General features: G+C 70.8%; 52 protein-coding genes and 1 pseudogene (1 of these 53 only partly in view). 27 read left to right on the forward strand and 26 right to left on the reverse strand.

Annotation, left to right across the window (positions count from 1 at the left end; translation table 11 throughout):
• From IEZ27_RS10440 to IEZ27_RS10455, 4 genes are all read left to right on the forward strand, one after another.
• Nucleotides 1-839, forward strand: the 3' portion of a protein-coding gene (locus IEZ27_RS10440) for a sensor histidine kinase (RefSeq protein ID WP_189647020.1). 211 nt of this gene lie to the left of the window's left edge; the window shows 839 of its 1,050 coding nt (coding positions 212-1,050); its start codon lies off the left edge, out of view; it ends in the stop codon at nt 837-839.
• Nucleotides 836-1,495: a response regulator gene (locus IEZ27_RS10445; protein WP_189647021.1), complete on the forward strand. Its 660-nt coding sequence runs from the start codon at nt 836-838 to the stop codon at nt 1,493-1,495. Before IEZ27_RS10440 ends, IEZ27_RS10445 begins: the two co-directional genes overlap by 4 nt.
• Nucleotides 1,496-1,576: 81 nt before the next feature.
• The gene (locus IEZ27_RS10450) at nt 1,577-2,467 is read left to right on the forward strand and encodes an ABC transporter ATP-binding protein (RefSeq protein WP_189647022.1); all 891 of its coding nucleotides are present in this window, start codon (nt 1,577-1,579) and stop codon (nt 2,465-2,467) included.
• Nucleotides 2,464-3,207, forward strand: coding sequence for an ABC transporter permease subunit (locus tag IEZ27_RS10455; protein WP_189647023.1), 744 nt, complete (start codon nt 2,464-2,466; stop codon nt 3,205-3,207). Before IEZ27_RS10450 ends, IEZ27_RS10455 begins: the two co-directional genes overlap by 4 nt.
• Before the next feature lie 4 nt (nt 3,208-3,211).
• On the opposite strand, the gene IEZ27_RS10460 is transcribed toward IEZ27_RS10455, so the two are convergent.
• The 5 genes from IEZ27_RS10460 to IEZ27_RS10480 are packed head-to-tail and all read right to left on the reverse strand — an operon-like array spanning nt 3,212 to nt 8,216.
• Entirely contained in the window at nt 3,212-4,396 is a 1,185-nt protein-coding gene (locus tag IEZ27_RS10460) for an ABC transporter permease (protein ID WP_189647024.1), read from the reverse strand.
• Nucleotides 4,393-5,109, reverse strand: coding sequence for an ABC transporter ATP-binding protein (locus IEZ27_RS10465; RefSeq protein WP_229823833.1), 717 nt, complete (start codon nt 5,107-5,109; stop codon nt 4,393-4,395). The genes IEZ27_RS10460 and IEZ27_RS10465 overlap by 4 nt, the downstream gene beginning before the upstream one ends.
• A complete protein-coding gene (locus IEZ27_RS10470; protein ID WP_189647025.1) occupies nt 5,106-6,452 on the reverse strand; it encodes an efflux RND transporter periplasmic adaptor subunit in 1,347 nt (448 codons plus the stop codon). Before IEZ27_RS10470 ends, IEZ27_RS10465 begins: the two co-directional genes overlap by 4 nt.
• 38 nt (nt 6,453-6,490) lie before the next feature.
• Nucleotides 6,491-7,285, reverse strand: coding sequence for a pyrroline-5-carboxylate reductase (proC, locus tag IEZ27_RS10475; RefSeq protein ID WP_189647026.1), 795 nt, complete (start codon nt 7,283-7,285; stop codon nt 6,491-6,493).
• 49 nt (nt 7,286-7,334) lie between these two features.
• A complete protein-coding gene (locus IEZ27_RS10480) occupies nt 7,335-8,216 on the reverse strand; it encodes a proline dehydrogenase family protein (protein WP_189647027.1) in 882 nt (293 codons plus the stop codon).
• An 81-nt stretch (nt 8,217-8,297) separates the two neighbouring features.
• Between IEZ27_RS10480 and IEZ27_RS10485 the strand changes: the two genes are divergently transcribed.
• The 7 genes and pseudogenes from IEZ27_RS10485 to IEZ27_RS10515 all read left to right on the forward strand — a co-directional run bounded on the left by IEZ27_RS10485 (nt 8,298) and on the right by IEZ27_RS10515 (nt 16,450).
• Nucleotides 8,298-8,759, forward strand: a complete 462-nt coding sequence (locus IEZ27_RS10485) for a hypothetical protein (RefSeq protein WP_229823835.1) — start codon at nt 8,298-8,300, stop codon at nt 8,757-8,759.
• Nucleotides 8,760-8,965: 206 nt separating this feature from the next.
• Nucleotides 8,966-10,837, forward strand: a complete 1,872-nt coding sequence (gene dnaK / locus IEZ27_RS10490; protein ID WP_189647028.1) for a molecular chaperone DnaK — start codon at nt 8,966-8,968, stop codon at nt 10,835-10,837.
• Nucleotides 10,837-11,439 (forward strand): nucleotide exchange factor GrpE, encoded by a 603-nt coding sequence (gene grpE, locus IEZ27_RS10495; protein ID WP_189647029.1) that lies wholly within the window; start codon nt 10,837-10,839, stop codon nt 11,437-11,439. Before dnaK ends, grpE begins: the two co-directional genes overlap by 1 nt.
• A gap of 20 nt (nt 11,440-11,459) precedes the next feature.
• Nucleotides 11,460-12,647, forward strand: a complete 1,188-nt coding sequence (gene dnaJ, locus IEZ27_RS10500; protein ID WP_189647030.1) for a molecular chaperone DnaJ — start codon at nt 11,460-11,462, stop codon at nt 12,645-12,647.
• 3 nt (nt 12,648-12,650) lie between these two features.
• Nucleotides 12,651-12,974, forward strand: a pseudogene (locus IEZ27_RS10505) (heat shock protein transcriptional repressor HspR); the annotation flags it as partial.
• A 32-nt stretch (nt 12,975-13,006) separates the two neighbouring features.
• Complete coding sequence (gene clpB, locus IEZ27_RS10510; protein WP_189647031.1) at nt 13,007-15,577, forward strand: ATP-dependent chaperone ClpB; 2,571 nt, start codon at nt 13,007-13,009, stop codon at nt 15,575-15,577.
• Between the two features lie 219 nt (nt 15,578-15,796).
• On the forward strand, nt 15,797-16,450 hold the full coding sequence (locus tag IEZ27_RS10515; RefSeq protein ID WP_189647032.1) for a hypothetical protein: 654 nt from the start codon (nt 15,797-15,799) through the stop codon (nt 16,448-16,450).
• Between the two features lie 155 nt (nt 16,451-16,605).
• Here IEZ27_RS10515 and IEZ27_RS10520 read toward each other — a convergent pair whose 3' ends face one another.
• Nucleotides 16,606-17,136 (reverse strand): tetratricopeptide repeat protein, encoded by a 531-nt coding sequence (locus IEZ27_RS10520; protein ID WP_229823836.1) that lies wholly within the window; start codon nt 17,134-17,136, stop codon nt 16,606-16,608.
• Nucleotides 17,137-17,302: 166 nt separating this feature from the next.
• On the opposite strand from IEZ27_RS10520, the gene IEZ27_RS10525 reads away from it, so the two are divergent.
• Entirely contained in the window at nt 17,303-17,668 is a 366-nt protein-coding gene (locus IEZ27_RS10525; protein WP_189647033.1) for a hypothetical protein, read from the forward strand.
• Here the strand turns inward: IEZ27_RS10525 and IEZ27_RS10530 are convergent.
• The 5 genes from IEZ27_RS10530 to IEZ27_RS10550 all read right to left on the reverse strand — a co-directional run bounded on the left by IEZ27_RS10530 (nt 17,646) and on the right by IEZ27_RS10550 (nt 22,746).
• Nucleotides 17,646-18,257 carry a hypothetical protein gene (locus tag IEZ27_RS10530; RefSeq protein ID WP_189647034.1) on the reverse strand — a complete coding sequence of 204 codons (612 nt, stop codon included), beginning with the start codon at nt 18,255-18,257 and terminating at the stop codon, nt 17,646-17,648. The genes IEZ27_RS10525 and IEZ27_RS10530 overlap by 23 nt on opposite strands.
• Nucleotides 18,258-18,327: 70 nt before the next feature.
• Nucleotides 18,328-18,918: a TetR/AcrR family transcriptional regulator gene (locus IEZ27_RS10535; protein WP_379478587.1), complete on the reverse strand. Its 591-nt coding sequence runs from the start codon at nt 18,916-18,918 to the stop codon at nt 18,328-18,330.
• Between the two features lie 122 nt (nt 18,919-19,040).
• Nucleotides 19,041-20,735 (reverse strand): SDR family NAD(P)-dependent oxidoreductase, encoded by a 1,695-nt coding sequence (locus IEZ27_RS10540; protein ID WP_189647036.1) that lies wholly within the window; start codon nt 20,733-20,735, stop codon nt 19,041-19,043.
• 41 nt (nt 20,736-20,776) lie between these two features.
• A complete protein-coding gene (locus IEZ27_RS10545) occupies nt 20,777-21,850 on the reverse strand; it encodes a CapA family protein (protein WP_189647037.1) in 1,074 nt (357 codons plus the stop codon).
• A gap of 59 nt (nt 21,851-21,909) precedes the next feature.
• Complete coding sequence (locus IEZ27_RS10550) at nt 21,910-22,746, reverse strand: helix-turn-helix transcriptional regulator (RefSeq protein ID WP_189647038.1); 837 nt, start codon at nt 22,744-22,746, stop codon at nt 21,910-21,912.
• 109 nt (nt 22,747-22,855) lie between these two features.
• Here IEZ27_RS10550 and IEZ27_RS10555 point away from each other — a divergent pair, with 109 nt between their 5' ends.
• Together IEZ27_RS10555 and IEZ27_RS10560 are read left to right on the forward strand one after the other, a co-directional pair.
• Complete coding sequence (locus IEZ27_RS10555) at nt 22,856-24,256, forward strand: MFS transporter (protein ID WP_189647039.1); 1,401 nt, start codon at nt 22,856-22,858, stop codon at nt 24,254-24,256.
• A gap of 15 nt (nt 24,257-24,271) precedes the next feature.
• Nucleotides 24,272-24,448 (forward strand): catalase-related domain-containing protein, encoded by a 177-nt coding sequence (locus tag IEZ27_RS10560; protein ID WP_189647381.1) that lies wholly within the window; start codon nt 24,272-24,274, stop codon nt 24,446-24,448.
• 234 nt (nt 24,449-24,682) lie between these two features.
• Here IEZ27_RS10560 and IEZ27_RS10565 read toward each other — a convergent pair whose 3' ends face one another.
• Together IEZ27_RS10565 and IEZ27_RS10570 are read right to left on the reverse strand one after the other, a co-directional pair.
• On the reverse strand, nt 24,683-24,907 hold the full coding sequence (locus tag IEZ27_RS10565; protein ID WP_125643959.1) for a DUF397 domain-containing protein: 225 nt from the start codon (nt 24,905-24,907) through the stop codon (nt 24,683-24,685).
• Between the two features lie 55 nt (nt 24,908-24,962).
• Complete coding sequence (locus IEZ27_RS10570) at nt 24,963-25,826, reverse strand: helix-turn-helix domain-containing protein (RefSeq protein WP_125643961.1); 864 nt, start codon at nt 25,824-25,826, stop codon at nt 24,963-24,965.
• Between the two features lie 672 nt (nt 25,827-26,498).
• On the opposite strand from IEZ27_RS10570, the gene IEZ27_RS10575 reads away from it, so the two are divergent.
• The 6 genes from IEZ27_RS10575 (at nt 26,499) to IEZ27_RS10600 (ending at nt 32,101) form a co-directional block, all read left to right on the forward strand.
• The gene (locus IEZ27_RS10575) at nt 26,499-26,714 is read left to right on the forward strand and encodes a hypothetical protein (protein ID WP_125643964.1); all 216 of its coding nucleotides are present in this window, start codon (nt 26,499-26,501) and stop codon (nt 26,712-26,714) included.
• A 1-nt stretch (nt 26,715) separates the two neighbouring features.
• Entirely contained in the window at nt 26,716-27,363 is a 648-nt protein-coding gene (locus IEZ27_RS10580) for a hypothetical protein (RefSeq protein WP_189647040.1), read from the forward strand.
• Nucleotides 27,364-27,487: 124 nt separating this feature from the next.
• Nucleotides 27,488-29,677 carry a molybdopterin-dependent oxidoreductase gene (locus IEZ27_RS10585; protein ID WP_189647041.1) on the forward strand — a complete coding sequence of 730 codons (2,190 nt, stop codon included), beginning with the start codon at nt 27,488-27,490 and terminating at the stop codon, nt 29,675-29,677.
• Nucleotide 29,678: 1 nt separating this feature from the next.
• Complete coding sequence (locus IEZ27_RS10590; RefSeq protein ID WP_189647042.1) at nt 29,679-30,290, forward strand: HD domain-containing protein; 612 nt, start codon at nt 29,679-29,681, stop codon at nt 30,288-30,290.
• Nucleotides 30,291-30,410: 120 nt separating this feature from the next.
• Nucleotides 30,411-31,232 carry a Rieske 2Fe-2S domain-containing protein gene (locus IEZ27_RS10595; RefSeq protein WP_229823840.1) on the forward strand — a complete coding sequence of 274 codons (822 nt, stop codon included), beginning with the start codon at nt 30,411-30,413 and terminating at the stop codon, nt 31,230-31,232.
• Between the two features lie 29 nt (nt 31,233-31,261).
• Nucleotides 31,262-32,101 carry an SDR family oxidoreductase gene (locus tag IEZ27_RS10600; protein WP_189647044.1) on the forward strand — a complete coding sequence of 280 codons (840 nt, stop codon included), beginning with the start codon at nt 31,262-31,264 and terminating at the stop codon, nt 32,099-32,101.
• Between the two features lie 32 nt (nt 32,102-32,133).
• On the opposite strand, the gene IEZ27_RS10605 is transcribed toward IEZ27_RS10600, so the two are convergent.
• The 3 genes from IEZ27_RS10605 to IEZ27_RS10615 all read right to left on the reverse strand — a co-directional run bounded on the left by IEZ27_RS10605 (nt 32,134) and on the right by IEZ27_RS10615 (nt 34,228).
• Nucleotides 32,134-32,364, reverse strand: a complete 231-nt coding sequence (locus tag IEZ27_RS10605; RefSeq protein ID WP_189647045.1) for a hypothetical protein — start codon at nt 32,362-32,364, stop codon at nt 32,134-32,136.
• A 53-nt stretch (nt 32,365-32,417) separates the two neighbouring features.
• A complete protein-coding gene (locus IEZ27_RS10610) occupies nt 32,418-33,344 on the reverse strand; it encodes an SPFH domain-containing protein (protein WP_125643978.1) in 927 nt (308 codons plus the stop codon).
• Between the two features lie 95 nt (nt 33,345-33,439).
• Nucleotides 33,440-34,228 (reverse strand): ABC transporter ATP-binding protein, encoded by a 789-nt coding sequence (locus tag IEZ27_RS10615; protein ID WP_189647046.1) that lies wholly within the window; start codon nt 34,226-34,228, stop codon nt 33,440-33,442.
• A 69-nt stretch (nt 34,229-34,297) separates the two neighbouring features.
• On the opposite strand from IEZ27_RS10615, the gene IEZ27_RS10620 reads away from it, so the two are divergent.
• On the forward strand, nt 34,298-35,017 hold the full coding sequence (locus IEZ27_RS10620; protein ID WP_189647047.1) for a hypothetical protein: 720 nt from the start codon (nt 34,298-34,300) through the stop codon (nt 35,015-35,017).
• A 3-nt stretch (nt 35,018-35,020) separates the two neighbouring features.
• Here the strand turns inward: IEZ27_RS10620 and IEZ27_RS10625 are convergent, their stop codons facing one another.
• On the reverse strand, nt 35,021-37,513 hold the full coding sequence (locus IEZ27_RS10625; RefSeq protein ID WP_189647048.1) for a serine/threonine-protein kinase: 2,493 nt from the start codon (nt 37,511-37,513) through the stop codon (nt 35,021-35,023).
• Between the two features lie 169 nt (nt 37,514-37,682).
• Between IEZ27_RS10625 and IEZ27_RS10630 the strand changes: the two genes are divergently transcribed.
• Nucleotides 37,683-38,375 (forward strand): hypothetical protein, encoded by a 693-nt coding sequence (locus IEZ27_RS10630; RefSeq protein WP_189647049.1) that lies wholly within the window; start codon nt 37,683-37,685, stop codon nt 38,373-38,375.
• Nucleotides 38,376-38,383: 8 nt separating this feature from the next.
• Here the strand turns inward: IEZ27_RS10630 and IEZ27_RS10635 are convergent, their stop codons facing one another.
• On the reverse strand, nt 38,384-39,007 hold the full coding sequence (locus IEZ27_RS10635; RefSeq protein WP_189647050.1) for a response regulator: 624 nt from the start codon (nt 39,005-39,007) through the stop codon (nt 38,384-38,386).
• A complete protein-coding gene (locus IEZ27_RS10640) occupies nt 39,004-40,122 on the reverse strand; it encodes a GAF domain-containing sensor histidine kinase (RefSeq protein ID WP_229823842.1) in 1,119 nt (372 codons plus the stop codon). The genes IEZ27_RS10635 and IEZ27_RS10640 overlap by 4 nt, the downstream gene beginning before the upstream one ends.
• Nucleotides 40,123-40,221: 99 nt before the next feature.
• Between IEZ27_RS10640 and IEZ27_RS10645 the strand changes: the two genes are divergently transcribed.
• The 4 genes from IEZ27_RS10645 to serB all read left to right on the forward strand — a co-directional run bounded on the left by IEZ27_RS10645 (nt 40,222) and on the right by serB (nt 43,853).
• Nucleotides 40,222-40,878, forward strand: coding sequence for an SDR family oxidoreductase (locus tag IEZ27_RS10645; RefSeq protein ID WP_189647051.1), 657 nt, complete (start codon nt 40,222-40,224; stop codon nt 40,876-40,878).
• Nucleotides 40,875-41,885, forward strand: a complete 1,011-nt coding sequence (locus IEZ27_RS10650; protein ID WP_189647052.1) for an S-adenosylmethionine:tRNA ribosyltransferase-isomerase — start codon at nt 40,875-40,877, stop codon at nt 41,883-41,885. Before IEZ27_RS10645 ends, IEZ27_RS10650 begins: the two co-directional genes overlap by 4 nt.
• Nucleotides 41,886-41,980: 95 nt before the next feature.
• Nucleotides 41,981-42,556, forward strand: a complete 576-nt coding sequence (locus tag IEZ27_RS10655; RefSeq protein ID WP_189647053.1) for a DUF11 domain-containing protein — start codon at nt 41,981-41,983, stop codon at nt 42,554-42,556.
• Between the two features lie 79 nt (nt 42,557-42,635).
• Nucleotides 42,636-43,853, forward strand: coding sequence for a phosphoserine phosphatase SerB (gene serB, locus IEZ27_RS10660; RefSeq protein ID WP_189647054.1), 1,218 nt, complete (start codon nt 42,636-42,638; stop codon nt 43,851-43,853).
• Here serB and IEZ27_RS10665 read toward each other — a convergent pair.
• The 5 genes from IEZ27_RS10665 to IEZ27_RS10685 form a co-directional block, all read right to left on the reverse strand.
• Nucleotides 43,843-45,879 carry an FUSC family protein gene (locus tag IEZ27_RS10665; protein WP_189647055.1) on the reverse strand — a complete coding sequence of 679 codons (2,037 nt, stop codon included), beginning with the start codon at nt 45,877-45,879 and terminating at the stop codon, nt 43,843-43,845. The two genes, serB and IEZ27_RS10665, sit on opposite strands and share 11 nt — an antisense overlap.
• A gap of 15 nt (nt 45,880-45,894) precedes the next feature.
• The gene (locus IEZ27_RS10670; RefSeq protein ID WP_229823844.1) at nt 45,895-46,362 is read right to left on the reverse strand and encodes a SixA phosphatase family protein; all 468 of its coding nucleotides are present in this window, start codon (nt 46,360-46,362) and stop codon (nt 45,895-45,897) included.
• A 219-nt stretch (nt 46,363-46,581) separates the two neighbouring features.
• Nucleotides 46,582-48,897: a sodium-translocating pyrophosphatase gene (locus IEZ27_RS10675; RefSeq protein ID WP_229823847.1), complete on the reverse strand. Its 2,316-nt coding sequence runs from the start codon at nt 48,895-48,897 to the stop codon at nt 46,582-46,584.
• Nucleotides 48,898-50,115: 1,218 nt separating this feature from the next.
• Complete coding sequence (locus IEZ27_RS10680) at nt 50,116-50,541, reverse strand: ATP-binding protein (RefSeq protein WP_125643997.1); 426 nt, start codon at nt 50,539-50,541, stop codon at nt 50,116-50,118.
• A gap of 1 nt (nt 50,542) precedes the next feature.
• Entirely contained in the window at nt 50,543-50,893 is a 351-nt protein-coding gene (locus IEZ27_RS10685) for an STAS domain-containing protein (protein ID WP_043629845.1), read from the reverse strand.
• A gap of 220 nt (nt 50,894-51,113) precedes the next feature.
• Between IEZ27_RS10685 and IEZ27_RS10690 the strand changes: the two genes are divergently transcribed.
• Nucleotides 51,114-53,504 (forward strand): DEAD/DEAH box helicase, encoded by a 2,391-nt coding sequence (locus IEZ27_RS10690; protein ID WP_379478586.1) that lies wholly within the window; start codon nt 51,114-51,116, stop codon nt 53,502-53,504.
• Here the strand turns inward: IEZ27_RS10690 and IEZ27_RS10695 are convergent.
• Nucleotides 53,501-55,495, reverse strand: coding sequence for a hypothetical protein (locus IEZ27_RS10695; protein WP_189647056.1), 1,995 nt, complete (start codon nt 55,493-55,495; stop codon nt 53,501-53,503). The genes IEZ27_RS10690 and IEZ27_RS10695 overlap by 4 nt on opposite strands.
• Nucleotides 55,496-55,765: 270 nt before the next feature.
• On the reverse strand, nt 55,766-56,695 hold the full coding sequence (locus tag IEZ27_RS10700) for a LysR family transcriptional regulator (RefSeq protein ID WP_229823855.1): 930 nt from the start codon (nt 56,693-56,695) through the stop codon (nt 55,766-55,768).
• Between the last annotated feature and the right edge of the window lie 212 nt (nt 56,696-56,907).

The raw sequence follows: 56,907 nt of genomic DNA on the forward strand, positions 1-56,907 counted from the left end.
TCGCCTTCTACAGCCTGATCCGCTACTCCTCCGGCCGTCCCACGCTGTTCATGGCGGTCGCCGGGATCACCGCCTACGGCACGGTCATGGAGATCACCGGGCCGGGCGTCGGCCAGTTCCTGGCCGGCGGGTTCGTCGTCGCGATCCCGGTGGGGGTCGGCGCGCTGGTCAAGGCCAGGGCCGAGCTGAACGAACGCGGCAGGCGCGAGGCCGCCGACGCCGCCGTACAGGCTGAGCGGCGGCGCATCGCGCGGGAGCTGCACGACGTCGTCGCGCACCACATCACGGTGATCAACGCCCTGGTCGGCGGCGCGCGGGCCACGCTCGCGCCCGAGCAGGAGGTCCCCCGCGAGGCATTGGAGAGCGCCCAGCAGACCGCCCGCCAGGCGATGTCGGAGATGCGCCGGCTGCTGCACGTGCTGCGGGCCGACGGCAACGACGGCCCGGACGCCGCGACCGGCGTGGGGGCCGACCGCCTGCCCGCGCTCATCGGCGAGGCCAGGAGCGCCGGGCTGCCCGCCGGCCTGACCGTGACGGGCGAGCCCGTGCCGCTGCCCTCGGCCGTGGACCACGCCGTCTACCGGATCGTGCAGGAGGCGCTCACCAACACCCGCAAGCACGCGGCCGGCGCCCGCGCCAGCGTGCGCCTGGCCTACGAGCCCGAGGCGGTCGAGGTCGAGGTGCTCGACGACGGGGTGCCGCAGCCGGGAGGCGCGCCCGGGTTCGGGCTGGGCGGCATGGCCGAACGGGTCGCGCTGTGCGGCGGCCAGCTTTCGACCGGCCCGCGTCCCGGGGGAGGATTCCGGGTGCACGCCCGCATCCCCTTGGAGGCATCATGATCACAGTGCTGCTGGTCGACGACCACGAGCTGGTGCGCAAGGGGTTCAGGCTGATGCTCGACGCGCAGCCCGACCTGTCGGTGGTGGGCGAGGCCGCCGACGGCGAGCAGGCCGTCGAGCTGAGCCGGCGGCTGCGGCCCGACGTGGTGCTGATGGACCTGCACATGCCGGGGCTCGACGGCGTACGGGCGACCGAGCTGATCACCTCGGAGCTGCCGGGCGTGCGGGTGCTCGCGCTGAGCACGTTCGACCTGGACGAGAACGTGGTCGCGGCGCTCAGGGCGGGCGCCGACGGTTTCCTGCCCAAGGACGTCTCCCCCGAGGAGCTGATCGAGGGCGTACGTGTCGTGCACCGGGGCGAGTCGGCGGTCGCGCCGCGCCTGCTGACCCGGCTGATCGGTACGTTCGTCCGCGCCGCGAGGCCCCCGGCCGCGCCCGCGCCGCCCGTGCTGGACGCGCTGACCGAGCGCGAGCGGGAGATCCTCGTGCTGATCGCCAGAGGCCGGTCGAACACCGAGATCGCCGTCGAGCTGACCGTCTCCCCCTCGACCGTGAAGAACCACGTGACCAGCCTGTTCGCCAAGATCGGCGTCCGGGACCGGGCACAGGCGGTGATCGTCGCGTACGAGGCGGCGCTGATCAAACCTGGAGACTAGGACCAGGCTCCCAGGCCGCGCCCGGCAAGAACGTCCTCATGGCCGAAGAGAACGCGGCCCCCCGACGGCACGCTTGAGTGCATGACGGCGATTCGCGCAACCAATCTGAGCAAGCGCTACGGCGAGACCCATGCCGTCGCGGACCTGTCGTTCGACGTCCAGCCCGGTCAGGTGACGGGGTTCCTCGGGCCCAACGGCGCCGGCAAGTCCACGACCATGCGGATGATCCTCGGGCTCGACCGGCCCTCCGGCGGGTCCGTACTGGTGGACGGGCGGCCGTACCGGGAGCATCGGCATCCGCTGCGCAAGGTGGGCGCGCTGCTGGACGCCAAGGCCGTGCACGGCGGCCGCAGCGCCCGCAACCACCTGCTGGCCATCGCCCAGAGCAACGGCATCCCGTCGAGCCGGGTGAACGAGGTGCTGGAGGCCGTCGGCCTGCGGGAGGTGGCCCGGCGGCGGGTCGGCGGCTTCTCGCTCGGCATGTCGCAACGTCTCGGCATCGCGGCCGCGTTGCTCGGCGACCCCGAGATCCTGCTCTTCGACGAGCCGGTCAACGGGCTCGACCCCGAGGGGATCCTGTGGATCCGTACGTTCATGCGCAAACTGGCCGCCGAGGGGCGCACGGTGTTCGTCTCCAGCCACCTCATGAGCGAGATGGCGCAGACGGCCGACCACCTGATCGTGATCGGCAGGGGACGGCTGATCGCCGACACGAGCGTGCAGGAGTTCATCGGGCGCAGCTCGCAGGGCTACGTACGGGTGCGCTCGCCGCGCCTGGCCGAGGTCGCCGACCTGGTCAAGGTGGGCGACCTGCTGGATGACCACCTGCGGGTCACCGCGATGAGCACGCTGGAGATCGGCACCCTGACCGCGCGGGCCGGGATCCCCCTGGAGGAGCTGACGTTCGTGCAGCCCTCGCTGGAGGCGGCGTACATGGAGCTCACCAAGGACAGTGTGGAGTACTCGTCATGACAGACATCCTGAGGTCCGAGTGGACCAAGATCCGTTCGGTGCGTTCGACGGTGTGGACGCTGACCATCACCTTCCTGCTCATGGTCGGCCTCGGCGGTGCCATCTCGGCCGCGTCCAAGGCCACGGCCGACGGGCAGCCCATTCCCGGTGACGACGCCGTCATGACCAGCCTCACCGGCATGATGCTCGCCTCGTTGTCCATCGCCACGCTGGGCGTGCTGGTGATCTCCAGCGAGTACCGCACCGGCGGCATCCGTACCTCGCTGATGGCGGTGCCGCGGCGGATGAGCCTGCTCGCCGGCAAGATCGTGGTGTTCACCGTGACGGCGCTGGTCGTCTGCACGGTCGCCGCGGCCGCCGCGGTGGCCGTCGGCCTGGCGATCCTCCGGCCGGCCTCGGTCGACATGGGCGCGGCGGTCCAGTCGGTGCTCGGGGCCGGGCTCTACCTCACCGTCTGCGGCCTGTTCGGGCTGGGGCTCGGCACCCTCGTACGGCACACGCCCGGCGCGCTCGTCTCGGCCATCGCGCTGATGCTGGTGCTGCCGCAGCTCACCGGCGTGCTGCCCGGCCAGTGGGGCAAGACCATCGCCGACCACTTCACCACCAACGCCGGCATGGAAGTCGTGCTGGACCAGCCCGGCAACCCGCTGGGACCGTGGAGCGGGCTCGGCGTCTACGCGCTCTGGGTCGCCGTCGCCGTGGTCGCGGGCGCCGTGCTCATGCAGCGGCGGGACGCCTGACCCCTCACTCGGCGCGGAGCGCGACGACCGGATCGAGCCGGCCCGCCCTCCGCGCCGGCGCCACGCCGAAGAACACCCCGACCGCCGCCGACACCCCGAAGGCCAGCACGATCGACCACCACGTGATCGAGGCGGGCACCTGCGTGAACGTCCTGATCGCGAGCGCGCCGCCCACCCCGAGCACGATGCCGGCCACCCCGCCGACCGTGGTCAGCAACACCGCCTCGATGAGGAACTGCGCCAGGACGTCCCGCTGCCTGGCGCCCAGCGCCTTGCGCAGCCCGATCTCGCGGGTGCGCTCGCGCACGCTGACCAGCATGATGTTCGACACACCCACGCCGCCGACCAGCAGCGAGATGCCCGCGATGGCGGCCAGCACGCCGGTGAGCATGCCCAGCACGTTCCCGATCGTGCCGAGCAGCGCGGTCTGGGTGACGCCGGAGAACTGCTCGCCCGGGTACCTGTCCCGCAGCGCGGCCGTCACCTTGTCCGACAGCGCGTCGATCTCGTCGGGGCCGGACGCGCCGATCGCGAGCCCGTTGATCCGCTCGATGCCCAGCAGGCGCTGGGCCGTCGTGACCGGGATGTGCACCTCCTGGTCGCGGGAGAGCCCGAACGTCTGGCCGAGCGTGCCGTAGACGCCCACCACGCGGAACCTGGCGCCGGAGATCGTCACCTGCCGCCCGATGGGGTCGAGGTCGCCGAACAGCTTGTCGGCCACCTCCGAGCCCAGGACGGCCACCCGGCGGCGGGTGACCACGTCGGTCTCGCTGAGCGGGCGGCCCTTCTCCAGAGGGCGGTCGAAGATGTTGACCAGGTTCTGGTCGGTGCCCACGACGGTGACGAACGACTCCACCCGGCCCACCCGTACGGTCTCGCCCGACTGGAGCGAGACGGTCACCCTGCCGGGGTCGCCGACGACGCGGCGTACGTAGGCGACGTCGTCGAGGCCGAGCTTGCTCTGCGTCGGGGCCGCGCCCAGGCTGAGCCGGCCGGGTACGACCAGGATGATGTTCGTGCCGAGGCCGGAGATCTCCTTCTCCACCGCGTCCTTGGCGCCCGTGCCGACCGCCACCAGGATGACCACGGCCAGCACGCCGATGATCACGCCGAGCATGGTCAGCACACTCCGCATCCGGTTGACCAGCAACGCGTCAATCGCCATCCACAACGCCTCGAGCGTGTTCATGGCCTCGACACCGTGTCCTGCTCGATGAGGCCGTCGCGGACGTGGATCTGGCGGCGGGCGTGGGCGGCGATCTCCGGTTCGTGGGTGACCAGGACGACGGCGACCCCGCGCTCCTCGTTGAGCCGGTCGAGCATGGCCATGACCTCGACCCCGTTGCGGGTGTCGAGGTTGCCCGTGGGCTCGTCGGCCAGCAGCACCTCGGGCTCCCCCACGAGCGCCCTGGCGATGGCCACCCGCTGCTGCTCGCCGCCCGACATCTGGGAGGGCCGGTGCCGCATGCGGTGGCCGAGCCCCACCGACTCCAGCGCGGCGGCGGCCCGCGAACGCCGCTCGGCCCGGCCGACGCCCCGGTAGACCAGCGGCAGCGCCACGTTGTCCAGCGCCGACGTACGTCCCATCAGGTGAAAGGACTGGAAGACGAACCCGATGGTCCGGTTCCGCAGCCCGGCCAGCTCCGACTCCGACAACCGCGACACCTCCACGCCGCCCACCCTGAGCACGCCGGAGGTCGGCCGGTCGAGGCAGCCCAGGAGGTGCATGAGGGTGGACTTGCCCGACCCCGACGGCCCGACGACGGCGGCGAACTCGCCGTGCTCGATCCGCAGCGACACGCCGCGCAGCGCCTCCACGGCCACGCCGTCGAGCTGGTAGCGCCGTACGACGTCCACGGCCTCGACGGCGGCCGTCACTGGAGGAGCCGTGGGGGCCATCATGGGAGCGACTGCCCAGGCCGTACGGCGTCGGCGCCCTTGACGACGATGCGATCGCCGACGGACAGCCCGTTCAGCACCTCCACCACTGTGTCGCCCTGCGCGCCGAGCTTGACCGTACGGCGCTCGGCGACGCCGTTCCTGACCAGCCAGACCACGCTGTCGCGCCCGCTGGTGACGATGGCCGAGGCGGGGGCCGCGACGGCGGAGGGCGACTCGCGCACGGTCAGCCTGGTGACGGCGCTCATGCCCGGTTTGGGGGTGGGCGCCGCGGAGCCGTCGTCGAAGGCGCCGGGACCCAGCGTGAGGCTCACCGGGTAGCTGACGCCGCCCGTGCCGGCCTCCATGGGCGTGACGCCGACGCCCGTCACCCGGGCCGTGTACGTCGCCCCCGGCACCGCGTCCAGCTCGACCGCGGCCTTGGTGCCCTTCTCGACCAGGAGCACGTCCGTCTCGTCCACGTCGGCGGAGAGGGTCAGCTCGGAGACGTCGGTGACGGTGACGATCGAGTCGCCCGCCGACACCGGCACGCCCTTCGCCACCGGCCCGCCCGCCCCCGATCCCGCCGACGGCACCGACGGCAGCTGCTGGGCCCCTCCGGGCAACTGGCTGAGCAGGCCGCCGAGCCCGCCCGTACCCCCGCCGCCCCCGGACGCCCTGCCCAGCGTGACCACGCCGCCGAACGGCGCCTTGATGGTGAGGGAGTCGACCGTGCCCTTCGCGGCTCTGACCGCCGCCCTGGCCTGGGTCCGCGAGGCCGCCTGGAGCGAGGCCATGGACGTGGACAACCCGTTCGTCATGCCCGACAGCACGCCGGTGATCGAGCGGTTGAGCTGGGCGGTGATCGAGGCCAGGGCCCTGGACTGCGCCCGGTGCTGGGCCTGGGCGAGGTCGATGGCGTTCAGCAGTTGCCTGCGGGCGGTGGCGTCCTTGACCTTGCGCGCCTCCTTGCGTGCCCTGGCGAAGTGGGCGGCCACCTGGCGGTCGAACACCCCGGTGTCCAGGGAGGGCAGGCGTACGGGGGCGAGGCTCGCGGGCCGGATGCCCTTGGCCGCCTTGCGGGCCTGGTCGAGCTGGTCCTCGGCCTGCGGGGAGCTGATCCTGGCCAGTGTCTCGCCCTTGCGCACGCGGTCGCCGTCGCGTACGTAGAGTCTGGCGATCGTGCCCTGGGCGGGCGAGCGCAGTGTCGCCGTCGCCCGCGCGCCGATCGTGGCGGGGGCCTCGACGACCTCGGTGACCGGGGCCCGCCGGACCTCACCGAGCTGGACGTTCGCCGGCTCCTCCGACGAGCAGCCGGCCAGGGCTAAGAGGACGAGCAGCGGGGGGATGCCACGACGGATCGTCACCCGACCCATCGTAGGAGCAGGGCCTCCCGGTCCGCCGGTCAACCCGACGCGAGCTCGCGCCCCCGGTCGCGGGCGGCCTCGATGGCGGCCAGGAACGCGGCGCGCACGCTGTGGCGCTCCAGCTCGGCGATGGCCGCGATCGTGGTGCCGCCCGGCGAGGTGACGGCCTCGCGCAGGATCACCGGGTGCTCGCCGGAGTCGCGCAGCATCACGGCCGCGCCGACGATCGACTGGGTGACCATGTCGAGCGCGGCGGCCCGCGGCATGCCGAGCAGGATGCCCGCGTCGACCATGGCCTCGACCAGGTAGAAGAAGTAGGCGGGACCGCTGCCGGACAGCGCGGTCGCGGCGTCCTGCTGGGACTCCGGGATGCGCAGCACCTTGCCGACCGGCTTGAGCAGGCCCTCGGTGTGCTTCAGGTGCTCCTCGCCGGCGTGCGCGCCCGCCGAGATCACGCTCATCGCCTCGTCGAACCTGATCGGCGTGTTGGACATGACCCGGACCACGGGCACGTCGGCCCCGAGCCGCTGCTCCACGAACGCGGTGGTGATGCCGGCCGCCGCCGTGATGACCAGACGGTCGGCCGGGACGTAGGGGGCGATCTCGGCCAGCAGGGCCGCCATGTCCTGGGGCTTGACGGCCAGGATCAGGGTGTCGGCCGCCTTGGCCGCCTCGGCGTTGCTGACCGTGCGCACGCCGTAGGTCTCGCGCAGCGCCTGGGCCCGCTCGGGCCGGCGGGTGGTCGCCATGATGTCGCCCGGTTTGAACCCGGCGCGCAGCAGCCCGGACAGCAGGGCCTCGCCCATCTTGCCGGTGCCCAGGATCGCGATCATCTCGGCCTCTCGAAACCTCTCGCAGGGGAACGGACGCCGGCCCAGCCTACTAGCCTCTCGACAGCAGCGATCTGAGGAAGAAGGCCAGGTTGCGCGGGCGTTCGGCCAGGCGGCGCATGAGGTAGGCGTACCAGTCGGCGCCGTACGGGACGTACACGCGCACCTGGCCGCCGAGACCGGCCAGGCGGTGCTGCTCGCCGGGGCGCACGCCGTACAACATCTGGTACTCGAAGCCGTTGACGTCGCGGCCGTCGAGCACGGCCAGGGTGGAGGCGATCTGGATCAGCCTGGGGTCGTGCGTGGCGATCATGGGGTAGCCGGTGCCCGCCATGAGGATCCTGAGGCAGCGGACGAACGAGCGGTCGATGTCGGCCGGCCTGGTGTATGCGCCGGGGGCGGTGTAGGCGCCCTTGCAGAGCCGTACGCGGGCGCCGACCAGCTTCTCGCAGCGTTCGATCGCGTCGGGGAGGTAGGCCTGGACCACGATCCCGACGTCGGGATGCTCCTTGCGCAGCGTGGCGTGCACGAAGTGCAGCCCGCCGATCGTGTCGTGCTCCTCGGCGTCGAGCGTGACCGTGAGCCCCCGGACGGCGGCCGCCTCGCAGATGGTGGCCGCGTTGTCCAGCGCGGTCTGCTCCGACAGCCGCAGGCCGAGCGCGGTCAGCTTGACCGATGCGTCGCCGCCGGGCGGCAGCCGGTCGAGGAGCGCCAGGTACTCGCGCACGGCCCTCTCGGCCTGCGCCCTGTCGGTCACCTCCTCGCCGAGGTGGTCGACGGTCACGAGCAGGCCCTCGCGGGTCAGCCCGTCGATGACGTCGACGACGTCGTCGGCGACGTATCGCTTGACCACGTCTCTGGTCAGCGGCGATGTGGTGATGACGCGTTCGGCGCGTTCGCTCTTGGAGACGGCGAGCATTGCCTGACGGAGCACGTGAACCACACTAACCGCCCGCTTCCTGGGTATATCGATGAACCGCGGACCTGCCCTTTTCGTCTTATGGATATGCGCACAATGACGACAGCGACTCTGCTCGCCGGATCTCTGGTGCTCGCCACGAGTTGTGCCACATCGCCGCCGGCCGCCCTGCCGGCGCCGCAGGCGCCAGTCGAGCACGCCGTGACGCCGGTCACCACCGCCCCCACGCCCACCACCGGCCCCTCCAAGGGCCCCGAACCGGTCAAGCCCACGGGCGACGCCGTCAACGTGCACAAGGTCCGCTGGACCAAGGCCACGCCCGTCGCGCGCGGCAAGCAGGTCAGACTCACGTGGTGGTCGGGCGTGGCGCCGTGCACGGTGCTGGACAAGGTCAAGGTCAAGGAGACCGCCAAGAAGGTCACGATCACCCTGTACGAGGGCGCCTCCCCCAAGGCCAGGAACGTCTCCTGCATCCTGCTGGCTGTAGAGAAGACCACGACCGTCAAGCTCAAGCACGCCCTCGGCAAGCGCAAGCTCGTGGACGGCGCCAAGCCCTAGCCGCCGTCACACCGGCGTACCGGAACCCATGGCCGGTCGCCCCCGTTACGCCTGTTGTGTGGAATCACGCAGGTTCTTGCCCGATTGCCGGGAATGCTGCCGCACTCATAGGGGTTGAGTCGAGTAGGCTCAAGTCGTTTGACAAAGACGACACGAATCCGTAGCTTGAGTCCAACCGACTCAACTTTGACTACAAGGACGTACTCATGGCACGTGCGGTAGGTATCGACCTTGGGACGACCAACTCCGTCGTCTCGATCCTCGAGGGCGGTGAGCCCACCGTCATCGCCAACGCGCAGGGCTCGCGGACCACGCCGTCCGTGGTCGCCTTCGCGAAGAACGGCGAGGTCCTGGTGGGCGAGGTCGCCAAGCGGCAGGCCGTCACCAACGTGGACCGGACGATCCGCTCGGTCAAGCGCGAGATGGGCACCAACTGGTCCCAGGAGATCGACGGCAAGAAGTTCTCCCCCCAGCAGATCAGCGCCTTCGTGCTGCAGAAGCTGAAGCAGGACGCCGAGGCGTACCTGGGCGAGAAGATCACCGACGCGGTGGTCACCGTCCCGGCCTACTTCAACGACGCCCAGCGCCAGGCCACCAAGGAGGCCGGCACGGTCGCGGGCCTCAACGTTCTGCGCATCATCAACGAGCCGACCGCCGCGGCCCTCGCGTACGGGCTCGACAAGGAGCAGGACCAGACGATCCTGGTCTTCGACCTCGGCGGCGGCACCTTCGACGTGTCGCTGCTCGACGTCGGCCAGGAGGACGGCCACGGCTTCGTCGAGGTCAAGGCCACCTCCGGTGACAACCACCTCGGTGGCGACGACTGGGACCAGCGCGTGGTCGACGAGCTCGTCAAGCGCTTCCAGAACGCCCACGGCGTCGACCTCGCCAAGGACAAGATGGCCCTCCAGCGCCTGCGTGAGGCCGCGGAGAAGGCCAAGATCGAGCTGTCCAGCCAGGCCGAGACCAACATCAACCTGCCCTACATCACCGCTTCCTCCGAGGGCCCTCTGCACCTCGACGAGAAGCTGACCAGGGCCGAGTTCCAGCGCCTGACGGCCGACCTGCTCGAGCGGACCAAGGGCCCGTTCCACCAGGTCATCAAGGACGCCGGCATCAAGGTCTCCGACATCGCCCACGTGGTGCTCGTCGGCGGCTCGACCCGTATGCCCGCCGTCACCGAGCTCGTCCGCGAGCTGACCGGCGGCAAGGAGCCCAACAAGGGCGTCAACCCCGACGAGGTCGTCGCCATCGGCGCCGCCCTCCAGGCCGGCGTGCTCAAGGGTGAGGTCAAGGACGTCCTGCTGCTCGACGTGACCCCGCTGTCGCTGGGCATCGAGACCAAGGGCGGCATCTTCACCAAGATCATCGAGCGCAACACGACGATCCCGACCAAGCGCTCCGAGGTCTTCACCACGGCCGAGGACAACCAGCCGTCGGTGCAGATCCAGGTCTACCAGGGCGAGCGCGAGATCGCCTCGTACAACAAGAAGCTGGCCACCTTCGAGCTGACCGGCATCGCGCCGGCGCCGCGCGGCATCCCGCAGATCGAGGTCACCTTCGACATCGACGCCAACGGCATCGTCAACGTCTCCGCCAAGGACCTGGGCACGGGCAAGGAGCAGACGATGACCATCACCGGCGGCTCCGCGCTGCCGAAGGACGACATCGCGCGCATGATGCGCGAGGCGGAGTCGTACGCCGAGGAGGACAAGAAGCGCCGCGAGGAGGCCGAGGTCCGCAACAACGCGGACGGTCTGGCCTACCAGACGGAGAAGTTCCTCCGCGAGAACGACGACAAGGTCCCCGGCGACATCAAGACCGAGGTCAACGACGCCCTGTCCGAGCTGAAGAAGGCTCTTGAGGGCACCGACACCGACGTCATCCGCACCTCCGCGGAGAAGCTCGCCACCGTCAGCCAGAAGATGGGCTCGGCGATCTACGCCGCGAGCCAGGGCCAGCAGGCCGGCCCCGAGGGCGCTCCGCAGGACGCCTCCGCCGGTCAGGGCGCCAAGGCCGACGACGACGTGGTCGAAGCCGAGATCGTCGACGAAGACCAGCCGAAGAAGGACCAGTGATGCCGGCGCGTGACAACGGGCATGAGGAGCCGGTGATCCGCGACAAGCGCAAGATCGACCCGGAGACGGGTGAGGTTCGGGAGCCCTCGGGTGAGCAGTCCGAGGCGCCCGCCGAGCAGACGCCCACGGTGACGGCCCACGACGGCGAGCTGGCGGCCCAGCTCGCCGAGCGGACCGCCGACCTCCAGCGTCTCCAGGCGGAGTACACGAACTACCGCAGAAGGGTCGAGCGTGACCGGGTCGCGGTTCGCGAGCAGGCCGTCGCCGGCGCGCTGACCGAGCTGCTCCCCGTGCTCGACGACATCGGAAGAGCCCGTGACCACGGCGAGCTGACCGGTGGCTTCGCGAAGGTGGCGGAGTCCCTGGAGTCCGCGCTCACCAAGCTGGGCCTCAGCCCCTACGGTCAGAAGGGCGACCCGTTCGACCCGACGATCCACGAGGCGCTGATGCACAGCTACTCGCCCGACGTCACCGAGCCCACCGCGGTCGAGGTGTTCCAGCCCGGCTACCGGATGGGTGAGCGGGTGCTGCGCCCGGCGCGGGTGGCGGTGGCCGAGCCCGAGGACGCTCCTCCCGCGTCCAATGACGACGAAGCAAACTGACAAAGGACGAAGGGCCGTAGATGAGCACCAAGGACTACCTGGAAAAGGACTACTACGCCGTCCTTGGTGTGCCCAAGACCGCCACCCCCGATGAGATCAAGAAGGCGTACCGGAAGCTGGCCAGGCAGTACCACCCGGACACCAACCAGGGCGACGCCGCCAAGGAGACCAAGTTCAAGGAGGTCTCGGAGGCGTACGACGTCCTGTCCGACAGCAAGCGCCGCAAGGAGTACGACGAGGCGCGCACGCTGTTCGGGTCCGGGGTGGGCGGTCAGCGTCCCGGCGGTGGCGGTTTCCCGTTCGACTTCGGCGACCTGTTCGGCGGCACCGCCGGCCAGCAGGGCGGCGGGGGCGCGGGCGAGCGGCTCGGCGACCTGTTCGGCGGGCTGTTCAACCGGGGCGGGGGCGGCGGCGGCACCACCCGTACGACGAGCGCGACCAGGCCGCGCCGCGGCCAGGACGTCGAGTCCGAGGTCACGCTCTCGTTCACCGAGGCCGTCGAGGGCACCACGGTGTCGCTCAGGCTGACCAGCTCGGCGGCCTGCGCCGCGTGCACCGGCACCGGCGCGAAGGCGGGCACGACCCCCAGGGTCTGTCCCACCTGCGAGGGCACCGGCGCGGCCAGCCGCAACCTGGGCAACTTCGCCTTCTCCGAGCCCTGCCGCGACTGCAAGGGCCGCGGGCTGATCGTGGACGACCCCTGCCCCGTGTGCGAGGGCAGCGGCCGGGCCAAGAGCACCCGTACGATCCAGGCCAGGATCCCCGCCGGCGTGGCCGACGGGCAGCGGGTCAAGCTCAAGGCCAAGGGCGCGCCGGGCGAGAACGGCGGCCCGGCCGGCGACCTGTACATCCTGGCGCACGTCAAGCCGCACGCCGTGTTCGGCCGGACGGGCGAAAACCTCACGATCACGGTTCCGGTGACGTTCACGGAGGCCGCGCTGGGCGCCGAGATCAAGGTGCCGATCCTCAAGGGCATGCCGGTGACGCTGCGCATCCCGGCGGGCACGCCCAACGGCCGCACGTTCCGCGTCCGCGGCAGGGGCGTCACCCGCAAGGACGGCACCAAGGGCGACCTGCTCGCCAGCGTCGAGGTGGTCGTGCCGCAGACGCTCGACGACAAGTCGCGCGAGCTCCTCACCGAGTTCAACACCGCGACCGCGGGCGACGACCCGCGCGCTGATCTCATTCAGCGAGCCAGAAGCGAGTAGCCGATGGACGCCAACTATTTCGACCTGTCCGACGACACGCCTGTTTATGTGATTTCGGTGGCCGCGCAACTCTCCGGGCTCCACCCGCAGACGCTGCGCCAGTACGACCGGCTCGGCCTGGTCAGCCCGGGCCGCACCGCCGGGCGCGGCCGCCTCTACTCCACAAGGGACATCATCCAGCTCCGCGAGGTCCAGCGGCTCTCCCAGGAGGAGGGCATCAACCTCGCGGGCATCAAGCGGATCCTTGAGCTCGAGAACGAAGCACTGCGGCTGCGTGAGGAGGTTCACCGCCTGCGCGCCGAGATGCGGATGGTCAGGGCGCTGATCCGCTACGAGCTGCCACCGGGGGCCTGAAGGTTATGGACTACAAGCTCACCCAGAAGAGCCAGGAAGCTCTCTCGGGTGCCATGCGGCGTGCCGCCGCGGAGGGCAACCCGGAGATCGCGCCGGCCCATCTGCTCTCCACGCTGCTCTCCCAGACGGGCGGCACGGCCGTGCCGCTGCTCGAAGCGGTCGGCGCCGACTGGCGTACGCTGCGGGCGCGCGTCGAGGAGCAGCTTGCCGCGCTGCCGAAGGCCCAGGGCGCGACCGTGGGCGCGCCTTCGAGCTCCCGGCAGCTCCTCACCGCCATGCACACCGCCGCCCAGCACGCCAACCGCCTCGAAGACCTCTACGTCTCGACCGAGCACCTGCTCGTCGGCCTGGCGGCCGACGGCGGCCCGATGGCCGAGCTGCTGAAGTCGCAGGGGGCGACCTCGCAGGCGCTGCTCGACGCCTTCGAGAAGGTACGCGGCCACGCCCGCGTCACCAGCGAGACCCCTGAGGACACCTACCAGGCGCTGGAGAAGTACGGCGTCGACCTGACCGAGCGGGCCCGCGGCGGCGGCCTCGACCCGGTGATCGGCCGCGACTCGGAGATCCGCCGCGTGGTCCAGGTGCTCAGCCGCCGTACCAAGAACAACCCGGTGCTGATCGGCGAGCCCGGCGTCGGCAAGACCGCCGTCGTCGAGGGCCTGGCCCAGCGCATCGTGGCCGGCGACGTGCCCGAGTCGCTGCGCAACAAGCGGCTGATCTCGCTCGACCTGGGCGCGATGGTGGCCGGCGCGAAGTACCGCGGCGAGTTCGAGGAACGCCTCAAGGCCGTGCTCTCCGAGATCAAGGAGAGCAACGGGCAGATCGTGACGTTCATCGACGAGCTGCACACCGTCGTCGGCGCGGGGGCCGCCGAGGGCGCCATGGACGCGGGCAACATGCTCAAGCCCATGCTGGCCCGCGGCGAGCTGCGCATGATCGGCGCGACCACGCTCGACGAATACCGCGAGCGCATCGAGAAGGACCCCGCGCTGGAGCGCCGCTTCCAGCAGGTCTACGTGGGCGAGCCCACGGTCGAGGACACGATCGCGATCCTGCGCGGGCTCAAGGGCCGCTACGAGGCCCACCACCAGGTGCAGATCGCCGACGGCGCCCTGGTCGCCGCCGCCGCCCTGTCCGACCGCTACATCACCAACCGCTTCCTCCCCGACAAGGCCATCGACCTGGTCGACGAGGCCGCCTCGCGGCTGCGCATGGAGATCGACTCCCGTCCCGTGGAGATCGACCAGCTCCAGCGGAACGTCGACCGCATGAAGATGGAGGAGCTGGCCCTGACGAAGGAGACCGACGAGGCGTCGGTCCAGCGGCTCGAACGCCTGCGCAAGGAGCTGGCCGACCGTCAGGAGGAGCTCAACGCCCTCGTCGGCCGCTGGGAGCACGAGAAGGCCGGGCTCAACAAGGTCGGCGAGCTGAAGAAACAGCTCGACGAGGCCAGGAGCGCCGCCGAGCGGGCCCAGCGCGACGGCGACTTCGAGGCCGCCTCCCGACTCATGTACGCCGACGTGCCCCGCCTGGAGCAGGCGCTCCAGGCCGCCTCCGACGCCGCGCCGCCGGAGAACGCCATGGTCAAGGAGGAGGTCGGCGCCGACGACATCGCCGAGGTCATCTCCTCCTGGACGGGCATCCCCGCCGGGCGCCTGCTTGAGGCTGAGACGGCCAAGCTGCTGCGGATGGAGCAGGACCTGGGCCGGCGGCTCATCGGCCAGCAGCAGGCCGTACAGGCCGTCTCGGACGCCGTACGCCGGAGCCGGGCCGGCATCGCCGACCCCGACCGTCCCACAGGCTCGTTCCTGTTCCTCGGGCCCACGGGTGTGGGCAAGACCGAGCTGGCCAAGGCGCTGGCGGAGTTCCTGTTCGACGACGAGCGGGCGATGACCCGCATCGACATGAGCGAGTACTCCGAGAAGCACAGCGTGGCCAGGCTCGTCGGAGCGCCTCCCGGCTACGTCGGCTACGAGGAGGGCGGCCAGCTCACCGAGGCCGTCAGGCGGCGGCCGTACACGGTGGTGCTGCTGGACGAGGTGGAGAAGGCGCACCCGGAGGTGTTCGACATCCTCCTCCAGGTGCTCGACGACGGACGGCTGACCGACGGCCAGGGCCGTACGGTCGACTTCCGCAACACGATCCTGATCCTGACCTCCAACATGGGCTCGCAGTTCCTGGTCGATCCCAAGCTGGACAACGGCGCCAAGCGCGAGGCCGTCATGGGCGCGGTGCGGGCCGCGTTCAAGCCGGAGTTCCTCAACCGGCTCGACGACGTCATCCTGTTCGACGCGCTCGGCTCCGAGGAGCTGGCCCAGATCGTCGACCTCCAGGTCGACCGCCTGGCCCGCCGCCTGGCCGACCGCAGGCTGACGCTGGAGGTCACCCCGGCCGCCCGCGAATGGCTGGCGCTGACCGGCTACGACCCCCTGTACGGCGCCCGCCCGCTGCGCCGCCTGGTCCAGTCGGCCATCGGCGACAAGCTGGCCAAGGCCGTGCTGTCCGGCGAGATCGTCGACGGCGACAAGGTCAGGGTGGAGCTCGGCGACGACGAGCTGGTCATCCAGCGCGGCTGACGCCGCCGTACGCACAGGGCCCGGAGATCCACGCGGATCTCCGGGCCTCGGCGTGTCATGGCAGGGTCATCTCCCTCCGTGCGGCGGTAAGGTTCCCGCCACCCTTCGGACAAGCCGCGGACCACCGGCCGATCGCGTGACTAGCTTCGGCGTTCGTCAGATCACCGAATCCGATCAGGGGAACGTACGGTGTCGCAGAAGATCCGAAGAATCCTCGCGGTGGCCACTCTGACCGCGGCCGTCACCTGGCCGGTCGCCGGCCCGTCGACGGCCGACACCTGCCGGGCGCAGAACGAGTCGGTGGCCTCGTACTGCAACGGCAAGACCATGCTGCGCCTCAACGAAGGCAAGACGAACGGCCACCGGGTCGTCACCGAAGAGATCAGCAAGCTGGCGGTCGCCGCCGGCGACATGGCGAGGAGGCTCGGCCTGACCGGCCTGACGACCGCCAGGTCCGCCATGGGCCCGCTGGCCGACCTCGGCGGGGTGGGTGCCACGTGGGGCATGCCCTCGCTGACCAGCGCGTCGCCCGCGCTGTTCCCGATGGTCCCGGGCGACAGGGGGATGCGGGACCTCGCGACGACGCTCCAGGTGCCCGCGCTGCCCGCTCTCCCCGCGTTGCCGCAGACGCCCATCATGGCCCGCGTGCCCGCCGAGACTGCGGTCGTCGGGAAGCCGACCTCCCCCGCGAAGGGCCAGGCCGCGCAGGCGCCGATGGACCTGCGTCAGCCGGTGCACGAGATCGGCGGCCGGCTCCTGGCGAATCTGCTGCCCAAGGCCGTGCAGAGCGTCGAGGGCGCCTCGACGCTGCCCGGCGGCCCGCAGGCCGTCGACGGCTTCAGCCGCCTGCTGCCCGGTCTCGGCCTGGGCTGAGCCGAAGACGTCCGGGCGCGGGTCGTGCCTGCCGCGCCCGGGCTTCCGCAGCCGGAGGGGCCGTGATCGCGCACTGACGCGGCTCCTCCGGCCCGGTTTCGCGGGCGCGCGACAAGCAGGGCCCCTCGCGGGGCCCGCCGGTCCGGCCCCGGCGGCTAGGAGACGAGCTCGTCGAGCTCGTCCTCCGGAAGGCCGAGGTCGACCCTGATCCGGTAGCGCGTCCGCAGCAGCGCCACCTGTTCGGGGTCGCCCTCATCACAGCCCAGAACGGCCTGTGTGGCCCATTCGAGACCGCCCCGGAGATCGCCGTAGGCGACCAGGGTCTCCGCGATGGTGTGGGCCGTCGCCGTGGAGACGTCGCCCTCGGCGCGGATGGTCTCGATCACCTCCCGGGCCTCGTCGGGACGTTCGAGCTCGAAGAGGGTGTCGGCGATGCCGGCCCGCGGGTCGAAACCCGCGTCGCCACCGTCTTCTACGGCGCGCTGGAAACACTCCATCGCGCGGGCGGGCTGGCCCGCAGCTCGCCATTCCTCGGCGGCGAGGACCAGGATGGACGCCCTGGAGACGTCGCCGGTGGAATAGTCGAGCGCGACGTCGTAAAGCCGACTGGCCAAGGAACTGTGGTCGTCGGCCAGCAGGGCCTGCTCTAGCAGACGATCAAGGTGCTCACGGGTCACATGCGCCACACCGCGAGACTACCGAGCCGTACGGCGGTTTGCCCGGTCAATGCGCATGGCCGGTCACATGCAAATTCGGCAACGTCTTGTTCAAGGCTGGTTACGCTGCGCGTGTCTGTGCAGGCCGGCGGGCATGTACCCCTTGCTTTGCGTCCCGCGAGCGGAGGGGGCTGTAATGGGCTTGTCCAGGCAGATGACCTTCACGCTGGCTTGTGCGGTCGTTCTCTCGGCTCTCGGGCCCGGCGTGGCCGGGTATCTGTCGGGGCGGCTGGAGGCCATCGAGACGGCGGAGCGCAACCTGCGGGCGCTGGAGACCAGGCTCGACGTCAGGCAGGCCAGGGATGCCCGCCCGGTGTCGTATCCCATGCCCTGCCTGCGCACTCCCCCGACGCCGCACATCCAGCAGGTGCCGGCGGCGGCGCTGGGCGACCGGCGGCTCGCCCGGTGGCGGCACCGGGCGCCGGCGTCCGCGCCGCCCGCGCTCCGGCGGCCGATCGTGCCGGGTGGTCAGCGGCCGGTCATGGCCGGGACCGCCCGGTGATCCGGTCGAGCACCTGCGTGTAGAGGTCGTTCCGTACCTTCTGGACCTGCTCCATGAGCGCTTCCAGCGGTGAGCGCGCCGGGCGGGCGACCCTGCGGGCCGCCGCCCGCGCTCGCGCCTGGGCTCGGGCTTGCGCTCGGGCCTGGGTTCGGGCTCGGGCCGCTGCTTTCGCGGCCGCCGAGGTCGCGGTCCGGGCCACTGCCGGGATCACGGCCGCCCGGGTGACGACGCGGCGCGCGGGCCGGGCGGCCGTCCTCAGGTGGGCCCGCTTCCGGTGGGCGCGCGCCTCGACCTTGGCGACCGTACGCGCCGTCGGCTCCGCCGCCTTGTTCGGCGGTACGGTCACCGCCGCCCCTTGAGGCACGGCCACCGGGTCCGGCTCGGGCGGGACGGCGTGACAGGCGACGACCGGCCGCACGGTCAGCGCCGCCACCTCCGTGTCGTCGGCCGCGTACCCCGCCGAGTAGCCGATCATCGCGCTCGCGCCCACGGCCAGGGCGAGCCCCAGCGTCGCGTAGACCGGGCCGCGCCTGCGACGGGGATCGGAGGGGGCGCTGCGAAGGAAGGCGGACGGTGGAAGATCGGACATCTTCACCTCCCGAGACCTGTGACGGACAGTAAACAGACGATCGCTCACTGTCGTCATTCCCAGATCTCGGTCAGCGTCCCACGTCACCCTCGGTCAGTACGTGCGGCGACCACGATTTCAGCTGGCGCGACAGGAACCCCCGCACCAGGTGCTTGGCGGCCTCGATGATGTCGGGCGCGCCGTCGGGGTCGCGGCGGAAGGCCAGCTTGAGCACCGCGTCGCCGGCCTCGACCCCGACCAGCACGGCCAGGTCGAGCGTCTCGCTGTCGGCCAGCCCGAACTCCTTCAGCAGCAGGCCGCGCAGCCTGCCCGCGATCACCGTGTTGTTCTCGGAGTCGGAGTCGAGCAGGTTGAGGTCGACGACGTCGCCGAAGTGCAGGCTCCTGAAGCCGGGTACGGTGCGATGCATGTCGACGTACTCGTCGATGATCGCGTCCACGGCCTCCCACCAGCCTCGGTACTCCTCCTCCATGAACCGGCGGCCCACCCGCGCCACGAACTGCTCGACGTTGCGCCGGGTGAGCTCCTGGGTGATGGCCCGTTTGTCGGGGAAGAACTGGTAGACCGAGCCGATCGCGACGCCCGCCCGTTCGGCGATGCGAGTGGTGGACAGGGCCTCGTAGCCGGTCTCGTCGAGGAGTTCGGCGCAGGCGTCGAGCATGCGCTCGACGCGCCGCGCGCTGCGGCGTTGGGCCGGCTGCCGCCGGAGAGCTTTGGGGTGGACGCAGTCATCATCCATTTGCGGCGAGGACACGGATTCATCTTCTCTCGTCGGCGCGATCGTTACCTACTAATTTGCGGATTTCTCAGGCCCACGCCCATCCTGTTCGGCGCGCGGATCGTTCGGGGCGAAATGACGGCCTGATTCAGGTGTACGGCACGCAGAATGCGGGCGGCCACCCGTTCGGGCGGGCAACCCCGCCGCGGCGCGCGGGCGGCCGGCGTGGACACCGGCCCCGGGAAGATCGTGCTGACCCCGATCCCGTGCCCGGCCAGCTCGGCGCGCAGGCCGTCGCCGAGCGCCCGTACGGCCGCCTTCGAGATCGAATACGCAGGTGACAGGCGGGAGGATACGGAGGCGGCGGGCGTGACGACGTTCACGAGATGGCCGCCCTCGCCGCGGTCGGCCATGGCCGCGCCGAACAGGCGGCAGCCGTTGATCACGGCCTGCAGGCCGGCGTCCAGGGTCGTGCGCCAGTCGCCGACGGTGTGTTCGAGAAATGACCTGTCGGCCGCGATCTCCGTATTGTTCAGCACAATGTCCGGGACGCCATATTGGGCGATGATATTTCGCGAGAAATCTTCGAATTTATTGATATCCGATACATCGACCTGCGCCGGATGCGCCGTACCGCCGAGATCCTTCGCGATGGCCGCGGCCGCCCGCGCGGCGGCGGCCGGGTCGAGGTCCGCGCACACCACCTCGGCCCCGTGCGCCGCGAACGCCCGCGCGGCGGCGAGTCCGACGCCGGATCCCGCGCCCGTCACCAGCACCAGCCGGTCACCGAACGCCTTGCGCCGCTCCCCGGCCCGCGCCCGCCGCAGGCCCCTGCTCGCGGGGCCGCCCTCCATGTGCGTGACGAAGTCCGCGATCATTTCGGCGACCGTCGCGGGACGGCCGCGCTGGGCCCAGTGACCCGCCTCGATCCGGCGGTGCCACAGGCGGTCGGCCCATCGGCCGGTCGAGGCCAGCAGCGCGGGCGTGACGAACCGGTCCCCGCGCGCCTCGACGAGCTGCACGGGCACCCCCACACGCGGCTCACCCCCACGCCCGGCAAGGCCGCCACCACCGGCGAAGCCGCCACCCCTCATGAGGCCGCCACCACCGGCGAAGCCGTCGTCGCCGGTGAGCATGTTGCGCCGGTAGAGCTCCAGCCCGTTGCGTGCGTCCTTGACCAGAGTGTCCGCCGGATGTCCCGGCCGCGGCTCGACGCCCTCGCCGTTCCGCAGCGTGCACCGAAGGAGGCGCGGCACGACCGTACGCCAGGCCAGCTCGGGCAGCACCGGCACCTGGAACGCGCCGATGTACCAGGAACGGGCGAACTGCCTGAGCACGTCACGCCGCCGCCCGTGCCGCATGAAGTGAGCCGCCTGCCGCAGCCCGGGGCCGCCGAGGCTGGTGAAGGAGGTCAGCCGGTCCCGCAGGCCGGGCCTGGCGGCGGCCTCCCACCCCTGCAACGACCCCCAGTCATGGCCGGCGAGGTGCACCCGCGGCTTCCCGACGGAGTCGATCACCGCGGCCAGGTCGGCCATGAGGTGGTCGAAGGCGTAGTGCCGGCGGTCGCGCGGGGCGGAGGAGGCCCCGGCGCCGCGCACGTCGTACCGGATCAGGTGGAAGCGGTCGCGCAGGAGCGCGGCCACCTCGTCCCACACGCGGTGGGTGTCCGGGTAGCCGTGCAGCAACACGATCGTGGGGGCCGCCGGGTCGCCCTCCTCGAAGACCGCCAGCCGTACGTCGCCGGACTCGACCCACCGCATGGCGGCCCCCTACTGGACGATTTGTCCAGAGAATAGAACGATCAAGGCCGCGCGGCCAGCCCCGAGCACGAGCGCAGGGCCTTCCAGTCGGTCACGGCCTGGGTCCTGGACGTGCCCGTCATGGGGATCGGGATGCCGCCCTGGATCGTGGCCGGGGTCCACTGGTCCTTGAGCACCTTGCGGCCGTTGATCGTCAGTGTCAGCACGCCGGTCCGGCCCGTGGTGCCCGGGGTGGAGTTGTAGAAGACGAAGTTGCCCATGCCGTAGCTGACGTAGGCGTCGTCCAGGTATCCGGCGCCGAGCAGGATGTGCGCGTGCCCGCCGACCACCACGTCGGCGCCCGCCTTGACCAGCTTGGGGGCGAGCGAGAGTTGTGCCTCGTTGGGGCACTTCTGCATCTCGGTGCCCCAGTGCAGGTGCACGATCACGGTGTCGGAGTTCTTGCGCGCCTGGCGTACGGCCCGCAGCAGGCTCGCCTCGTCCTTGGCCGAGGCCAGCCCGCCCTTGTCGGCCGTGGCCGTCCACGACTGGATGAACTCGGCGTCGAGCACCTGCGTCGCGCCGATGATCGACACCCGGTTCCCGTTCACCGTCCTGCGGAACGGTTTGTACGCCTCCGCCGCGTTCCCCCCGATCCCCACGATCGGGAACTTGCTGCGCTTGATGGCCGCCAGCGAGTCGGCCAGGCCGCTCTCCATGTAGTCCATGCCGTGGTTGTTGGCCATGGAGGCGACGTCCACCCCGGCCGCCTTGAGCGCGGCGAACGCGGTCGCCGGCGCGCGGAAGGTGAACTGCTTGCCCGGCGCGGGCGTCCCGGCCGTCGTGATCGCGGTCTCCAGGTTGACCATCGACAGGTCGGCCTTGCGCAACACGTTCGCGATGGGTCCGAGGGCGGTGCGCGAGTCGGCCAGCCGGTTGCGCAGGCCGCCCTCGAAGTGCACGTCGCCGCCGAAGGCGATGGTGAAGGGCCGCCGTTGTGGCTTCGGCTTCGCGCTCGGCGACTCGATCGCCTTCTGGTCGGCCTGCTTGCTCAGGGGTTCCTTGTCGGGTGCCGACGAACATGCCGCGAGGGAGGCGGCGACGGCCAGCACCGGTAGGACACGGGGGAGTCTCATCTACCGCCATTTCCGCTCGATCCAGACTCTTACGGATCGAGCATTCTATGGGCGGTGGATTAGGACTTGGTATCACCAGCTCCCATCAACCAGGTCAAAGCGGACCTAGTGGCGTCGTCCTGGGGGGTGTAGACGATCAGCCGCATCTCGGGGGCGGCGGCGACGTTCAGGCTGGTCGTGCTGAAGCGGAGGGCGCCGGCGACCTCGTGCTTGAAGACCTTCACGCGGGGGCCCGGCTCGGCCACGTCCTGCCTGGCCCACATGCGGGCGAACTCGGCGCTCTCCGCGCACAGCCGCCGGACGAAGTCCTGCCAGCAGGGATCGTCGGCGTGCCTGCTGTAGGCGCCCCTGAAGACGGCGACGGCCCTCGGCAGCTCCGACTCGCGGTTGACCAGTCTGACCTCGGCCTCCGCGCTGACGAACGTCTGCCACAGCGTGTTCCGCTCGCCCGCCGGGGCCTCGACGATGTGCGGGAACAGCGTGGCGTAGGAGGAGTTCCAGGCCAGCAGGTCCGAGAGACCGTTGCAGACGACCGCGGGCAGCTCGCCGAGCTGGTCGAGGATGTCCTGGAGCTCGGGCGGCATGCGGCTGACGTCGGCGAGGGCGGGAACCTCGGCCCGGCCGGTGAGCCGGTAGAGGTGTTGCCGCTCGGCGTTGTCGAGCATGAGCGTACGGGCGACGGCGTCGAGCACCTGGCCGCTGACGTTGATCGGACGGCCCTGCTCCAGCCACGTGTACCAGGTGACGCCCACCCCGGCGAGCTGGGCGACCTCCTCGCGGCGCAACCCCGGCGTACGCCGTCGCGGTCCCGGCGCGAGGTCCACCATCTCCGGGGTGATACGCGCCCGCCGGGTGCGGAGGAACGCCGCCAGATCCGTACGTCTAGGCTCAGTCATGGTCACACCTTCACTATGGGTGCGTTCGCCGACACTTATCCAGGTGCCGTCAATACCAGGATAAAGGGACTCTCGTTACTGGTATCGGGTTCGCACGATAATGAAACACATGACCGAATCCGCCACTGTTTCCACTCCTGTCCAAGTAACCCCACCGGACAGGACCAAGGCCAACGGTCTGCTCCTCGCAGTGATCCTCGTCGGGCAGTTCCTGGCCATCCTCAACGTCAACATCGTCAACGTGGCCACCCCGACCATCGAGTCGGACCTGCACTCCTCCGGCGCGGGGCTGCAGATGATCGTCGCCGGTTACACCATCGTCTATGCCGTCCTCTTGATCACCGGCGCTCGGATCGGCGACCTCTTCGGTTACCGCAACGCCTTCCTCGGCGGGCTGGCCGTGTTCACCGTCACCACGCTCGGCGCCGGGCTCGCGCCCTCGACGGGCTGGCTGATCGGCTTCCGCCTCGCCCAGGGTGCGGGCGCGGCGATGATGATGCCGCAGGTCCTGACCTTGATCCAGCGCAACTACCAGGGCGCGGCGCGAGGCCGGGCGATCGGCCTGTGGTCGTTGGTGATCAGCGGCGGCATCGTCGTGGGCCAGGCGCTCGGCGGCATCATGCTCGGTTTCGGCGCCGGGTGGCGGGTGGTGTTCCTGGTGCTCGTACCGGTCGCCGTCGTGCTGCTGGTCGTCGGGTTCCGCGCGTTGCCCGCCGACGAGGGCGGCGGCAGGACCGGGCTCGACCCGTGGGGGCTGGTGACCCTGTCGGCGGCCGTGTTGTTGTTCGTGGTGCCCCTGGTGCTCGGGCGTGACCTGGGCTGGCCCGTCTGGGGCTGGGTCTCCATGGGGCTCAGCGTGGTGATGTTCGTGGTGTTCGTCCGCGTCGAGCGCTGGGTGACCGGTCGTGGCGGGCGTCCGCTGGTGGACGCCAAGGTGCTGGCCGCGCCGGGCATGCGTCCCGGTCTGGCGATCCTGCTGTTCGGGCCGGCGACCTGGGGGGCGTTCCTGTTCACCTCGGCGCTGCACCTCCAGGGCGACCTGCACCTCTCCCCGTTCGCCTCGGGCATGATGATGGTCCCGTGCGCGCTCGCCTTCGGCGTGGTGGGCCTGTTGTGGCCGCGCCTGCCCGCCGGGTTGCAGCGCCCGCTCGTACCGGTCGGCTACGTCGTCGCCGCGCCCGCCTACCTCGGCCTCGGCCTCGCCGCCGGCGGTGGCGTCCTGTACGCGGTCATGAGCGCCCTCATCGGCGCCGGGCTCGGTGTGCAGGTCGCGGTGACCAACATGGCGACCGAGCAGGTGGACGGCGCGTACGCGGCGGACGCGAGCGGCGCGCTGCTCACCGTGATGCAGCTCGGCCAGGTCATCGGCGTCTCGACCGTGGGCACGCTGTTCATCTCGCTGAGCCAGGGCCACGGCACCGTCTCGGCCTCCCTCATGGCCTCCGTCGCGATGGCCGGTCTGGCCGTGCTCGCCGGCCTCAGCAGCCTCTTCCTGGTGCGCCGCCGTTGACCTGAATGCCGCGCCCTGTGGGAGAACACGTTGTCCGGCGCCGACCGCGCGCACCTGGTCTCCAACATCGTCGGCCATGCCTCGGCCCCCGAGGTCACGTCCGACATGCGGAAGCGGGTCGTGGAGTACTGGGAGAACGTCCACAAGGACCTCGGCCGGGGCGCCGCCGAGGGGCTGGGCGTCGGCGACTGATCCGCGCCTTCGAACCTTTTGGGGAGGGTGGCCCTGGTTGCCTCGTCGATGAGGGGCCAGGGCCGTTCTTCACCTCGGATGGGTACGGACCTTGATCACCCGGGTGGTCGTCGTGCGATGATGTGCAAGTCTTCACTGCTCACAAGCTGAGCGACCGAAGTACGGTCGTGGCCGCGCCGGCCTCGTCCCGAGCGGCCCTGATAGGTTGTGCCACCAACTCGCCAGGGCCGCTTTTCACGCGCTGGCGGCCAGAGAGTCCAGGTCGAACTCCCCGTCGCGCACGCCGGCCGTGAATGCGGCCCATTCGGACGGCGTGAAGACGAGCACCGGGCCGTCCTGCACCTTGCTGTCCCGCAGGGCGACGTTGCCGTCACCCAGAGGGGCAACCTCGACGCAAGAAGACGCTCCGTTGCAGAAGCTGCTCTTCCGCCAGGCCCGGACCGTAGTGGTGGTGTGCATTTTCTCCCCAAAAGGTATAAGCAGGCCCCTTTGCCCGCCTACTGGGACCGCGTACTCAGCGTCGCCACAACATGGCTTTGCGTTGGATGAGCACGCGGGATTCGTCCTCGTCGAGGGCTTCTGTCCACATATGGTCAAAAGCGTTCTCGTAACCGGCGACTCGCTCAAGGTCCTCTACGAAGTGAGCAGTGTACAAGTGCTCCAGATAGACGACATCGTCGAACCCGGTGAACTTCAAATGAATGAACGCCCCGGTATTGACCGGATGGAGAGACTCCAGCGGCAACACCCGGACGTTGACATGCGGCAACAGGGAGACCTCGATGAGATGCTCCATCTGCTCCCGCATGACCGAGGGCTCGCCGAAGCGCCGCATCAGCGCCGCCTCGTCGAGCACCACGTTCAGGCGGCAGGGGTCCGGTCGCTGCAGAACCCGTTGCTGCCGGTCGAGGCGGGCCTCGACGCGGCTGCGCACGCCGCTGTGCGTGATGCGTACGATTCCGCGCACGGAGAGGATGACCTCTCGCGCGTAGTCCTCGGTTTGGAGGAGACCGGACACCAACTGGGGTTCCCAGTTGCGCTGAACCGTCGCCTCCGCCTCCAGCCCGAGAAGCCTGATGTACTCCTCGGGCAGGGAGTCTTCATAATCTTCCCACCACCCACGCTGCTCCGCATCTCGCAGAAGGCCGAAGAGTTCATCAAGTCTGTGGCCGTCGAGGTGATAGAGCTCGCCCAGCGCCTTGATGTCGTCGGCGCTCGGCATGGTCTTCGCGGCTTCGATACGGCTGACCTTGCTGGCCGACCAGCCGAGCTCTCTGGCCGCCCTGGCCCCGGTGAACTTCCGTCGTTCGCGAAGGAGGCGCAACTCCTGACCGAGGCGGAGCCTGCGCACTGTCGGACTGCCCTGTTGCGATGGCACCGTCCACTCTCCTTGTCGGGAATGAAGGTGTGGCGGGAACGGTTCGTTTGGCAACCCGGTTTGTGGGCCGTTCACACAATCTTACACTGCAACTTGCACGAACACTGCCGCATGGGGTTGCCCGAAGGCTTTCACGGGGAGAGCGTGGGAGCAAGACAAGGATTCCTGTAGGTATCGAGGTTGGACGGCAAATCTCCGGCTCTTCCACCGTCCTGGAACCTCGAAAGATCGCGTGCAACTTGCACGGCAACTCCAACAGCAATCTGCGAAGAAACTTAAATCTTCCCTTGCTCGATGTATTGCAGCATCAAGACTCACGGAGGACGATCGATCCAGGAGGGTTCTCGACCGACGAGGGGAGGCCGCGATGACGACACGGCCTCGCGCGTCGGGCTCTCCGCTCACGATCGGGCGCCCCTACGAGGGCCGCCTCACCGGCAACGAAGCCGTCCCGGATACGAATGTCCGCTTCAGGGAGGCCGATTGCCGGAAGGACCGCCCCATCGCCTGAACAACGTCGCAACAGTCGCTCATCGGAGCACAAGAAAAATGCCGGGCCGAGACCGAATCCGCGTTCGCCGCATATGGGCTGCCACCCTGCGGCGGAACGGGACCCGGACCTGCGGCCCGGCGAAGAAGCCACCTCTGGAAATGCCGCGAAAGGGGTCTTCTATGTACTCACAAGGTACCAAGGGGATCGGCCGAATCAAGTCCCGTATCCGGGAACTGGTCTCGTGGGCAGACCGCGAGATCTGCATGGAGCCGGACGAGTTCGCCATCTACCGGGGCTGGACCGTCGCCAGGGCGGGATTCGGCGCCCGTACGTACCGCGACCCACGCTTCGACCAGCTCACGCTGACGTCACGGGTGCCGGAGGAGGTGTCCTGACGTGTCGAGGAACCCGCGCAACCAGATCTACCCGGCCAACGAGGACCTCCCGGGCGCGGGCGGCGGCGGGCCGCTGGTCCGGCTCTGGCGCGTCCGCAGCGAGCTCATGGTGCTGGCCCTGCTCGCGCTGTTCGTCCTGGCCCTGTTAGGCGCCACGCGGGAGGGGCACTGGGTGCCGTTCGTCCTGCTGAGCAGCGCCGTCTCCGTACCCGCCGCCACCAGGACCGGCCGCAACTGGGCGGTGTCCCATTTCTGGTGCGTCGTCTCCAGACACCGCCTGCAGCGGGTCTGCCTGGAGACCACCATGCACACGAGGGCGGGCCGGATCCCGCTGGTGCTCTGGATCACGCCGTCGGCCAAGGGCGAGAAGGCGCTGGTCATGACCCGGGCGGGCATCTCCGCCGAGGAGTTCGAGGCGTACGCCGAGGAGATCGCGGCGGCCTGCTGGGCCAGGAGCGCCACCGTCCACAAACACCGCAGGCGGGCCCATCTGCTGCTCGTGGAGATCGTCCGGCGGGACGAGCTGCCCGGCGTCACCGCTCCCGGGCTGGAGCGCCTGTACGGCCGCCGCTCCTGGATGCCGCTCAGGCACGACCTTGAGGAGCCGCCCGATCTGCGCACGCCGCTGCTGCTGCCGCAGATCGGCTGAAGACCTAGGGGAAACGGCACATCTCCCCTAGGAGCACGCCCCGGGGACCGCGGGGGCTCCCGGGGCTTCCCCATGCCGCCGGGACGGGCCAAGATGAGTTCAGTCGACGAACTCAGGAGTCGTGATGACGGCGACCGTCCACCGCACCTGTCCCCTCTGCGAGGCCGTCTGCGGCCTGACCCTCACGCTCGACGAGGGCGGCCACGTGACCGGCGTACGCGGCGACAAGGACGACCCGTTCAGCAAGGGGTTCATCTGCCCCAAGGGCGCCAGCCTGGGCCGGCTCGACGAGGACCCCGACCGCCTGCGCAGGCCGCTGATCCGGGAGGGCGACCTGTGGCGCGAGGCCGGCTGGGACGAGGCGTTCGCGGCCGTCGAGCGCGGCCTCGGCCGCGTCACCGAACGGTACGGGCGCCAGGCGGTCGCGATCTACCTGGGCAACCCCAACGCCCACACCATGGCGGGCGCGCTGTACGCCGCGCCGCTGATCAAGGCACTCGGCACCCGGAACGTCTTCACCGCCGCCACCGCCGACCAGATGCCCAAGCACGTCGCCAGCGGCCTGATGTTCGGCCACCCGCTGGCCGTCCCGGTCCCCGACCTGGACCGGACCGACTTCCTGCTGATGCTGGGGGCCAACCCGCTGGAGTCGAACGGCTCGCTGTGCACCGCCCCCGACTTCCCCGGCCGCCTGAAGGCCCTGCGCGGGCGCGGCGGCAAGGTCGTCGTGGTGGACCCGCGCAGGACCAGGACGGCCGCGCTGGCCGACGAGCACGTCTTCGTCCGGCCGGGCACCGACGCCTACCTGCTGTTCGCGATGGTCCACACGCTGTTCGCCGAGGACCTGGCCCGGCCCTGGCACGAGGTCAACGGGCTGGCCGAGGTGCGCGAGGCGGCCAAGCACTTCCCGCCCGAGGCCGTCGCCCGGCGCACCGGCGTACCGGCCGGGACGATCGTCCGGCTGGCCAGGGAGCTGGCCGGCGCGCGTACGGCCGCCGTGTACGCCAGGATCGGCACGTGCACGACCGAGTTCGGCACGCTGGCCCAGTGGCTCGTGGACGTGCTCAACGTGCTCACCGGCAACCTCGACCGGCCGGGCGGTGCCATGTTCCCCAAGCCGGCGACCGAGTTCGGGGCGCGGCGAAGGCCGTACACGGTGGGCCGGTGGCGCAGCCGGGTCAGGGGGCTGCCCGAGGCCAACGGGGAGCTGCCCGTGGCCACGCTGGCCGACGAGATCGAGACGCCGGGCGAGGGCCAGGTCAGGATGCTGGTCACGGTCGCGGGCAACCCCGTGTTGTCGGCGCCCCACGGTGACCGGCTGGACGCGGCCTTCGGCGGGCTCGACTTCATGGTGAGCGTCGACCCGTACCTGAACGAGACCACCCGGCACGCCGACGTCGTCCTGCCGCCGCCGCGCGTCCTCCAGTCGGGCCACTACGACTTCGCACTGCTCGGGTTCGCCGTACGGAACTACACCCGCTACTCGCGTCCCGCGCTGCCGCTGGACGGGCGGCCCAGCGAGGCCCAGATCCTCGCCAGGCTGGCCATGATCGCTTCCGGGCTGGAAGGTGACCTGGACGAGTTCCTGATCGGCGAGATGTTGCGCAAGGCCGCGCAGACCCCCGGCTCCGGCGTCGAGGGGCAGGACGTCGCCGAGCTGCGGGCCGGGCTGGAGGGCGAGACGGGCGGCGAGCGCAGGCTCGACCTCATGCTGCGGCTCGGCCCGTACGGCGAGTGGGCCGGCAAGGGCGACCTGTCGCTGCGCAAGCTGCTCGACCACCCGCACGGCCTCGACCTCGGCGCGCTGGAGCCCCGGCTGCCCGAGGTGCTGAAGACCGCCTCGGGCCTGATCGAGCTGGCCCCGCCGCAGCTCGTCGAGGACGTGGAGCGCCTGCGCGGGCGGCTGGAGGAGGAGCCGCCGGACATCGTCCTGATCGGGCGGCGGCACCTGCGTTCCAACAACAGCTGGCTGCACAACGTCGGCCCGCTGGTCGGCGGCAGCAACACCTGCACGCTGCAGATCAACCCCGCCGACGTGGACCGGCTGGGCCTGACCGGCCAGGCCGTGGTCACCTCGGCCACGGGCACGCTCACGGTGACGCTGGAGCCCACCGACACGATCATGCCCGGCGTGGTCAGCCTGCCGCACGGCTGGGGGCACGAGGGCAGCACACAGCAGGTCGCGGCCGAACACGCCGGGGTCAACGCGAACGTGCTGACGGACGAATCCGCCCTGGATATCCCAAGTGGTAACGCAGTGTTCAACGGAGTTCCGGTCACGATTTCACCAACCGGGGTGATCACCGCACATTAGGGTGTCGCGCGTGACTATCGCGCCAGAAGAGGACCGCCTGAACGCCCAGATCGCCTTCGCCGTCGAGATCGACAAGTTGAAGCGGGTCATCCGCCGCAACCATCTCATCGACGGTTCGCGGCGGGAGAACACCGCCGAGCACTCCTGGTACGTGGGCACGCTGGCGATGATCCTCGGCGAGCACGCCCCACCGGGTACGGACCTCCAGCGGGTGGTGGCCATGTTGCTCGTGCACGACCTGGTCGAGATCGACGCCGGCGACACCTTCGTCTACGACCAGGTGGCGGTCGCCGCCCAGGCCGCCGCCGAGACCGCCGCGGCCGACCGCATCTTCGGCCTGCTCCCGGGCGAGCAGGGCGCCGGGCTCCGGGCGCTCTGGGACGAGTTCGAGGCCCGCGTGACGCCGGAGGCGAGGTTCGCCAAGGCCCTCGACCGGTTCGCGCCGATCCTGGCCAACCACCACACCGAGGGTGGCACCTGGCCGCTGTTCAAGGTGACGGCCGGCGAGGTACGGGCGAAGGTGCGGATCATCGAGGAAGGGTCGCCCTCGCTCGGCGCGTACGCGTTGGAGCTGGTAGAACTCTCCGTGGCCAGGGGACACCTCGCCGAGTGATCCCATCAAGGCCGGGGTAGGGGACTTGTCGTGAAAGAGACAGTGCGAGCGGGACGTCGGCAATTGCGGGGTTTCGTCGGTCCGGTTGACCTGGCCGATCGGCTTGAGAAGTCGAAGGCCATGGACAGACCGATCCGCGGGCTGGCCAAGGTCGTTCGGCAGCGCCTGCGCCAGGGCGCCGTACGCGACCTGCTGCACGGCGTGCCCACGGGCAAACCGCTGCACCCGCCGCTGGCCACGATCACCCTCGGCTGCTGGTTGTCGGCCGCCGTGCTCGACCTGGCCAGGGCCGATCCCCGGGCGACCCGGCTGCTGCTGGCCACGGGCATCGGCAACGCGCTGCCCACTGCCGCGGCCGGGCTGACCGACTGGTCCTCGCTGCACCGCGAGCAGCAGCGTGTGGGTTTCGTTCACATGGCGGCGAACGTGGCCGCCCTGGGCCTGATGTCCGCCTCGCTGGTGGCCCGGCTGCGCGGCGCCGAGCGGGCCGGGCGGGTGTTGTCGTACGCGGGGCTCGGACTGGGGACGCTCGGCGGCTATCTCGGCGGGCACATGGCCTACCGCCAGGCCGCGGGGGCCAACCACGCGCCGCAGGTCGCCCATCTCGTACCGCTGGGGTGGCACGACCTGTGCCCGCTCAAGGACCTGCCCGACGGCAGGCCGGTCGCCCGCCGGCTCGGCTACATCCAGCTCTTCGTGCTGCGCCAGGGCGACGCGGTGACCGTGCTGGCCGACCGCTGCCCGCACCTCGCGGGCCCGCTGCACCAGGGCCGGCTGGTCATGGAGGACGGCGAGGCGTGCGTGGTCTGCCCCTGGCACAGCAGCACGTTCAGGCTGGCGGACGGCTCGGTGAAACACGGCCCCGCGACCGCTCCCGCGCCCATGTTCGAGACCCGCGTCCGCCGCGACGGCACGATCCAGGTACGTCCGGGGTTGACCTGAACTTAACTTGAGGTCCTACCGTCGGGCCCATGAGCAAATTTCTGGTGACCGGCGCGACCGGGAACGTCGGCAGGCATGTGGTCTCCCAGCTCGCGGAGGCGGGCCTGGAGGTACGGGCGCTGGTCAGGAACCCCGGCACGGCCCGGCTGCCCGACGGCGTCGAGGCGGTGCGCGGCGACCTGACCGTGCCCGAGTCTCTTGAACCGGCCCTGCGGGACGTCGAGAGCGTCTTTCTGTTGTGGCCCGGCTACTCGGAGGCGGCCACCGCGGCCGCCGTGACGGCCGTCGCCAGGCACGCCCGCCGCGTGGTCTACCTGTCGGCCGACGTCGAGGATCTGGCCGACGGCGAGGAGCCGGCGCTGTTCCACCAGAGTGTCGAGCGGTTGATCCGGCATTCCGGGCTCTCCTGGACGTTCCTGCGGCCCGGCGGCTTCGCGGCCAACACGCTGGGCTGGGCCGACCAGATCAGGCAGGGCGTCGTACGCTGGCCGTTCGGGCAGGCGGTCAGGGCGCTGATCCACGAGAAGGACATCGCCGCGGTCGCGGTCCACGTGCTCACCTCCGCCGGGCACACGGGCGGCCGGTACGTGCTCTCCGGCCCCGAGCAGCTCACCCAGGCCGAGCAGGTACGGATCATCGGCGAGGTGGCCGGGCACGAGGTGCGCTGGGAGGAACAGCCGCTCGACGAGGCCCGCGAGCACCTGACGGCCCTCTGGGGCGACCCGGGGTTCGTGGAGACCGCGCTGAAGGGCTGGGGGGCGGCGGTGGACAGTCCCGAGCGGATGACCGACACCGTGCGCAGGCTGCTCGGCCGGCCCCCGCTGACCTTCCGCCAGTGGGCCGAGGACCACGTGGCGGACTTCCGTTAGTCGGCGGACCTCCGTCAGTCGGCGGACCTCCGTCAGTCGTCCGGGCCCGATTCGTCCGCCGGGTGCTCCACGAGGGCGAGGATCCGGCTGGACATGAAGCGGGCCGTGCGTACGGGCGTGCCGCTGCGGGTGACCTCGCTGACCTCCACGAGCCCGCGCCGGTTGGCCACCTCGACCCGGCGGCCCGCGCGGGTGGCCCTGACCTCGTAGGTTCGCGGGGTGCCGCCCGCGTCGATGACGATCTCCACCCGATCACCCTTCATGTACTGATTTATACCCACATAGTCGGGTATTTATCCGCACACGTGTTTGAGTCTTACCCCTCGCGGTCCTTCGGGCCGGGCGGGGCGAACAGCCCGCCCAGGCCCTCCAGCACCTTGCCCATCTCGGAGGGCACGATCCAGAGCTTGTTGGCGTCGCCCTTGGCGATCTCCGGCAGGGTCTGGAGGTACTGGTAGGCCAGCAGCCGCTGGTCGGGATTGCCGTCGTGGATGGCCTTGAACACCATGCCGATCGCGTCCGCCTGGCCCTTGGCGCGCATCGCCTGGGCCTCGGCGTCGGCCTGCGCCCGCAGCACAGCGGCCTCGGCCTCGCCCCTCGCGCGCAGCACGGCCGCCTGCTTGTCGCCCTCGGCCGCCAGGATCGCCGCCTGACGCTGTCCCTCGGCGGTCAGCACGGCGGCGCGTTTGTCCCGGTCGGCACGCATCTGCTTCTCCATCGAGTCCTGGATGGAGGCGGGTGGGTCGATGGCCTTCAGTTCGACCCTGTTGACGCGGATGCCCCACTTGCCGGTGGCCTCGTCGAGGCTCCCGCGCAGCTCGGTGTTGATCTCCTCGCGGGAGGTCAGCGTGCGTTCCAGGTCCATGCCGCCGACCACGTTGCGCAGCGTGGTGACAGTGAGCTGCTCGACGCCGATCAGGAAGTTCGCGATCTCGTACGTGGCCGCCTTCGGGTTCGTGACCTGGAAGTAGATCACGGTGTCGATCGACACGACCAGGTTGTCGGACGTGATCACCGGCTGCGGCGGGAACGAGACCACCTGTTCCCGCAGGTCGATCAGGTCCTTGATGCGGTCGATGAACGGCACCACCAGGTTGAGGCCGGGCTTCAGCGTGCGGTGGTAGCGGCCCAGCCGTTCGATGATCGCGGCCGTGGCCTGCGGGATGATGCGGATGCTGCGGGCCACCACGAGGCCCACCGCCGCGACCACGACGAGGGCGACGACGAGCTGCTCGGTCGACATGGCGAAGCTCCGGAGTCGAGGGGACCGACTCGGTGCATGATATTTCGTTTCACCATTAGGCGACCGATATCCGCATAAATGGCGATCCGACGAGGTCAGTGCGCCCTGGCGTACCAGCGTCCTTCGGCACTCCTGTCGAGCGTCAGCGGCACCCCGAACGTCTGGGAGAGGTTGTCGGCCGTCATCACGTGTTCGAGCGGCCCCTGAGCCACCACGGAACCGTGGCGCAGCAGCAGCCCGTGGGTGAACCCGCTCGGCACCTCCTCGACGTGGTGCGTCACCAGCACCAGCGTCGGCGAGCGGTAGTCGCCCGCCAGCGACGACAGACGGCGCACGAGGTCTTCCCGGCCGCCCAGGTCGAGGCCGGCGGCCGGCTCGTCGAGCAGGAGCATCTCGGGGTCGGGCATGAGCGCGCGGGCGATCTGCACCCTCTTGCGCTCGCCCTCCGACAGCGTGCCGAACCGCCGCCTGATCAGGTGGGCCGCGCCCATCATGTCGATCAACTCGACGGCCCTGGTCACGTCGTTGGAGTCGTACTCCTCGGTCCAGCGGCCCACGATGGCGTACGAGGCGGTGAGGACGAGGTCGATGACCTTCTCCTCCGGCGGGATGCGCTCGGCCAGCGCGGCGCTCGCCAGCCCGATACGCGGGCGCAGGTCGAACACGTCGGTCTGCCCCAGCCGCTCCCCCAGCACCTCGACCACGCCCTCGGTCGGATAGAGCAACGTGGCCGCGACCTGCAACAACGTGGTCTTACCCGCACCGTTGGGACCGATGACGACCCAACGCTCGTCCTCGTTGACCGTCCAGTCGATGCCGCGCAGCAGGGCCGCTCCGTCGCGCCTGACGGCGACGTCCTGGAGCCGCAGCACCTGACCACCCATCCCCGATCCCTCCTTTGGGAGTCACCCTCGGGACAAACCTATTGCAGGGCGAGCGCTTATCGTGGATCGGTGCGCCCTGAATCATCTGTCTGCCCCTCACTGGTCGCCTGGGGCAACGCGTGGCTCTCGGGTCATGTCGGCCTCGACGAGGCGGCTGACCACGTGGAAGCCGTCGCCGGACCCGTCGTGGCCGGTGACGTCCCGCTGCGTAAATACCTCGCAAACCTCCGTTCCGACGGTCTGCACGAGTTCCGGCTCGCCCTTCCCGCGCCCGGTGACCCGCTGGGGTTGTCGGGGCCCGCGACGTTCAACTCCTCCGCGGTCGACGCCGGGCAGGCCGCCGTCGCCGTGCTCCGCGACCGGCGGCTCGGGCTGGTGCCCTTTCCCGACCGGCGCGGGTCGTCGTACGTGGGGATCCGGCTGGAGGTGCACGACGCCGGTCCCGTACGCCAGGACCTGCCGTCGCTGGCCGAGGCCGAGCACGAGTTGTCGGGCGCGATGCGCGCGGCCACGGAGGCGCTGACCGGCGTCGAGGGCCCGGCGCAGTCGCGCCCCGGCCGTCCGGCCGAGCACGGGGGCGAGCTGGCCCCCGGCTATCCGGCGCGCGCCCACCGCGTCTCCACGCTGGCCACCCGGCTGGCCGCCGTCCTCGCCCTGGCCGACGACCGCGGGCTCACCTCGCCCCAGGTCGCGGCCAGGGCCGCGGCGTTGCGCGACCTCGACCGGGCAATCCGCCGTGCGCTCGTGGCCGCCCACCACGCCATCTTCGAGCCGGTACGCCACCCGTAGGCGTCACTCCACCGGCTTCCAGACGCGGATGACCTTGTCCTTTCCGGCCGAGACGATGGCCGTCCCGCCGCCCAGGGGGACGATCCCGACCGCGTACACGCCGCGCTTGTGGGCCTTGACCGGTTTGCCCAGGGGCTTGTGGCTCTCCGGGTCCCAGAGGCGGATGGTGCCGTCGGTCGAGCCGGACAGCAGGACCGCGCGACCGTCCACCGTGCCGAAGGACAGGGAGTAGATGATGTTCTTGTGACCCGACAGGGGTGAGCCGACGGCCTTGCCGGTCTTCGGGTCCCAGATGCGGATCTTCCGATCCTTGCCGCCGGACGCGACAACGGTCCGGTCGCCGATCCTGCCGACCGCGACCGCGTACACGCCCTTCGAGTGCCCCTTGTACGCCTTCCCGTACGCCTTGTGCCGGGCCACGTCCCACATGCGCAGGGTGGAGTCCTCACTGGCCGAGACGACGATCGCGCGGTCACCGATGCGGGTGGCGTTGAGCCAGTTCACCGACCTGCTGTGGGCCTTGACGATCCTGCCGGTCGCCTTGCGCTTCTTCAGGTCCCAGAACCGCAGCCAGCCCTTGGCGTCCCCGGTCACGGCGATCCACTTGCCGCCCGCCTTCGTCAGCGCGACCGAGTAGACGGCGTCGCCGTGCCAGCCGAGCACCTTGCCCTTGTGGGTCTTGAGGTTCCACAGGCGCACGCTGCCGTCGTATCCGCCGGACACCGCCATGGGGGTCTTGCCGACCATGACGGCGGCCACGGCGTACACCTCCTCGCTGTGGCCCTTCATGGTGGCCAGCGGCTTGTGCTTGCCGAGGTCCCACAGGCGTACGCGGCCGTCCTGGCCGCCGGAGACCAGCCAGGTCCGGCCGTCGCCCATGGGCAGGGCCGAGATCGTCTGGACGCCCTTGGCGTGGCCCTTGAGCGACTTGCCGTCCTGCTTGCCGAGCGCGGTGACGGTCCGCACCGGCGGGACCGTCTGCGTGGGCGTGGGGGTGACCGTGGGCGTGGGGGTGGGGGTCGGCGTGGGGGTCGGGGCGATCGACGAGGTCGCCTCGGCCACGTTCCGGCTCGGCGGGGGCTCGGCGGCGAACATCTTCGGGCCCAGGAACAACACGCCGCCCGCCAGCGCGAGTGCCGCGACGAGCGTGCCGGACACCATGATCGCGCGTCTGCGCCTGGCCCTGGCCTCGTCGGGCCGCTCGACGGCGGGGGCGTGCCTGAAGAACGCGTCGTTGCCGTTGCCGGGGGCGGCGGGCGGCGGGCCCATGGGGTAGGGCGGCGGCAACTGCCGATGCGGCGCGTAGGGCGCGGCGGGGGGTTGCCGCACGTACCGCGTGGGCCCCTCCGGCGCGTGCTGCCCGGCCTGCGACGGCCGTACGTCCGGCGAAGGCGCCCGGAAGCCCCCGGCCGGCGGGCGCGGGGCGGACGGCGGGACGGGCGGCGGCGGGGCGTAGGAGACGCCCGAGGGATTGGCCCATCCGGTCGGCGGCCGGGCGGCCTGCGGCGTCCCGCCCTCGGGCCCGTCACCGGCGGCGGAGCCGAGAGGCGCGGGGCCGGGGCCCGGCGGCCTGGGAGCGGGACGGTCAGGCCCGGGAGCAGGACGGTCAGGGGCGGGAACGGGGTGGTCGGCGGCGAGCTGGGAGCCGGTGTTGAGTGCGACCTCGTCGTCCAGCTCGGACCCGGCCCCCTGGTTCTCCAGCAGCGCGAACAGCGCCTGCGCCGCCGTCGGCCGCTCCTCGGCCCGCTTGCTCAGGCACGACTGCACCAGCGGCCGCAGCTCGTCGGGCAGCGCCGACAGGTCCGGCTCCTCGTTCATCACCCGGTAGATGACCGCAGGCAGACTGTCCTGGCCGAACGCGGGCCGGCCGGTGGCGGCGTACAACATGGTGAGCGCCCAGCTGAACATGTCGCTGGGCGGCCCCACGCGCTCGGCCGAGATCTGCTCCGGCGACATGTACGCCGGCGTCCCCACCACCCCGCTGCTGATCGTCATCGCCGAGTCCAGCGCCCTGGCGATGCCGAAGTCGATCACCCGCGGCCCGTCGTTCCCCAGCAGCACGTTGCTCGGCTTGAAGTCCCTGTGGACGATCCCGGCCCGGTGGATGGCGGCCAGCGCGGTGACCGTGCCGACGGCCAGCCGGTACAGCGCCCCGCCCTGCCGCGGCCCCTCCCGCTGCACGACGACCTGGAGCGACACCCCGTCGACCAGCTCGCTCACGATGTACGGCTGCTCGCCGTCCATGTTCGCCCCCAGCACCTGCGCGGTGCAGAACTGGGCGACCCGGCGCGCGGCGGCCACCTCGCGCAGGAAACGTTCCCCGTCGAGCCCCGGCTTGTCGAGCAGCGTGTTCAGCAGCTTGATCGCGACGAGCCGCCCGTCGGGCCCCTCCGCCTTGAAGACGATCCCCTGGGCCCCCTTGCCGAGGCGCTCCAGCAGCCGGTACGCGCCCAGTGACCGCGGGTCACCGGGCTGTAATGGGTGCGTCTCAGGCACCTGTCCTCCCCTTGCGCCAAGACCCCCGATCGCAAGCGTGATGAGCCCGTGCGAACACGCGCAAGCCACCCCAAGTCACGAAAGATCAACGTTCTTTGCGAAAAATTTGCCCTACGCAATAATCACGGAGAAGATCGGGGATTTCCAGCACCGTACGGGGAGCCGTCTCATGCGCAAGAGCTTCAGCCTGTTCTTAGTCGGCGGTCTGGCCGCAGTGCCCTTGGTGGCCCCGGCCCAGGCGAACGCCACCACGACCACCGCCGCGACCACCGCCGCGACCACGGCCGCGACCACCTCCGCGGTGACGACGCGGGCCGTCGCGACGCAGGCCAAGCCGTTCTCAAGCTTCAAGATCTCGGTCAAGTACAACAATCGCACCCGGCGCGGCGGGAAGATCACGTACTACCTCAAGGCGAAGAACCTGGGGCCGTACTACGCCGACTATTACTGGATCGGCGGCCAGGTGCCGAAGGGCACCGTGCCGACGCTGCGCTGGGGGGCGCCGAAGGGCACGAAGTGCACCTGGGAGGGCCGCTGGTTCTGGTGCTGGGGCAAGTACGTCCTGCAGAAGGGCAAGACCGACTGGCTCAACTTCCAGGTCACCATGAAGAAGGGCACCAAGGGCGTGGCCGTCGCCAAGCTCGGCGTCATCGCGTACGACGTCGACCAGGGCATGGAGAACATCGACAAGGAAGAGCTCAAGCGCCTCGGCATCAAGGGCTACTACTGGCTCAAGACCGCCAAGACGACGATCGTGACCCCGCCGCGCAAGCCCACCAAGCGCTGGACGCCGCCGCCGCCCGTCAAGGAGTACAACCCGCCGGCCAGCCACGAGGAGTCGAACAAGAAGAAGGACACCTGATCGGCTGATCAGGCCAGGCCGTGCCGTACGGCGTACAGCGCGGCCTGGGTCCGGTCCTGGACGCCCAGCTTCATCAGCACGTTCGAGACGTGGGTCTTGACCGTCTTCTCCGCGACGGCGAGGCTGCGCGCGATCTCCCTGTTGGACCGCCCGGCCGCGATCAGCGCGAGCACCTCGCGCTCGCGCTCGGTCAGCGGCGCCGGCCCCGGCACGACGCCCGCCGGCGCCGGGGCGGACAACATCGCCTCGGCCGCCTCCGGCGCGAGCAGCACCTGGCCGTTGTGCACCGCGCGCACGGCCTGGACCAGCGCGGACGGGTCGACGTCCTTGTAGAGGAACCCCGAGGCGCCCGCCCGCATCGCCGGGCCGACGTCGGAGCGGTCGCTCACCGACGTCAGGACGACCACCCGCGTGGCCGCCCCCGTCAGGCGCTCCAGCGCGCCGAGCCCGTCGAGCACCGGCATCTTCAGGTCGAGCAGCAGCACGTCGGGCGTCAGCTCGCCGACCAGCTCGACCGCCTGCGCGCCGTCGGCCGCCTCGCCGACGACCGTGATGTCGTCCTGAAGATCGAGGAACGTCCGCAGGCCCTGCCGGACCACCGGATGGTCGTCGGCGATCAGCACCCGGATCACAGGCCCACCTCCACACGTACGGTGGTCCCCTGGCCGGGCGCCGAGGAGACCGTCATGACACCGCCGACCGACTCCGCCCGGTCCCGCATCGACACCAGGCCGAGGCCGCGCGACTCGCCCTGCTCGAAGCCGTCGCCGTCGTCGTGGACGGTCAGCGCCAGCCGTCCGCCCTCGAAGACCAGGCGTACGGAGACCCGCTCGGCCCCCGAGTGGCGCAGCGCGTTGTGCAACGCCTCCTGGGCCACCCGCAACACGGCCACCTCCACGGCCGAGTCGAGCGGCGGCAGCTCGTCGCACTCGAACGTGACCAGCGAGGGATGCAGCCGGTCGAGCATGCGTACGTGCTTGCGCAGCGTCTCGGCGAGCCCGTGGTGGTCGAGCTCGGCCGGGCGCAGCTCGACGATCACCGCACGCAGCTCCGACAGCGCCTCCCCGGCCAGGCGCTGGACGCGCTCCAGCTCGGCGCGCGCCTTCTCGGGCGCCTTGTCCAGCATGGTGGCGGCGGCCTCGGCGGTCAGCCGGAGCGAGAACAACTTCTGGGTCACCGCGTCGTGCAGCTCGCGGGCCACCCGGTTGCGCTCTTCGAGCATGGCCAGCTCGCGCCCGCGCTCGTAGAGCCTGGCGTTGGTGAGGGCGATGGCGGCGTGCGCGGCGAACAGCGTCAGCAGGTCCTGGTCCTCCTGCGTGAACCCGCCGGGCGTGCGCTTGTTGGCCAGGAAGATGATGCCGATCACCTGGTCGGCGTCGCGGATCGGGACGCCGAGGAAGTCCTTCATCACCGGGTGGGCCTTCGGCCACCACTCGAACCGCGGGTCCTCCCGCAGGTCGGGCAGGCGGGCCGGGGTGCCCTCGCGCAACATCGCGCCGAGCATGCCGTGCTGCCTGGGCAGCGGGCCGATGGCGTCCCACTGCTTGTCGGTGATGCCCTCGGCGACGAACTCGGCGAACGAGCCGTCGTCGGCGGGCACGCCCAGGGCGGCGTAGCGGGCGTCGAGGAGGCGTTGCGCCGACCGTACGATGACCTGGAGCACCTCGCGCACCGACAGGTGGCGGGTGACCGCGAGCACGGCGGAGCTCACCGCCTGAAGGATCTCGTCTCGGTCCGGAGAGCTCACGGACCCACTCTAGGGTCCCGGTCCTAGGACGATGTGCCCAGGCCGGAGCGGGCCCTGCGCCCGATGCCCGCGCGGCGCGGCGATCCTAGCGTCGATGTCATGACGAACACCGCTCTCATCACCGGCGCCTCCCGCGGCCTCGGCCTCGCTCTGGCGAGGTCCCTGGCGGAGGCGGGCTGGAACCTCGTGCTCACCGCCCGCGGCGCGCAGGAACTGCGGCAGGCCGCGGACGAGTTGGGCGCCACCGCGATCCCCGGCGACGTGACCGACCCCGAGCACGTCGCCCGGCTGGCACAGGCCGTGCCCGAGCTGGACCTCCTGGTCAACAACGCGAGCGATCTCGGGGTGACGCCGCTGCCGCCGCTGGCGGGCTACCCGCTGGAGGCGTTCAGGGTCCTGCTGGAGACGAACGTGACCGCGCCGCTCGCGCTGGTCCAGGCCACGCTGCCCGCACTGCGCGCGGCCGGCGGGGCGGTGGTCAACATCACCTCCGACGCCGCGACCGGCGCGTACGAGGGCTGGGGCGGCTACGGCGCGACCAAGGCCGCCCTGGAGCAGCTCTCGAACGTGTTGTCCGCCGAGGAGCCCGCCGTACGGGTCTGGTGGGCCGATCCGGGCGAGATGAACACCCGCATGCTCGCCGACGCCGTCGGGGCCGAGGAGGCGTCGTCGGCGGCCGATCCCGCCAAGGTGGCCGCGGCCCTGCGTGACCTGGTCAGGTCCCGGCCGGCCAGCGGGAAGGTGAGTCTGCAATGACGGCGCTGCTGGACTTCGCGCTGCCCGCCGACCTGTCGGCCCACGAACCGCCGGAGGCGCGGGGGCTGGCCAGGGACGCGGTGCGCCTGATGGTCTCGCGGGGCGCGGCCGAGCCCGCCCACCACCGGTTCGGCGATCTGCCGGGCCTGCTCGACCCCGGCGACCTGATCGTGGTCAACAACTCCGCGACGCTGCCCGCGGCCGTCCGGCTCGACCGGCTCGCGGTGCACTTCTCGACCGCCCGCGAGGACGGCACCTGGCTGGTCGAGCTGCGCCGCAGGACCGCCAAGGCGTCCGAGCCCTACGGGGGCGGCGAGCCGGGCGAATGGCTGCCGTTGCCGGGCCGGGCCACCCTGCGGCTGATCGAGCGGGAGACGCCGCGGTTGTGGCGGGCCCGGCTCGACCGGGACGTGGTGCCGTACCTGCGCGCGCACGGCCGGCCGATCCGCTACTCGTACGTGCCGGCCGACTGGCCCATCGACGCCTATCAGACCGTGTTCGCCACCGTGCCCGGCAGTGCGGAGATGCCGAGCGCGGCCCGGCCGTTCACCCCGGAGCTGGTCACCGCGCTGGTCTCGCGGGGCGTGGCGATCGCGCCGATCACGCTGCACACCGGCGTGGCCTCGCCGGAGAAGGACGAGCCGCCCTACGCCGAACGCTACGACGTGCCCGCCGCCACCGCCCGCCTGGTGAACCTGGCCAGGGAGAACGGCAACCGGGTCATCGCCGCCGGCACGACCGTCGTACGCGCCCTGGAGACCGCGGTCGCCCCGGACGGCCAGGTCACAGCGTCGACCGGCTGGACCTCGCACGTCGTCACCCCGGCCGCCGGCGTACGGGCCGTGACCGGGCTCATCACCGGTTTGCACGAACCGCGTTCCAGTCATCTGCTCATGCTGACGGCCCTCGCCGGCGAGAAAGCGCTGGGACGCGCGTACGAAGAGGCGCTGCGGAAGGGATATCTGTGGCACGAGTTTGGCGACACGCACTTGATTCTGGATAAATAAGCTTTACACGGATTTTGCCCTCGTGATAGGAACAGCCGATATTTACGGGGGCTTGTTCGTGTACGTCCCCGTGCCACTTCCTCATCGGAGACGTAATGCGCAACTCCCTCACCAAGGTCGCCTCGCTGGCTTTGCTGGCCGGTGCATTGATTGTTCCGGCGGTGCCCGCCTCCGCCACGACGACGACCGCCGCCCACACGGCCAAGGTCGCCGACGACCCGTTCGCGGTCTTCAAGATCAATCTGAAGGCGTCCAAGACGGCCAAGGCCGGTGGACACATCAAGTACAGCCTCACGGCGACCAACACGGGCCCCTACTCCGCGGACGCCTGGTTCGTGGGCGGCCAGTTCCCGAAGGGCGTGGACCTCAGGAAGATCCGCTACAGCGCCCCCAAGGGCACCATCTGCGCCCTCGACGGCCGCGCCCTGTACTGCAGCGTGCCCTACGTCCTGGAGAAGGACGACTGGGTCCGTCTCGTGTTCGACGCGAAGCTGAAGAAGAACGCCAAGGGCGCGCAGAAGGCGACCCTCGGCGTGATCACCTACGACGTCCAGCAGGGCATGTGGGACCAGGAGAAGGGCACGTGGTCGCTGGCGCAGGAGGAGCTTGAGCGCCTCGGCATCCCCGAGCACGGCTACGCCAAGTCCGCGACGACCCGGATCGTCCGCTAGCCCGCAGGCCGCTGCGCCCGTGTCCGAATGGCGAGCCTGCTGCGCGGGCACCGGACCGGGCGCAGTACCGTGGCTGGATGTGGACCAGCGCACCCTCCTGATCACTCTGACCGGCCCCGACCGGCCCGGTGTCACCTCCAGGCTCTTCTCCGTGCTGTCCGGGTTCCCGGTGACGGTCGCGGACATCGAGCAGGTCGTCATCCGAGGCAGGCTCACGCTCGGCGTGCTCGTCGCGTACGCCGGCGGCCCTTCCACCGGCACGGGCACCACCCTCGGCGCGATGTGGACCGCCGTCGAACGCGTGGCCGAAGACCTCGGCATGGAGGTCGAGCTCTCGACCGGCTCCCAGGCCAAGGAACAGCGCCGCCGCGGCCGCCTGTCGGTCAGCGTTCTGGGCGCCACCCTCCAGCCCGCCGCCATCGCGGGCATCGCCGGCCGCATCGCCGCCGCCGGCGCCAACATCGACCGCATCGAACGCCTCGCCCAGTGGCCCGTCACCTGCATCGAGCTGTCCGTCTCCGGCGCCAATCCGACCGCCCTGCGCGTCGAGCTGGCCGCCGAGGCCGCCGCCCAGGAGGTCGACGTCGCCGTCCAGCGCACCGGCCTGTCGCGCCGGGCCAAGCGGCTCATCGTCATGGACGTCGACTCCACCCTGATCCAGGGCGAGGTCATCGAGCTGCTGGCCGCGCACGCCGGCTGCCTCGACGAGGTGGCCACGGTCACCGAGCAGGCCATGCGCGGCGAGCTCGACTTCGCCGAGTCGCTGCGCCGCCGGGTGGCCCTCCTCGAAGGGCTGCCCGCCGAGGTCTTCGAGCAGGTACGCCAGGAGGTCGTCCTCACCCCCGGCGCCCGCACCCTCGTCCGTACGCTCAAGCGGCTCGACTACCGCTTCGCCATCGTCAGCGGCGGCTTCACCCAGATCACCGACACCCTGGTCGAGGAGCTCGGCATCGACTACTCGGCGGCCAACGTGCTGGAGGTCATCGACGGCAAGCTGACCGGCCGCGTCGTCGGCGAGATCGTCGACCGGCCGGGCAAGGCCCGCGCGCTGGAGCGGTTCGCCAAGGAGGCCAGGCTGCCCATCTCCCAGACGGTGGCCATCGGCGACGGCGCCAACGACCTCGACATGATCGCCGCGGCCGGGCTCGGCATCGCCTTCAACGCCAAGCCGGTCGTCCGGCAGGCCGCCGACACCGCGGTCAACACGCCCTACCTCGACTCGATCCTCTACCTGCTGGGCATCTCCAGGGACGAGGTCGAGGCCGCCGACGCCGAGGACGGCGTCCTCACGTCCTGAACCGCGCGGTGACCTGGGCGGCCAGGTCGAGTGCGTCCTTGCAGAGCGACCGGAGCGCCGGGTGGGCGGTCACCGCGTGCCGCAGCCTCCGGCGTACCGCCGTGCCCTCGCCCGCCGCCGCCTCCTCCATCAGCGAGCTGACCTCCCGCGCCACCCCGTCCAGCTCCGACTCGAACGCGTCGGCCTCGGGCGGCCGCTCCCCCTCCCGTACGGCCTGCCCCACGGCGGCCAGCCGGTCGGCCACCGCGTCGAGCACGGCCACCGTGGCGTCCGAACCCGGCTCGGCACCGCGCATCACGGCGCCGAGCAGGATCGTGTCGTCCCTGAGCTTCCTGGCCGACGTCACCGCGGCACGCAGCTCGTCCGGCGCGCGGCCGCCCGGCTCCTTGTCCAGCTTGTCCAGCGACTGGCCCAGCCGCTGGGCCGCCGTCCGGGCCGACTCCGTACGGTCCGGCAGCCGGTCCAGGTCGCGTTCGGCGAGCGTACGGATGAGGTCGGCGTGCTCGCGCAGCAGCTCGGCGGCCAGGCCGCGCAGCCGTCCCGCCTGGCCACGCGGCCACAGCAGCCGCACCGCCACCAGCGCCAGCACGCCGCCGCCCACGGTGAGCGCCAGCCTGATCCCCGCCGCCTCCCAGTAGAGCCGGGTCGAGAAGTCGGTGAGCATCATGGCCAGCGGCGTCGCGAAGATCGACCAGTAGCCGTAGCTCACCTCGCGCAGCGCGAACCCGAGCGTGGCGAAGACCAGCACTGTCCCCACGATCGTGTACGGCCCCGGCACCGCCGCCAGGATCAGCGCCGCCCCCGCCGCCCCCAGCACGGTGCCCGCCACCCGCAGCACCACCCGCTCGACCGTGTCCCCGTACGTGGGCCGCACCGCCAGCAGCACGGTGAACACGAACCATTTGCCGTACTGCTCGTGCACCCCCAGCATCAGCGCCATCGCCACGGCGGTGGCGAGCCCGAGCCGGCCGGCGTGCTCGGGCCCGGCGCCCTTCGGCGGCGGCTTCCACCGCAGCCGCGGCAACAACCGCGGGCCCGCCGGAGGAACGTGCTCGGCGGACAGCAGGCCCACCGTGCGCACCCCGACCGCGATCCGGTCGAGACAGCGCCGGGCCTGCCCGAGCACCGCGCCGCTGCGCAGCGCCGCGAGGCCGTCGCCCGGCTCGCGCGCATCGAGGCGTTCGGCGTAGTCGGCGGTGACGGCCAGTGCCTCCACCACCCCGGCCCGGTGCCCGGCCGCGGCCACGCGCAGGTCCGCGGCCAGCGTCACGGCCACCTCGTCGATCCCGTCCTGCTCGTCCGGGGCCGCGGCGCGCAGGCCGCGCAGCGCCACCGTCTCGTGGAAGATCCGGACCAGTGCCTGCACGTACGCGTCGGAGGAACCGCCGGTCGCGTCCGTGCTCCCGAACGCCGCCGAGGCCGTGGCGGCGGCGCCCAGGGCCTTCGACGCGCGTTCCCTGCGGCCGGCCCAGTCGTCGCCGGCCGGCCCGTCGAGCAGCGCGGCCGTGGCGTGGACGGCCTCGTCGAGCGCGGTGGCGAGCGGGTCGAACCGGCGCAGCGGCCACAGGGACAGGGCGATCACGGCGTACAGGAGGCCGCCGAGGACCATCAGCTCGGGCGGCCCGAAACTCGCGGGAACCGCCAGGTAGAAGCCGGTGACCAGGGCGAACGCGGGCGGCGTGCCCACGGCACGCCACCGGCCGCCCGCCGCGGCGACCAGCCCCACGGCCAGTACGGCCAACCAGGGCCGGTACGCCAGGAACAGGCCCAGCCAGCACCCGGCGGCGATGAGCACGATCTTGACCGCCATGAACCTGGCCCGCGACGCGTACGGCTGCCCGTACGTGTCCCCGAACGCCGTCAGGTACGCCCCCAGAGCCAGGAACGCGCCCGACTGCGGCCGGCCCGCCAGCACCCCGGCCAGCAGCGGCCCGGCCACCGCGAACCCGCACAGCAGCCCGTAGCCCCAGGGTGGCCGGGCGGGCAGCGAGAAGCCGTCACGCAGCGCTCTGGCGGCCCCCCGCATAGGCGTCGTCCCCGGTCAGTGCTCCTTGGGATCCCAGTGCGCGACCAGGCGTCCCTCTCCCGGCCACAGGTCTACCCACGCGGCCTCCACCTGGATCACCGCGTACGCCCCCGGCCGGAACCCGTAGTCGCCGCCGCCCAGCTCCAGGGCCAGTTCGTGCACTGCGGGATTGTGCCCGCACAACACGACCGTGCTCAGCTCCGGATCGGTCCTGCGGAGCAGTTCGAGCAGTTCATCCGGATACGCCTGGTAGATGTCGCGTTCGTAGCTGATCTCCGTACCGGGGAAGGCCAGCTCGGCGGTACGCCTGGTCCGCAGCGCCGGGGAGCAGAGCACCACGTCGGGACTCAGCCCGGCCGCCCTGATCTCGTCGCCGGCCCGCGCGGCGTCCCGTTCGCCGCGGTCGGTCAGCGGACGTTCGTGATCGGCCAGGCCGGGCACCTGCGCGGCCTTGGCATGGCGGAGCAGTATCAGGGTGCGCATCGCCTCATCCCCTCGACGCCCAGATCCCGAGCCCCACGATCACGCCCAGGATGACCAGCATCGCCAGCAGAATGAGGCCCAGCGTCTTCCCACCCGAGGGCCGGTTGTCGTCTTCCACCCGCCCAGTTTCCCACCACCACCCCGCCCTCCCACCTCCGCCCGCCCCCGGACACGAAGACGCCCGCCCCTGGCCGGGGCGGGCGTCTCGCGGAGCGCTCGTTACGACGCCACGGGCTCGTGCTCGCGGTCGTTGTTGCTGGCGGGCTCGCTGGTCACCGACCTCCGCTTGGAGACGACGATGGCCACGACCACGACCGCGACGGCCAGCACCGTGATGCCGATCCGCAGGGTCGCGTTGCCCGCGTACATGACGACGGCCGGGGCGACCAGCAGCGCCACCAGGTTCATCACCTTGATCAGCGGGTTGATGGCCGGCCCCGCGGTGTCCTTGAACGGGTCGCCGACCGTGTCGCCGATGACCGTCGCCGCGTGCGCCTCGGAGCCCTTGCCGCCGTAGTGGCCGTCCTCGACCAGCTTCTTGGCGTTGTCCCATGCGCCACCGGAGTTGGCCAGGAAGACGGCCATCAGGGTGCCGCAGGCGATCGCGCCGGCCAGGAAGGCGCCCAGCGGCGCGTAGCCGAGCGCGAACCCGACCGCGATCGGGGTCATCACCGCCAGCAGGCCGGGCGTGGCCAGCTCGCGGAGCGAGTCGCGGGTGCAGATGTCCACGACGCGGCCGTACTCGGGCTTCTCGGTGCCGTCCATGATGCCCGGCTTGTTGCGGAACTGGTCGCGTACCTCGAAGACCACCCGCATGGCCGCGCGCCCGACCGCCGAGATCGCGAGGCCGGAGAACAGGAACACCACCGCCGCGCCGATGATCAGGCCGACGAGGACGTTGGGCTGGTCGATGCCGAGGCTGAAGGTGGAGAAGACGCCCAGCGCCGCCTTGATGTCCGGCCCGGCCTTGGAGAGCTGGTCCTCCACCGCCGTCCGGAACGCGCCGAACAGCGCCGTGGCCGCGAGCACGGCCGTGGCGATGGCGATGCCCTTGGTGATGGCCTTGGTGGTGTTGCCGACGGCGTCGAGACTGGTCAGCACCCGCGCGCCCTCGCCCTCGACGTCGCCCGACATCTCGGCGATGCCCTGGGCGTTGTCGGAGACCGGGCCGAAGGTGTCCATGGAGACGATGACGCCGACCGTGGTCAGCAGGCCGGTGCCGGCCAGGGCCACCGCGAACAGCGCGATCGTCACGTTCCCGAACCCGAGCAGGAACGCGCCGTAGACCGCGCCACCGATGATCAGCGCCGAGTAGACGGCCGATTCGAGGCCGACGCTGATGCCGGCCAGGATGACGGTCGCCGGGCCGGTCGCCGAGCTCTCGCCGATCTCGCGCACCGGGCGGCGGTTGGTCTCGGTGAAGTAGCCGGTCAGCAACTGGATCGCGCTGGCCAGCACCAGGCCGATGAGCACCGCGCCCACCGCGATCAGGCGCGGGTCGGCGTCGGAGCTGACCGTCGAGCCCGACAGTCCGCTGAAGCTGCTCGGCAGGTACCAGAAGGCCGCCCCGGCGACCAGTACCGCGGAGATCCCGGCCGAGATGAAGAAGCTGCGGTTGATCGCCGACATGCCGTTGCGGTCGCGGTCGCGCAGCCCGGTGACGAAGATGCCGATGATCGCGGTGAGCACGCCGATCATGGGCACGATCAGCGGGAAGATCAGCCCCTGCTCGCCGAAGGCCACCTTGCCCAGGATGAGGCTGGCGACCAGCATGACCGCGTACGACTCGAACAGGTCGGCCGCCATGCCCGCGCAGTCGCCGACGTTGTCGCCCACGTTGTCGGCGATCGTCGCGGCGTTGCGCGGGTCGTCCTCGGGGATGCCCTGCTCGACCTTGCCCACCAGGTCGGCGCCGACGTCGGCGGCCTTGGTGAAGATGCCGCCGCCGACTCGCATGAACATCGCCAGCAGCGCCGCCCCGAACCCGAACCCTTCGAGTACGTGCGGCGCCTCGCCCTGGTAGATGAAGACGACCACGGCCGCACCGAACAGCCCGAGGCCGACGGTGAACATGCCGGCGACGCCGCCGGTGCGGAACGCGACGCGCATGGCGCGCTTCTCGCCCGCCTCGTTGGCCGCGGCGGCGACGCGTACGTTGCCGCGTACCGCCAGCCACATGCCCATGAAACCGGTCAATGCGGAGAACACCGCACCGACCACGAAGAAGATCGAGCGACCGACGACGACGTCTGTTTCGCCCGGTAGCAAAAGCAACAGGAAGGGAATGACGACCACGAAGATCGCCAATGTGCGGAATTGGCGCGCGAGATAGGCGGCTGCGCCTTCTTGTACGGCTCGCGCGATGTTCTGCATGCGTTCGGTGCCCTGGCCGGCGGACAGCACCTCGCGTACGAGGCCGCCGGCGACGGCTAGCGCGATCAGCGCGACCGCGGCGACCACGATCACGATGGTGAGGTTGTTACCGCTCAGGGACAGATTGGGCGCTGGCTCCAATGCCAGCATGTGCCTGCTCATCGTTCTCCTCGGCAAGACCGGTCGTCTGCCCGAACGGTGCTGCGGATCTCTCGGCGGGCGGTGCGGCACCATCCGGGTTGTGGGTGCCGCTTCCGGTTGAATCCGCGGTTCCGCCGGATCACCTTGGCCGGTGCCGGGAGTCTACGCAGGCACTGAACGGATATGAAGGCTCTCGGGGCGGCTATTTGCGGGGGCGTCCAGTAATCCCCTGACAGCAGGCCGGTTTGGGATCTGACAGGCGAAATTTCCTCGCGTTTACGGGCATGACAAGCCCACAAATCGGACCGACCGAAACCAACTTTTAATCCCGCACGACACGCCGCCCCGAGCCCCGCCCCGGGCCCCAACCCTGGCCCTGCCCCCGGGCCCACCACCCCAGGGTCCAGCTCCGGCCTCGCCACAGCCCACCGCCGAAGCCCTGTGGGCCCCCTACCTCCCGGCCCCTCCGGGAGCCCCTGCGTGGAGCCGCCCCTCAAGCCGCAACTTCAGGACCCGCCGCGCCACCGCTCCGATGCCCCGCCTGCAATCGCACCCGGCACACCAACCCCTACGCCCCACCGGGCAACCCCGACCTTCCGGCCCCCTGCCGCCTACGGCCCTTCAGAGCGCGCATCCGCAGCCCTTCCCGCAAGGGCAAGGACGCAGTTGCACGGCCCTTCCAGGGGGCATCCGCCACCCCGCCGCACGTCCAGGACCGCCACCCCAGGACCGTCCCCTAGGACCGCCACATCCCCAGGACCGCGCGCCAGCGGGCCGCTCGCCGTCAGCCGTCCATCCCCCGCTCATCCACAGCCTGTGGACAACACCTGGGGGTCACCTTTCACAGGCGCCGGCATCATCACCAGGGCAAGCGAGACACCGCACCCCACAACCGACACCCCGCCATGGAACACACCTACGCCCCCGGAACACCAAAGTTCGGAGCCTGCGCGCGCGTCAACAGCCCACAACACCCCGACGCCGCCTCGACGGTCAGGAATCCGGTACGACGCCGACGCCGTAACCCCGGACGATCGCGCCCAACCTCCGCCACGCGCGCCCCAAAGGCCACACAAACCTCAAGGCACGCGAAAAGCAAGACCCGGCCCGCCCTGACAGAGACGAAGGCATGCCACAACCCAGGCACACCCTCATCCCCATCTCAAAGAAGCCGACCACAACCAGAACACCCTGGAACGGCCCCTCAAAGAGTGAGGGACCGATCCAAGAGCAGTCCGATCAGGAGACCGCCGCGTTCGAGGCGGGCCAGCTCATCCGGATGTTCGTCCCCTTGGGGCTGGGGAAGACCTCGACGTCATCGGCCAGGCCCGAGATGACGGCGATGCCGAAGCCTGACATGAACGAGTCAGAGAGCATGCCCAAGTCGAGCGGCTGCTCCTGCTTGATCTCGTCGCTGGGGGCCAGATCGCTGACCGTGACCTCGAAACGTCCGGAGTCGTCACGTAGCTCGATGCGGATGGGCTCGCCCGGGCAGTGAAGTCGATGCGCCTCGACCGCCCGGGAGCATGCCTCACCCACGGCGAGCCTGACTTCGTCCAGCAGCGATTCCTCCACGCCGGTACGACGGGCGATCGCCGTGGCCACGAGCCGGGCGGTCCGCACATGCGCGGGGAGGGCGCTGAACGTCAGCTCGACGGTAGCCATGCTACTTGTCTTTGCCGTGAGCTTCCTTGGCCTCGTCGACGGAAGCGTAGATCCCGAAGACCTTGGTCAGACCAGTGATGCGGAAGATCTTGAGGATGCGCTCCTGGGTGCACACCAGCTCGAGCGAGCCGTCGTGCGCCCGGACCCTCTTGAGCCCGCCGACGAGCACTCCCAACCCCGTGGAGTCGAGGAAGTCGACCTTCTCCATGTTCACCAGAAGGTGGAAGTTGCCCTTGTTCACCAGGTCGATGAGGAGCTCACGCAATCTCGGCGCCGTGTAGACATCGATCTCACCCTCGACCTCCACGATGGTGAGTCGGTCTTCGGTGCGGTGATCCAACTTCAGATCCACAGATCCTCCAGCGCCTCGCCTGCGAAAGTACTCTTGCGGGCCTGGCAATCTGGAGCGTGGCCCCAGACTGTCCGACCCTGACGCGCGGCATTCAACCACGCGTCCGGCTTGTGTCTATACGAAATCACGATTCCCGGCGACTTTGCCCATCGATGCAAGACTGGAAACAGTGACTTCCTCGGCATCCTCCCCACAACAGGCAGGTCCACTCCTCGCCCACCTGCTCGGAGTTCCCGCACGTCACGAGCGTGTCACCCATGTGGAGCATGTTCCAGCACGTCAGGCGGGTCAGGTCCGCTGGCCCGAATGGGCTCCGGACGTGCTCGTTACGCGCTTGGCGAACCGCGGGGTTACAGGACTCTGGCCCCACCAGTACGAAGCCGCCGACCTGGCATTCCGTGGCCGAAACGTGATCATCAGCACGGGCACGGCATCCGGCAAGTCCCTGGCGTACCTGACTCCGGCGGTCGCTTCCTGCCTCGACGGCGGCACGGTCCTGTACCTGACGCCGACCAAGGCGCTGGCCGCCGACCAGCTCCGCGGGCTGCGCGAGTTGCGCATCACGCAGGTGCGCGCCGCCTGCTTCGACGGCGACACCCCCTTCGAGGAACGTACGTGGGTCCGCCAGCACGCCAACTACGTCCTGACCAATCCGGACATGCTCCACCGCGGCGTCCTGCCCCGCCACGCCCAATGGTCCTCGTTCTTCCGCCGGCTCCGCATGGTGGTCATCGACGAGTGCCACGGATACCGCGGCGTCTTCGGCTCGCACGTGGCCCAGATCCTGCGCCGCCTGCGCCGCGTCTGCGCCCGGTACGGCTCGCGCCCCACGTTCGTGCTCGCCTCGGCCACGGCGAGCGAGCCCGGCGTGTTCGCCATGAGGCTGACGGGGCTTGAGATGGCCGAGGTGACTACAGATACCTCTCCGAAGGGTTCCACAACCGTCGCCCTCTGGGAGCCGCCCCTGACGGATCTGCGGGGCGAGGGCGGGGCTCCTGTACGCCGCACGGCGACCGCGGAGGCGGCGGACCTCCTGGCGGATCTGGTCCTGGCGAACGTACGGACGCTCGCGTTCGTACGTTCGCGGCGCGGCGCGGAGACGGTCGCCCTGACCGCCCGCGCCAAGCTGGCCGACGTGGCCTTCTCCGTCTCCGCCCCCTGGCCACCGGACCAGGACCCGGCGATCGCCGAGGCCGCCGACCCGGAACCCGACACGTCGAGCCCACTCACCTGGGCCATCCCCGACCACGCCGAGGACCTGGCCACCCTCCCCGACAAGGTCGCCGCCTACCGCGCCGGCTACCTCGCCGAGGACCGCCGCCTCTTGGAGAAGGCCCTGCGCGCCGGCACCCTCATGGGCCTGGCCACCACGAACGCCCTCGAACTCGGCGTGGACGTCTCGGGCCTCGACGCCGTACTGATCGCCGGATGGCCGGGCACCCGCGCCTCCCTCTGGCAGCAGGCCGGCCGGGCGGGCCGCGACGGCCAGGACGCCCTCGCCGTGCTCATCGCCCGGGACGACCCCCTGGACACCTACCTGGTCCACCACCCGCAGGCCCTCTTCGGCCAGCCGGTGGAGGCGATCGTCCTCGACCCCGACAATCCGTACGTCCTGGGCCCCCATCTGTGTGCCGCGGCCGCCGAGATCCCGCTGACCGACGACGATCTGCCCGTCTTCGGCGCCACCACCCCGGACGTCCTGGAAGACCTGGTCGCCCGAAACCTCCTGCGACGCCGTCCGGCCGGCTGGTTCTGGACCCGGCGCGAACGCGCCACCGACCTCGCCGACATCAGAGGCGGCGGGGGCGCCCCGATCCAGGTCGTCGAGTCGTCGACCGGCCGCCTGCTCGGCAGCGTGGACGAGCCGTCCGCCCACACCACCGTCCACACCGGCGCGGTCTACCTCCACCAGGGCGAGACGTTCCTGGTGGAGGCCCTCGACCTGGACTCCGGAGTCGCGCTGGTCGAGGCCGCCACCCCCGACTATTCGACGTTCGCCCGCGACATCACGGACATCTCCATCCTCGGCACCCAGCGTTCCCGCCCGTTCGGCCCGGGAACGCTGCACTTCGGCGAGGTGGAGGTGACCCGGCAGGTGGTCTCGTACCTCAAAAGGCGCATGCAGTCAGGCGAGATGCTCGGCGACGAACCCCTCGACCTGCCACCCCGCACCCTCCGCACCCGCGCGGTCTGGTGGACCCTCCCCGCCTGCGCGCTGACCCCGCTCGCGGCGGCGGACATCGACCTCGGCGGCGCGGCCCACGCCGCCGAGCACGCCTCGATCGGCCTGCTCCCGCTGTTCGCCACCTGCGACCGCTGGGACATCGGCGGCGTCTCCACCGAACTGCACGCCGACACGGGCCTGCTCACCGTCTTCGTGTACGACGGCCACGAGGGCGGCGCGGGCTTCGCCGAACGCGGCTACGGCCGGGCCACCGACTGGCTGACGGCCACGCGCGAGGCGATCGCCTCCTGCGAGTGCGATCGCGGGTGCCCGTCCTGCATCCAGTCCCCGAAGTGCGGCAACGGGAACGAGCCCCTGCACAAACGCGGCGCACTCCAGCTCCTGGACATCCTCCTCGCCCCTGACCCGGCCCGCCCTCCGGACTAGCTGTCGCCCTTCTTCGGATGGCGGCCCGCAAAGGCACGCTCGCTGTCTTCTTCGTTGTCGTCGGGGGCCCAGAAGTCGTCCGCGCCGGGCTGGGGGCGTTCCCAGAAGCCGCTGTCCTCCATGGACCTGGGGGACGGGGGGAGGTAGTCGTCCCAGCGGTCCTCGATGCGGGTGGCGGGTGGGGCTGCGGGGGGCGCGGGCTGGGGGACGTCGGTGACGGCCGAGCTGGACAGGGTGATGCGTACGGGCTCCGGGCGGGCCTTCTGGGCCGCGCGCAGGTCGTGCACGTCTAAGTGCATCGGCAGAGCGGCCGGCACGTGCGCCGACGCCGCCCCCAGGGCTCTGGCCTCCGCCCCGGACTCCACCGCCGACCCGCCACACACACCCATTCCACCGGCCACCCTGTCGCTCACCGGCCCACTGCCCCTCCCGTCCGCCTGTCCGTCCGTCTGCGCGTCCGCTTGTCCACTTACCTGCCCATTCGTCTGCCCCGTCGCTTGTCCGGTCGCCTGCCCGTTCATCTGCGCGTTCGGCTGTCCGGTCGCCTGAGCGTTCGCCTGTCCGTTCATTTGCGCGTTCAACTGGGCGTTCGGCTGGGCGTTCGGCTGCGTGGGCTGGGGTGTTCTTGGCTGGTCCTGCGGGGGCTCCGGCATGCGGGTCCTGGCTACGGCGAGCACCACGGCCGGCCGACGGCGGGCCGTCCCACCAGTCGGAACGTTGCCCGCGCCCGACCGAACCGACGTGTCCCCACCGCTTCCCGTCGCCGCGGCTGCGGCGGCGGTGTGCGCCGCAGCGCGACTGCCTACGCCACCGCCACTGCCACCGCCACTGCCGCTGCCACTGGCCGCGGCGGCGAGGGCGCGTCGCCGTGCCCATGCCCCGGCCTGTGCGGCGAGCAGGAGCAGCAGCAGGCCGATCACGACGTAAATCCCGTACTGTCCGATGTCCCCCATCGGCGACTCGTCCGACTGCGCCTCGACCCCGCCGGCCCGGACCGGAACGGCTTCGGTGTCACCTTTCGCGCCCTTGTCCGTCCCGGACGCCCGGTGTCCGCCCGTCCCGCCGTCGTCCTCGGCCGTGCCGTCGGCGGTGGTCGGGATCGGAAGGTTGCCCTTGGTGTCCGCGTCGGGCAGCGAAGGCAGGGCGGAGGTCTTCCTGTGGCTCGCCGTCGGCTTGCGGGTGGGTACGGTCGTGGGCCTGACCTGCTTCTTTGCGGGCAGGGTCGGCAGCGCTTCGACGCCCTTCCTACCGTCCGTCTTCGGCGCCCGCCGCGTGTCGGTCTTCTGCTTCTTGGCCTGGGACGTGGCCGCCGCGGGAACCATGACATACGCGGCGCCCGATTTGCCGGACCCGACCGAACCGCCGTCCCCATCACCCCGGAACGCCTTGACCATGATGCCCACCCGCCGCCCCGCCGCCTTGGCGGGCACGGCCAGCACGGCCTTGCACGAGGAGCCCGAGCAGGCGCTGTCCGCGGGCAACCGGCCCACGACGCCGGACTGACTGGTGGAAACCTCGTAGGACTGCAGGTCAGGCTCCGAGCCCTTGCTCCAGGTCACCTCGATCTTGCCGGTGCCCTCCAGCCGCGCGTTCACGTTTCCTGGCGTCTCGGGGGGCCGCCGCAGTTTGAAGGTGGTGCTCGCGTACTTGGATCCGGTGATCTCGCCCTTGAGCGTCACGGTGAAGGTGCCGTTGGGCGCGCTGCCGGCGTCGAACGTACCGGAGATCGTCTCGTTCGCTCCGCCTCCGGCGACCCGCAGGCTCGGCGTGGACGGGCCGTCGACGTACAGACCCATCTTGAGCTGCATCAACCCGGTACGAGCGGAAACCGTGACGGACGACCCCGTGACCACCTGACCGTCGGAAGGCGAGGTGATCTCTCCGGCGGATTCGGCCTGCCGTGTCACCACGGCCGCCTGCGCCGACCCGCCGATCACGATCGAAGCCGCCACGACCGCCACAGCGGCCACCACCCTGCCAACCACCGTCACGACGCTTCCCTCCATAGAGAGCCTCGCGCCGCATGACCGTCCAGAGGGCGCTCACGCGACGACCGGAAGTGCGGTCCGCCCGGCCGACGCGGTCACCCGACCGCCCCGAAGTCCGTCCTTCAGAAGGCGATCGAAGACGACATGAACCGAGGGTAAGCGGAACCTTATGCGACGTAGCCAACTCTTGGACACCGCGTCCAAGAAGTCGTGACTCGATCGCGACATTGCCCCCAGAAGCCCACCAGCTCGCGCCAACCCCCAGAAAATCTCCTACCGCTGGGCCCATACCGGCGTCCAGGCTTCGCCGTCGGAGAGGCCGGCCCGCCTGGAACCGAGGAAGTCGCAAAGTGCGGCGAGGGCGGGGTGCGGATTGTCGCGGTACCAGATCAGTGAGTACGGGTGAACGGGCATCGGGTCACGCAGGGCGATACGCCTGAGGCCATGGTCGGCGGGCCAGCCAAGACGGGTCTGCTCCCCGATGAAGGTCACCAGTGACCGGGATCCGGCGATGGTCTCCAACAGGGGCTCAGTACCGAAGTCCGGGCTGTTGATCTCGATGGTGAGCCCGAACGCGGCAGCGAGATCGTCGTAATAGGCGGCCCACTCGGTCCCGGGGACGAGACCGGGCAGCCAGATCCGATGCCCGGCGAGCTGCGCAGGCGCGACCGTGCGAGCACCGGCGAACTCGTGGTCCACCCCGACGAGAAGCTGGACGGGCTCATCGAGGACTCGGACAACCCCGACATCCGGAGGCTGCCCTCCAGGCGCGGTGACGGCGCGAACGGCCGCGTCGATCGTCCCGGAACGAACGGCGTCGATGGCCGCGTCCGCGTCGAGCAGGGTCACGACATCCAGCTCGAACTCGGGATGCTCGCGATGGAAGTCCCCCAGCAGCGCGGCCGGGGCGAGCTTCCGCCCGACCACGTCGACGCGCAGCGCACGACGGCCGGGCCGGACACTGGCGATCGCGCGCTCCTCGGCACGGAGGAGTTCGCGAGCATGGACCAGGAACGCCTGCCCGTCGATCGTGAGCTGCGTCCCGCGCGTGGTACGCGTGAACAGTCTCACCCCCAAGTTCCCTTCCAGAGTGGCGATGCGCTTGGACACCGCCTGCTGGCTGATCGACAACTCCGCGGCGACATCCTGGAACCGCCCCACCTCCACGGCGACCACGAAGGTGCGTACAGCATCGAGATCCACGCCGGGGATGTTAACCGTAAAACCGCTGGTCGTGCGCATCTCCGGCTTGGTCGGCGAACAGGACGTCGGCTGGCCGTGGACGAGCAGGCAAACGTCAGGTCAGCGATTCGGACGGCCACCTCGACCGACCCGCCACCCGCCCTTTCCGGGGACGAGGTTCCACCCTCGCGACGCCATGCCGGAACTCCTGTCCAGCCCTGCTGGCGGCACAT

The organism is Nonomuraea spiralis, from assembly GCF_014648435.1.
GTDB lineage: Bacteria > Actinomycetota > Actinomycetes > Streptosporangiales > Streptosporangiaceae > Nonomuraea > Nonomuraea spiralis.

Coding starts and splice junctions, on each gene's coding strand:
- IEZ27_RS10445 (WP_189647021.1), top strand. CDS start 836: ATGATCACAGTGCTGCTGGTCGACGACCACGAGCTGGTGCGCAAGGGG.
- IEZ27_RS10450 (WP_189647022.1), top strand. CDS start 1,577: ATGACGGCGATTCGCGCAACCAATCTGAGCAAGCGCTACGGCGAGACC.
- IEZ27_RS10455 (WP_189647023.1), top strand. CDS start 2,464: ATGACAGACATCCTGAGGTCCGAGTGGACCAAGATCCGTTCGGTGCGT.
- IEZ27_RS10460 (WP_189647024.1), bottom strand. CDS start 4,396: ATGAACACGCTCGAGGCGTTGTGGATGGCGATTGACGCGTTGCTGGTC.
- IEZ27_RS10465 (WP_229823833.1), bottom strand. CDS start 5,109: ATGATGGCCCCCACGGCTCCTCCAGTGACGGCCGCCGTCGAGGCCGTG.
- proC (WP_189647026.1), bottom strand. CDS start 7,285: ATGATCGCGATCCTGGGCACCGGCAAGATGGGCGAGGCCCTGCTGTCC.
- IEZ27_RS10485 (WP_229823835.1), top strand. CDS start 8,298: ATGACGACAGCGACTCTGCTCGCCGGATCTCTGGTGCTCGCCACGAGT.
- dnaK (WP_189647028.1), top strand. CDS start 8,966: ATGGCACGTGCGGTAGGTATCGACCTTGGGACGACCAACTCCGTCGTC.
- grpE (WP_189647029.1), top strand. CDS start 10,837: ATGCCGGCGCGTGACAACGGGCATGAGGAGCCGGTGATCCGCGACAAG.
- dnaJ (WP_189647030.1), top strand. CDS start 11,460: ATGAGCACCAAGGACTACCTGGAAAAGGACTACTACGCCGTCCTTGGT.
- clpB (WP_189647031.1), top strand. CDS start 13,007: ATGGACTACAAGCTCACCCAGAAGAGCCAGGAAGCTCTCTCGGGTGCC.
- IEZ27_RS10525 (WP_189647033.1), top strand. CDS start 17,303: ATGGGCTTGTCCAGGCAGATGACCTTCACGCTGGCTTGTGCGGTCGTT.
- IEZ27_RS10530 (WP_189647034.1), bottom strand. CDS start 18,257: ATGTCCGATCTTCCACCGTCCGCCTTCCTTCGCAGCGCCCCCTCCGAT.
- IEZ27_RS10535 (WP_379478587.1), bottom strand. CDS start 18,918: ATGCTCGACGCCTGCGCCGAACTCCTCGACGAGACCGGCTACGAGGCC.
- IEZ27_RS10540 (WP_189647036.1), bottom strand. CDS start 20,735: ATGCGGTGGGTCGAGTCCGGCGACGTACGGCTGGCGGTCTTCGAGGAG.
- IEZ27_RS10545 (WP_189647037.1), bottom strand. CDS start 21,850: ATGAGACTCCCCCGTGTCCTACCGGTGCTGGCCGTCGCCGCCTCCCTC.
- IEZ27_RS10550 (WP_189647038.1), bottom strand. CDS start 22,746: ATGACTGAGCCTAGACGTACGGATCTGGCGGCGTTCCTCCGCACCCGG.
- IEZ27_RS10555 (WP_189647039.1), top strand. CDS start 22,856: ATGACCGAATCCGCCACTGTTTCCACTCCTGTCCAAGTAACCCCACCG.
- IEZ27_RS10565 (WP_125643959.1), bottom strand. CDS start 24,907: ATGCACACCACCACTACGGTCCGGGCCTGGCGGAAGAGCAGCTTCTGC.
- IEZ27_RS10575 (WP_125643964.1), top strand. CDS start 26,499: ATGTACTCACAAGGTACCAAGGGGATCGGCCGAATCAAGTCCCGTATC.
- IEZ27_RS10585 (WP_189647041.1), top strand. CDS start 27,488: ATGACGGCGACCGTCCACCGCACCTGTCCCCTCTGCGAGGCCGTCTGC.
- IEZ27_RS10595 (WP_229823840.1), top strand. CDS start 30,411: ATGGACAGACCGATCCGCGGGCTGGCCAAGGTCGTTCGGCAGCGCCTG.
- IEZ27_RS10600 (WP_189647044.1), top strand. CDS start 31,262: ATGAGCAAATTTCTGGTGACCGGCGCGACCGGGAACGTCGGCAGGCAT.
- IEZ27_RS10605 (WP_189647045.1), bottom strand. CDS start 32,364: ATGAAGGGTGATCGGGTGGAGATCGTCATCGACGCGGGCGGCACCCCG.
- IEZ27_RS10610 (WP_125643978.1), bottom strand. CDS start 33,344: ATGTCGACCGAGCAGCTCGTCGTCGCCCTCGTCGTGGTCGCGGCGGTG.
- IEZ27_RS10615 (WP_189647046.1), bottom strand. CDS start 34,228: ATGGGTGGTCAGGTGCTGCGGCTCCAGGACGTCGCCGTCAGGCGCGAC.
- IEZ27_RS10630 (WP_189647049.1), top strand. CDS start 37,683: ATGCGCAAGAGCTTCAGCCTGTTCTTAGTCGGCGGTCTGGCCGCAGTG.
- IEZ27_RS10645 (WP_189647051.1), top strand. CDS start 40,222: ATGACGAACACCGCTCTCATCACCGGCGCCTCCCGCGGCCTCGGCCTC.
- IEZ27_RS10650 (WP_189647052.1), top strand. CDS start 40,875: ATGACGGCGCTGCTGGACTTCGCGCTGCCCGCCGACCTGTCGGCCCAC.
- IEZ27_RS10655 (WP_189647053.1), top strand. CDS start 41,981: ATGCGCAACTCCCTCACCAAGGTCGCCTCGCTGGCTTTGCTGGCCGGT.
- IEZ27_RS10665 (WP_189647055.1), bottom strand. CDS start 45,879: ATGCGGGGGGCCGCCAGAGCGCTGCGTGACGGCTTCTCGCTGCCCGCC.
- IEZ27_RS10670 (WP_229823844.1), bottom strand. CDS start 46,362: ATGCGCACCCTGATACTGCTCCGCCATGCCAAGGCCGCGCAGGTGCCC.
- IEZ27_RS10675 (WP_229823847.1), bottom strand. CDS start 48,897: ATGAGCAGGCACATGCTGGCATTGGAGCCAGCGCCCAATCTGTCCCTG.
- IEZ27_RS10680 (WP_125643997.1), bottom strand. CDS start 50,541: ATGGCTACCGTCGAGCTGACGTTCAGCGCCCTCCCCGCGCATGTGCGG.